We start from the raw sequence: 54,976 nt of genomic DNA, 5'->3' as shown, positions 1-54,976 counted from the left end.
GCGATTTGGGAGCGCGTTTTGCACGCCAGCGGCATGTTGCGTTTTGGCGGAGCTTGTTCCAAAAGATGGCCCTGTTCTAGCTTCTCCAGCGGCAATGCCGCGACTTGCAGGGTCTCCGCCAATGACCGGTTTTTCGACCGCGCGCCAGTTTATGGTCGATGGTCAGGTGCGTCCGAGCGACGTGACCGATGATCGTATTCTCGATGCCATGCTGACCGTGCCGCGCGAGGTCTTCGTGCCGGCCGGCAAGCAGGCGCTGGCCTATCTCGACCTCGACCTCGATGTAGCCGAGGGCGGTGCGACGAGGCGCTGCCTGATCACGCCGGCGCTGCTCGCCCGGATGCTCCAGGCCGCCGAGATCAAGGCCACCGACCGCGTCTTGGTGGTCGGCTGTGCGACCGGTTACGCCGCTGCCGTCGTGGCGCGCTTTGCCGCAGACGTCAGCGCGACCGAAAGCGATCCGGCGCTTGCCGCAAAGGCGGCCACAGCCTTCGCCCAGCTCGGGGTCCAGAATATCACCGTCAAAACGGCTGCGGCCGCCGACGGCGACGCCGCCGGCGCCCCGTTTGACGTCATTATCCTCAATGGTGCCACGGAAATCGTCCCCACCGGGCTGTTCGGCCAGCTCAAGGAGGGGGGCCGGCTGGTCGGGGTATTCGGTCTGTTGCCGCCGCCGCGCGCCACCCTGGTGACGCACTCCCACGGGGATTTCGGCCATCGCGAGCTGTTCGACGCCTCGGCCCCCGTTTTGCCCGGATTCGAGCGGCTTCCCGCCTTCGTCTTCTGACGCTATCGCGGCGCTCGGGCTGATAAAATCCCGTTCCGAATCAGAAGTGTGGCCCGTTTGCCCCATGTGAAGAGTTTCGACCGTGTTCCGTTGCGGGGTAGTTCCGTTGGCCCTAGCTGCGGACTAAGGTGAGGCGGGACTCACTTCGACTGAAGCGACCGCCGGACTGATTTGCGTGTGGAGACGGCGACTACAATGATTGGATTTCCGGGGATGCGTGGGGTGAAGGTTGTCACCGCGGCTGCGACTGCCGTCCTTCTGTTGGCGGAGATGGGCCCTGTGCCCGCACTCGCCGATACAATCGAGGCCGCTTTGGTGCGGTCCTACCAGAACAATCCCCAGCTGAACGCGCAACGCGCGCAGGTGCGGTCAACTGACGAGAACGTTCCGCAGGCACTGTCGGGCTACCGCCCGAAAGTCGCTCTGACGGCAAGCGCGGGGTACCAGTACACCGATAACCTGACGACACAGGGCGGCGACGCGAACAATCTTGTCCGCACCCAAATCCATGGCGCCAACGCGCCGCGCAGCGCAGGCCTCACGGTCAACCAGTCGCTGTTCAACGCGCAGACCGCGCCCAGGGTGCGCGCGGCGGAAAGCCAGGTCTCGGCGGCCCGCGAGGGCCTGCGTGTGCTCGAGCAAACCGTGATCCTGAGCGCGGCCACGATCTACATGGACTTTCTCCGCGACTCCGCCATCGTCGAAGTTCAACGCAGCAACACGCGCGTGCTGGAACAGACGCTGAAGCAGACTCAGGACCGTTTCAATGTCGGCGAAGTGACGCGGACCGACGTCGCGCAATCCGAAGCGCAGCTTGCGGCTGGCAAGACCCAGCAGCTCACCGCCGAATCGAACCTGACGACGACGCGATCGAATTTCCGCCGCATCATCGGCAACGAGCCGCAGAATCTCGCGCCGGGCTCGCCGGTTGACCGCTTCCTGCCAACGACGCTTGCGTCCGCCGTCGAACTCAGCCTGACCCAGAATCCGAACGTCACCTCGGCGATGTACGGCGTCGACGTCAACTTCCTGCAGGTCAAGGTCAGCGAAGGTGCGCTGTTCCCGTCGGTCAATCTTCAAACGTCCGTGCAGCAGCAATACGAGCAGACCATGATCAGCCAGCGCGCATTCAGCGCGGGAACGGCGGTCCAGCTGTCGGTGCCGCTCTACCAGGGCGGTGCGGAATACTCGCTGATCCGCCAGTCCAAGGAATCGCTGGCGCAGCAGCGCCTTGTGCTCGAACAGACCCGCGATCAGGCGCGCGCCAACGTCGTCACCGCATGGGGCCAGCTGGTCGCCGGCAAGTCGCAGGTGGCATCGGCACAGGCGCAGGTGACCGCGTCGGAGATCGCCCTGAACGGCGTGCGCGAAGAAGCCAAGGCCGGTCAGCGCACCACGCTCGACGTGCTCAACGCGCAGCAGGCGCTCGTCAACGCGCGCAACGCGCTGGTCACCGCGCAGCACGACCGCGTCGTCGCGTCCTATAACGTGCTGAGCGCAGTTGGCCGCCTGTCGCCGCAGGTGATGGGCCTTTCGACCAACGTCTACGATCCGAGCGTGCATTACCAGCAGGTTCGTGACAACTGGGCCGGCGTCCGCACGCCCGACGGCCGCTAAACACCTTCGCATCATCATCGCTTGTCGCGTCATGTTTGTGGTTCTGAGTTAATCAGGACCACAAACAGGCGCGTTTGCTTGCATTCGATAATTGGCCTGACATACCGTTTTGTCGGGCAGCAAGGCGATTCGCGGCGCGCCGGCGTAGCGTGATGACAGGTGCGACGCCACCTGTGATCACGCTGCATTGGGCGACACGAAGCTTGCACAAAGCCTCGGGCGGGCTTGATCTGGGGACAAGTCGGGCGGGAGCAATGAAAATCTCCGCCCGCATCATCGGAACCGGCGAATCCTCTCGGGCTTGATGTAAAATCGTTTCGATGTGGAGTCGGAGATGACGCAACCTGCGAAGGTCCAAGAGCCCTCGATGGAGGAGATCCTGGCGTCGATCCGTCGCATCATTGCCGACGACGAGGCGAAGCCGGCCGCGGCCGAGAAGCCTGCGGCCGCTGCCGCAGCGCCGTCGCCGAAGGTCGAGCCAGCACCAGCAGCCAAGCCCGCGATGAAGAGCCCGCCGCCCGCAGCGCCACCGGCCGCGAAGGCCGCCGCGCCCGCGCCGAAATCACCGCAGCCTGCGCCAGCACCGGCGGCCAGCAACAGTCAGGACGACATCGACTCGCTGCTCGCCAGCCTCGACGAGGCGACGCCCGCAGCCGAGATCAGGCCGTCGCCGCAGCCCGCAGCCCAGCCCGAAGCCGACGTGTTCGAACTCACCGACGAGATGGCGCTGCCGGATCCGGCGACCGCGCCGTCGTTCCGCAAGGTCGAGCCGCAGGACGACCTCGAGTTCACGGAAGCGCGGAGCCGGGCGCCGGAACCGGCCCAGGAGCCGCCGGCGATCGAGAGCGCGCCCATGCAGCAGATCATCTCGGGAACCACGATGCGGGCCGTCGAGTCGGCCTTCAACTCGCTGGCCAACACCGTGCTGAGCAACAATGCGCGGACGCTTGAGGATCTGGTCAAGGAGATGCTGCGGCCGATGCTGAAGTCCTGGCTGGACGACAATCTGCCCGGGCTGGTCGAACGGATCGTCAAGGCCGAGATCGAGCGGGTATCCCGCGGGCGTTAGCTCCGCCGCGGGCGCTAGCTCCGCCGCGGGCGCGAGGCTGGCTCCCGCCGTCGGGTCTGGCAGCCCTCATTCAGCTCCCCAAATGTCCCACAGTTTCGGTCTGATGAAATCAGAACCGAAACCGCAGCTTCTTGTTTTGACGCGTTTTCTTCACGCGAGCCTGTGTCCACGTCGCTCGAAAACGCCCTAAACGCCGATTTGACGTGCGGGTCCGGTTGACTTGGTGCGCTCCGGCGGCTTTCTAACGCTTTCCATGGTCCACAGCGCATTGTCATGATCGAGAAAAACTACCAGCCCGCCGATATCGAGCACCGTATGGCCCGGATCTGGGAGGAGAGCGGTGCGTTCAAGGCCGGCCGGCCTGAACGCAAGGACGCCGCGCCTTTCACCATCGTGATCCCGCCGCCGAACGTGACCGGCTCGCTGCATATGGGACACGCGCTCAACAACACGTTGCAGGACATCCTGTGCCGTTTCGAGCGGATGCGCGGCCGCGACGTGCTGTGGCAGCCCGGCACCGATCACGCCGGCATCGCCACCCAGATGGTGGTCGAGCGTCAGCTGATGGAACGGCAGGAGCCGGGCCGGCGCGACATGGGCCGCGCCAAATTCCTCGAGCGAGTCTGGCAGTGGAAGGCCGAGAGCGGCGGCACCATCGTCAACCAGCTCAAGCGTCTCGGCGCCTCCTGCGACTGGTCGCGCGAGCGCTTCACCATGGACGAGGGCCTGTCGCGCGCCGTCGTCAAGGTGTTCGTCGAGCTGCATCGCGATGGCCTGATCTACAAGGACAAGCGCCTGGTCAATTGGGACCCGAAGCTGCTCACCGCGATCTCCGATCTCGAAGTGCAGCAGGTCGAGGTCAGGGGCCATCTCTGGTACCTGCGCTATCCGATCGAGGGCCGCAGCTTCAGCCCCGAGGATCCGAAATCGTTCATCGTGGTCGCGACGACGCGCCCCGAGACGATGCTCGGCGACACCGCGGTCGCGGTGCATCCGGACGACGAGCGTTACACCGATCTGGTCGGCCACCACGTCATCCTGCCGCTGGTCGGCCGCAGGATTCCGATCGTCGCCGACGACTATTCCGATCCGGAGAAGGGCTCGGGCGCGGTCAAGGTGACGCCGGCGCACGACTTCAACGACTTCGAGATCGGCAAGCGCCATGGCCTGCCGCAGATCAGCGTGCTCGACCAGGAAGGCTGCCTCAGTCTGGTGGGCAACGAGGACTATCTGCGCGGCCTGCCTGTTGGCGCCGACGAGTTCGCCGCCGAGTTTGACAAGATCGAGCGCTTCGCCGCGCGCAAGAAGATCGTGGCGCGGCTGGAGGAGTTCGGCTTCCTCGAGCGGATCGAGCCCAACACCCACATGGTGCCGCATGGCGACCGCTCCGGCGTCGTGATCGAGCCGTATCTGACCGACCAGTGGTATGTCGACGCCAAGACGCTGGCGCAGCCGGCGATTGCGGCGGTGCGCTCGGGCGAAACCACGTTCGTGCCGAAGAACTGGGAAAAGACCTATTTCGAGTGGATGGAGAACATCCAGCCCTGGTGCATCTCGCGCCAGCTCTGGTGGGGCCATCAGATCCCGGCGTGGTACGGACCCGACGGCAAGGTGTTCGTCGCCGAGACCGAGGAAGAGGCGGTCGGCCACGCGCTCGGCTATTACGTCGAGCAGGAAGTCATCACGCCGGAGCAGGGCCACGACATGGCGGTCGACCCCGCCAAGCGCGAGGGCTTCATCACGCGTGACGAGGACGTGCTCGACACCTGGTTCTCGTCGGCGCTGTGGCCGTTCTCGACGCTGGGCTGGCCGGACGACACCCCGGAGGTCGCGCGCTACTACCCGACCAACACGCTGGTTACCGGCTTCGACATCATCTTCTTCTGGGTCGCCCGGATGATGATGATGGGCCTCCACTTCATGAAGGAGGCGCCGTTCTCGACCGTCTACATCCACCGCCTCGTCCGCGACGAGAAGGGCGCCAAGATGTCGAAGTCGAAGGGCAACGTCATCGACCCGCTCGGCGTGATCGACGAATACGGCGCCGACGCGCTGCGCTTCGCGCTGACCCGCGAGGCGGCGCAAGGCCATGACATCCGCCTGTCGCCGCATCTGGTCGAGACCAACCGCAATTTCGCGACCAAGTTCTGGAACGCCTGCCGCTTCGCCGAGATGAACGAGTGCGTCAAGCCGGACGGTTTCGATCCGAAGGGCGCAAAGGAGACGTTGAACCGCTGGATCGCGTACGAAACCTCGCGCGTCACCCGCGAGGTCACCGAGACGATCGAGGATCATCGCTTCAACGATGCCGCGGCCGCGATCTACCGCTTCGTCTGGAACGTGTTCTGCGACTGGTATCTTGAGCTCGCGAAGCCCGTGCTGATGGGCGAGGAGGGCGCGGCCAAGTCCGAGACCCGTGCCATGATCGCCTGGACCCGCGACGAGATCCTCAAGCTGCTGCATCCGTTCATGCCCTTCATCACCGAGGAGCTGTGGGCGGTGACCGCAAAGCGCGAGGGCCTGTTGGTGCTGGCGTCCTGGCCGCGCAAGTCGGGCGTGACCGGCGAGCAGCTGGCCGCGATCGCGACCGCCGGTCCGGTGGTCGATCCGATCATTCCGCCGGTCATTGCCGCGCTCGACGCCGACGAGTTCAGCGATCCCGCGGCCGAGGCCGAGATCGGCTGGGTGGTCGACCTCGTCACCGCGATGCGATCGGTGAAGGCGGAAATGAACATCCCGCCGTCGACGTTGACGCCGCTGGTGATCGCGGGCGCCTCCGCCGGGACGCGGGACCGCGCGCAGCGCTGGAACGACACCATCAAGCGGCTCGCGCGATTGTCGGATATCTCGTTCGCCGACCACCCGCCGGAAGGCGCGGTGCAGCTCCTTATCCGCGGCGAGGCGGTCGCGCTGCCGCTGAAGGGCGTGATCGATCTCGCGGCTGAACGCACGCGGCTGGAGAAGGAGCTCGGCAAGGCCGACGCCGACATCAAGCGGGTCGATGCCAAGCTCGCCAACGAGAAATTCGTCGCCAACGCACCGGAAGAGCTCGTCGAGGAAGAGAAGGAAAAGCGCGCGGCAGCAATGGAGCGCCGCGCCAAGATCCTCGAGGCGATCGAGCGGTTGAAGAAGGCGTCATAGCTGATAACGCCGTGGCGCTCAAAACCGCTTGCTGAGGAATTTCGATCCCTTCAGCCCGTAGCGCCAGGGCAGGTCGACGGCCTTGGTGATGCCGATCCGCACCCCGGTGATGATGTCGGGTGCTTCGGTTCGCGCATGGAGCGCGATCGGGGCGCGGTCGAGCGGCAATTCGCTGTGCGCGATGGTGATGCCGAGCGCCTCGCAGAGCTTGCCGGGCCCCGAGCACAGCGCGCGCGCGTCCTCCAGCCCGCGCCGCCGGCGCATCGCCGCGAGCCCATGGGTCGGCTCGAGCGCGCGGATCAGCACGGCGCTGGCGGAGCCCGCCTCCTCGCAGACGAAATTGACGCACCAATGGATGCCGTAGGAGCGGTAGACGTAGGAGAAGCCCGGCGGGCCGAACATCACTTGGTTGCGCGGGGTCGGCCCGCGGTAGGAATGCGCCGCCGGATCGGTGTGATGATAGGCCTCGACCTCGGTGATGATGCCGCCGGCGCCGCCGACCAGGAAGGTCGCGCCGATCAGGTCGGGGGCGACCTCGTGGACGCTGCGATCGAAGAAGGAGCGCTTCAGCGGCTTGCCGAGGCGCGGCGCGGTCGCGCTGGTGGATCGGGGTTTTTGAGGCATTTTGAGGTAGGAATCGGCATGGAACGGACCGCAAGACTGCCAATATATTGGCTGACCTGCTAGGGTCGCAGGGCGGGTTGCGAGCCGCGTCAACACCGATTAGCTAAACCCTTGGTTCGGAGCATGATCTCCAGCGCAAACCCGTTCCGGGTTTGTCGCGGGAAAACCGGTCTCCACTTTTCCGGATCATGCTCCCGCGACTTGCAGGCACAAATGGTCACCATCGTCGACACCATCTCCACCGCTCAGCTCCGCCCGCGGCACCCCGAAAAGGTGAACCGGCCGGATGCCGTGTCGCCGCCGAAGCCGGACTGGATCCGCGTCCGCGCGCCGAACACGCGCGGCTATGCGGATACGCGCCGGATCGTGAAGGAGAACGGCCTCGTCACGGTGTGCGAGGAGGCGGGCTGCCCCAATATCGGTGAGTGCTGGGACAAGAAGCACGCCACCTTCATGATCATGGGCGACACCTGCACGCGCGCCTGCGCGTTCTGCAACGTCAAGACCGGCATGCCCGGCGCGCTCGAAGCGAGCGAGCCGGAATACGTCGCGGAGGCAACCGCCAAGCTCGGGCTCAGTCATGTCGTGGTCACCTCGGTCGACCGCGACGATCTCGCCGACGGCGGCGCCGAGCATTTTGCAGAGACGATCCGCGCCATCCGCGCGCGCTGCCCGACCACCACGATCGAGATCCTGACACCGGACTTCCTGCGCAAGGACGGCGCGCTGGAGCGCGTGGTCGCGGCCAAGCCCGACGTCTTCAACCACAATCTGGAAACCGTGCCGTCGCGCTATCTGACGGTCCGTCCCGGCGCTCGCTATTTCCATTCGATCCGGCTGCTGCAACGGGTCAAGGAAATGGACCCGACCATCTTTACCAAGTCCGGCATCATGGTCGGCCTCGGCGAGGAGCGGCACGAAGTGCTGCAGGTGATGGACGACCTGCGCTCGGCCGAAGTCGATTTCCTGACCATCGGCCAATACCTGCAGCCGACCCGCAAGCATCACGCCGTGATGCGCTACGTGACGCCGGACGAGTTCGCAGGCTACGAGCGCGTCGCCTATACCAAGGGCTTTTTGATGGTGTCGGCTAGCCCGTTGACGCGCTCGTCGCATCACGCCGGCGAGGATTTCGCCAAACTGCAGGCGGCGCGCACGGCCCGCGGCCGCTAGATTTTTGTAAAACGGCGGTAACCGGCGTCGTCACGCGCCGTTGCTTGATCGGGCCTTGACCGAACCTTGATCGAATCTTGGACTGGACCAATGCAGCGCGTTCTGGTGATGGGATCGTCGGGATCCGGCAAGTCGACCTTTGCGCGGCGGCTGTCCGCGATGACAGGGATTCCGACCGTGTCGATCGATGCGCTGTTCTGGAAGCCGGGCTGGGTCGAGTCGGGCAGGGACGAATTCGAGCGCCGCATGACCGCAGCAGCCCGCGAGCCGCGCTGGATCATGGATGGGAACTACATGAGGCATGGTGCAGGGCAATTGCGCCGGGAGCTCTCCGACACGATCATCTGGTTCGACCTGCCGCGGTCGACCTGCATGCTCGGTATCTTCAGGCGGATAGCCGAGAGCTATGGCCAGGTCCGCCCGGAGATGGCGGAAGGCTGCCCCGAGAAGATCGATCTCGAATTCTTCCGCTACGTCTGGACCTATCGCCAGCAGCAGCGGCCGAAGCTGATCGAGTATTTTGCCGGCTTGCGGTCCGATCAATCGCTGGTCTGCTTCACCGATCGGGCGCAGGCGGATGAATATCTGACGCGCCTCGCACTCGGGCAAAACCGTGCGAGTATCCACTGATGCCACGATTCTCAAGCAAGCGGCGGGTCCGCCACACCGCACCTCAAATGTTCGATCTGGTCGCCGACGTCGAGCGCTATCCCGAATTCGTGCCGCTATGCCAGTCGCTCAAGATCCGCCAGCGCACGCCCAAGGATGACGGCACCGAGGTCGTGGTGGCGGACATGACGGTGTCCTTCAAGCTGGTGCGGGAAACCTTCACCAGCAGGGTGACGCTCGACCGGCCCAATCTGAAGATCCTGGTCGAATACCTGCGCGGCCCGTTCAGCAATCTGGAGAATCGCTGGAGTTTTGAGCCGAAGTCAGAAGCCGAATGCGACGTCGGCTTCTTCCTGAACTACGAATTCAAGAGCCGGATGCTGGCGATGCTGATGGGCTCGATGTTCGACGCCGCGTTTTCACGCTTTGCCGCGGCGTTCGAGAAGCGCGCGGATCAGGTCTACGGCAAGCCTCAGCTGTCGACGTAGCGAAGCCGTCTCGTCTACATCTCTGGAACGCAAATGCCCGGCACGAGGCCGGGCACGACGGATGATGCAGGAGACCGTTCGCCGACTTACGGGCAGGATCGCCGCACGCCGCCGGAGGCGATGTAGGTGCCCGAAGCGGGGTCGTAGGTACGGAAACGCTGGGAGCAATAGGCGTCGTTGTTGGCCTTGGCCTGGCTCGCCGCAATCGCGCCGCCGATGATCGCGCCGGCCGCCAGCCCGCCGATGATCGCCGCGCCGTTACTACCACGATCGCGATAGTAACCACCGCGGTAGCCGTATCCGCCGCGATAGCCGTAACGCGGACCACCGTGCCAATGACGATACTGCACATGATCGACGGAGGTAGGCTGGTCCTGCAATCGCACGGGAGCAAGTGGCGTGGCGGACGAAGGCGCAACAGTCGACAGCGTCATGGCGCCAGCGCTGATGGCGGCCACGAGCAAAGTTCCCAACTTCATCATTTTCTCCTTGTTGTGGGATTTTGCTGTTGGACGAACAATCGAAACAGCAGAGTTGGAACAACATAAAGCGGCGAAGCCGCGTCAGAGTTCCATTTTAGGTAGGCGTCACTGGGCCGCAGTTGACACAAGTCAGTGTAGGGCGGGCCGTGACGCGACCCGACTTCGAGTCGGGCCTATCCGCGCGGCGGCCGGCGGCGTTTCGCGGCGTGGCTCCGAGGCGAGCGGGCCACCCTTGGCCGCAACCGGCTGGCGGCCTCGCGACGCGGCTTGGCGGCCTGCGGCGGGCGCGCAAGCTCCATCAGCATGCGCAAGGCTTCGACCACGGAGCGCTGCCGCACCGTACTGCGGCCGATTGCGCCAAATCGCTGCTCGCGATGAATGATGCGGCCGTCGCGCGCCGCGACGGCGAAATGCACCAGGCCGACCGGCTTGCCCGGCGTCGCACCGCCGGGGCCCGCGATGCCGGTGATCGAGACCGCAAGGTCGACGCCGGCCTTTTCCAGCGCGCCGATCGCCATCGCGGTCGCGGTCTCCTTGCTCACCGCGCCGAACGTTTCCAGCGTGGCCGCCTTGACGCCGAGCATCATCCGCTTGGCCTCGTTCGAGTAGGTGACGAAGCCGCGGTCGATCACGTCGGACGAGCCGGGGATGTCGGTGAGCGCACCCGCGACCAGGCCGCCGGTGCAGGATTCGGCGGTCGCGATGGTCAGCTTGCGCATCCGGCACAGGTCGAGCAGCGAGCGGGAGAGGGCACGAGCGTCGCTGCCGCCCATGTCAGGCACTCCGGCCTTTGTCGTCCCAACCTGTATCATCCCACGGCAGGCGGACCGTGGCGCTCGCGGTCGCCGCGATGCCTTCCTCGCGGCCGGTGAAGCCGAGCCGCTCGCTGGTGGTGGCCTTGACCGCCACGCGCGAGATGTGGACGCCGGAGATCTCCGCGATCTTCGCCCGCATGGTATCGCGCAACGGTCCGATCTTCGGCCGCTCGCAGATCAGCGTCACTTCGAGATTGGCGATCCGTCCGCCACGCGCGGTGACGCGCTCGACCGCGTATTTCAGAAACTGGTCGGACGAGGCGCCTTTCCACTTGGCGTCGCTCGGCGGGAAATGCGAGCCGATATCGCCGTCGGCCAGCGCGCCGAGGATCGCGTCGACCAGCGCATGCAGCCCGACGTCGCCGTCGGAATGGGCCAGAAATCCTTTCGTGTGCGGCACGCGCACGCCGCAGATCATGACATGGTCACCGTCGCCAAAGGCGTGCACGTCGTAGCCGGTGCCGGTTCTGATGTCGCCGAGTTGGCTTGCGAGCCGCGCTTCCTCGCGCACGAAGTCCTCGGGTGTGGTGAGTTTCATGTTGGCAGCATCACCTTCAAACGTCGCAACCGTCAATCCCGCCCACTCGGCAAGCGCCGCATCGTCGGTGAAATCGGAGCGGCCCTCGCGCGCTGCGCGACGATGCGCCTCCAATATTACGTCGAAACGAAAAGCCTGTGGTGTCTGCGCGATTCGCAGGCGCGCGCGCTCCGGCGTCGCCTCGACGTCGCCGGCATCGCCGGTGAGCTTGATCGTGTCGGTGACGGGAATCACGGGGATCGCAGCTCCGGTCCGGCCGGCCGCGGCGATCGCGCGCGAGATCACGGCTGCGGTGACGAAGGGGCGCGCGGCGTCGTGGATCAGCACGATGTCCGGCTTCTCGCTTGCAAGCGCCTCGAGCCCGGCATGGACCGAGGCCTGCCGGGTCGCGCCGCCCGGCGTCGGCGGCCGATGGCGGAGGCCTGCAACCGCTTCATCGAAAAGCGCGGTGTCGTCAGGATTGACCACAGGCTGCACCGCAAACACGTCCGGGTGTCCGGAGAACGCCTCCATGGCGCGGTAGATCACCGTCTGTCCGCCGATCGTCCGGTATTGCTTCGGCCCGCCTGCGCCGGCGCGCAGTCCACGGCCGGCTGCGACAAGAATGGCTGCGGTACGCTCAGGCTTCGGCATTTTGAACCAGTGACAGACGAATCGGGGATGAGGGGGACGGCTGATATCGCCGCGCACAGCCCTTAGCATGACCGCTGCGCAAAAACAGAGCGTTTGCCGATGACTGTGGGAAAAGCAGATTTTGTTGCAGTGCACTTGCACTGATGGTAGGAATGTCTAAACCGTAGGCATGAGCCTTGACTGCACAAGAATTGTGCGCAGAATAGACGACGTCAGCTGCAATGGCGTGGCTGACAGAACGACGAGACGGCTGTGACCGGCGTGCAAAGTACTCCTCGTAACCCATTGAAGATCGGCGATATTGCTGTCGCCAACCGGGTTCTCCTCGCGCCCATGTCCGGCATTACCGATGCGCCCTTCCGGCGACTCGCCGCCACTTTGGGCGCCGGCTTGGTGGTTTCCGAGATGACCGCCAGCAACGATCTGGTGAACGGCAAGCCGATGTCGAAGCTGCGTTGCGAGGCAGCCGGGGTTGGGCCGCATGTGGTCCAGCTGGCGGGCTGCGAGACCCACTGGATGGCGGAGGGCGCGCGGATCGCCGAAGGCGCCGGCGCCGACGTCATTGACATCAACATGGGCTGTCCGGCCCGCCACGTGACCGGCGGCCAGTCCGGCTCGGCCCTGATGCGCGACCTCGACCACGCGATCACGCTGATCGAGGCGACGCTGTCTGCGGTCAAGGTGCCGGTCACGCTGAAGATGCGGCTCGGCTGGGATGACCGCTCGCTGAATGCGCCGGAACTGGCGCGCCGCGCCGAGGCCGTCGGCGTGCAGATGATCACCGTACATGGCCGGACCCGCTGCCAGTTCTACAAGGGCGAGGCGAACTGGAACGCCGTGCGCGCCGTCAAGGACGCCGTCACCGTCCCGGTCGTGGTCAACGGCGACATCACCTCGTTCGACAAGGCTGTCGGCGCGCTCGAGATGTCGGGTGCCGACGCCGTCATGATCGGCCGCGGCGCGCAGGGGCAGCCCTGGCTGCCGGGACAGATCGGCCGCCGCCTGGAGACCGGGGTTGCCGAGGCGGCGCCGTCGCTCGCCGAGCAGCTGAAGCACATTCGCGCGCTCTATGACGAGGTTTGCAGCCACTATGGCCTGCGCATCGGGCTCAAGCATGCGCGCAAGCATCTCGGCTGGGCGCTGGAGGCTGCTGCGGCCTATAGCTGCGCACCGGCCGCGACATTGAAGACCTGGCGGCAGGCGATCCTGACCGCGGAAGAGCCGTCCAGCGTGCATCGCTCGCTCGCCGACGCCTACGACGATTTTGCCTGGAGTGCTGCCGCATGACGTCAGCCATGGAATTCCGCCGGCCGGTGCCGACTGACGGGGAGGCCATCCTCAATGCGCTGCCCAATCCGGTGCTGCTGGTCGCACCCGACGGGCGGATCGTCGACGCCAATATCGCAGCCGAATCCTTCTTCGAGATATCGACCCAGTTCCTGCGCCGGCAGTCGCTGAAGGAGCTGGTGCCGTTCGGCAGCCCGCTGCTGGCGCTGATCGAGCAGGTGCGGACGAGCGGCTCGCCGGTCAACGAATACAAGGTCGATCTCGGCACGCCGCGGATCGGCGGCGATCGCCAGGTCGATCTGCACGTCGCGCCGCTGACCGAGCGGCCCGGGCATATCGTGGTGATGCTGCAGGAGCGCACCATCGCCGACAAGATGGATCGGCAGCTCACCCATCGCAGCGCGGCGCGCTCGGTGATCGCGCTGGCAGCGATGCTCGCCCACGAGATCAAGAATCCGCTGTCGGGCATCCGCGGCGCGGCGCAGCTTTTGGAGCAGCAGGCCTCCTCCGAGGACCGGCTCTTGACGCGGCTGATCTGCGACGAGGCGGACCGCATCGTGACGCTGGTCGACCGCATGGAAGTGTTCGGTGACGACCGCCCGGTGGCGCGCGGCCCGGTCAACATCCATTCCGTGCTCGATCATGTGAAGCGCCTGGCGCAGTCCGGCTTTGCCCGCAATGTGCGCTTCATCGAGGATTACGATCCGTCGCTGCCGCCGGTGCTGGCCAACCAGGACCAGCTGATCCAGGTGTTCCTCAACCTCGTCAAGAACGCGGCCGAGGCGGTCGCCGATCTCGGCACCGATGCGGAGATCCAGCTCACCACGGCGTTCCGGCCGGGGGTGCGGCTGTCGGTGCCCGGCAAGAAATCGCGGGTTTCGCTGCCGCTGGAATTCTGCGTCAAGGACAATGGCTCGGGCGTGCCGGAAGACCTGCTGCCGAACCTGTTCGATCCCTTCGTCACCACCAAGCAGACCGGCAGCGGGCTCGGCCTCGCGCTGGTCGCCAAGATCGTCGGCGATCACGGCGGCATCATCGAATGCGAGTCGCAGCCGCGCAAAACCACCTTCCGCGTGCTGATGCCGATGTACAGCGCCGCCAAGCAACTCGACCAAAGCAACCGCGATGACGTTCCGGGTACGTCCTCGCCTGCCTCTCAGGATGCACGATGAGGAACACCAATGCCTGCAGGTAGCATACTTGTCGCCGACGACGACACCGCCATCCGGACCGTCCTGAACCAGGCGCTTTCGCGCGCCGGCTATGAGGTGCGCCTGACCGGCAACGCCGCCACGCTGTGGCGTTGGGTCAGCCAGGGCGAGGGCGATCTCGTCATCACCGACGTGGTGATGCCGGACGAGAACGCGTTCGATCTCTTGCCGCGGATCAAGAAGATGCGGCCGAATTTGCCGGTCATCGTGATGAGCGCGCAGAACACCTTCATGACTGCGATCCGCGCCTCCGAGCGCGGCGCCTACGAATATCTGCCGAAGCCGTTCGACCTGAAGGAGCTGATCACCATCGTCGGCCGCGCGCTGGCCGAGCCGAAGGAGCGGGTTTCCAGTCCCGCCGACGACGGCGAGTTCGACTCAATCCCGCTGGTCGGCCGCTCGCCGGCGATGCAGGAAATCTACCGCGTGCTGGCGCGGCTGATGCAGACCGACCTCACCGTGATGATCTCGGGCGAATCAGGCACCGGCAAGGAGCTGGTCGCGCGTGCGCTGCACGACTATGGGCGGCGCCGCAACGGCCCGTTCGTCGCGGTCAACATGGCGGCGATCCCGCGCGATCTGATCGAATCGGAGCTGTTCGGCCATGAGCGCGGCGCATTCACCGGCGCCAACACCCGCGCCTCCGGCCGCTTCGAGCAGGCCGAGGGCGGCACGCTGTTCCTCGACGAGATCGGCGACATGCCGATGGAGGCGCAGACCCGTCTGCTCCGCGTGCTGCAGCAGGGCGAATACACCACGGTCGGCGGCCGCACCCCGATCAAGACCGACGTCCGCATCGTCGCGGCCTCCAACAAGGACCTGCGGATCCTGATCCAGCAGGGATTGTTCCGCGAGGACCTGTTCTTCCGCCTCAACGTGGTGCCGCTGCGGCTGCCGCCGCTGCGCGAGCGCATCGAGGATCTGCCCGACCTGATCAGGCACTTCTTCTCGCTCGCCGAGAAGGACGGCCTGCCGCCGAAGAAGCTCGACGCCCAGGCGCTGGAGCGGCTCAAGCAGCACCGCTGGCCGGGCAACGTCCGCGAGCTGGAAAACCTCGCCCGGCGGCTCGCCGCGCTCTATCCGCAGGACGTCATCACCGCTTCCGTCATCGACGGCGAGCTGGCGCCGCCGGCGGTCACCTCGGGCAGCACGGCGACCGTCGGCGTCGACAATCTCGGCGGCGCGGTCGAGGCCTATCTGTCCTCGCACTTCTCCGGCTTCCCGAACGGCGTGCCGCCGCCGGGCCTCTACCACCGCATCCTCAAGGAGATAGAGATCCCGCTTCTGACCGCCGCGCTGGCGGCGACCCGCGGCAACCAGATCCGGGCCGCCGACCTGCTCGGATTGAACCGCAATACGCTGCGCAAGAAGATCCGCGACCTCGACATCCAGGTTTACCGGAGCGGCGGGTAGAGGTTGACGGGGCCGGCACGGGCCCCATCAGCGTTATTGAGTAGTCACAAATGGTTTTGGGGACACGGCGCCGCACCAGGGGTTTGCGCCGCGGAAATGTCGCAATTCGGCAACATTGTGATATGATTGCATCAGTTCGCAATTCCCGCGGGCGATCGCTCTCAGCTCAATTGCCGGTATGACCAGCGCAGAGACCACCGCTTCAACATTACACGCCTCACCGGCCGAGCCCAATGCAGAGGCGCGGGGCTTCCCGCTGCGGCGCTGGCTGGCGCCGTTTGCCGTGGCCATCGCGCTGCTGTCCGCCTTCCTGACTTTCGTGGTGCTGACCGGGTTGACCCCGATCGAGCCCACGTCCGAGGTGGTCCGCTCCTTCCTGATGATCAACGCCGGCACCATCCTGCTGCTGGTCGGCATCATCGTCCGGGAAGTCTGGCAGATGGTGCAGGCGAGGCGGCGCGGCCGGGCCGCGGCGCGGCTGCATGTCCAGATCGTCGGCCTGTTCTCGGTGATCGCGGTGCTGCCCGCCGTGCTGGTGTCGATCGTGGCCAACGTCACCATCGAGCGCGGCCTCGACCGGCTGTTCTCCGGCCCCACCAAGCAGGTGATCCAGAATTCGCTGACCATTGCCAGCGCCTACATGCAGGAGCACGCCCAGCTCATCAACGGCGACACGCTGGCGATGGCCAACGATCTCGCCCATGCGCGGCCGCTCTACGACCAGGACCGCATGACGTTCCTGCAGCTGATGACGGCCGGCGCCGAGTCGCGCAATTTGCCGGTCGCGGTGCTGATGGACAAGGACGGCAAGATCGTCGCCAGCGCCGAAACCGGCGTTCGCCTGAACTACGAGGCGCCCCCGCCCGATATCCTGAAGGACATCAACGAGACCGAGCCGAAGATCTCGGTCTTTCCGGAAAACTACGTCGCCTCCGTGGTCCGCCTGCGGGCCTATGACGACATGTTCCTGTACGTGGCGCGGCTGCTCGATCCGGCGGTGGTTGCCCAGCTCAAGCAGACCCAGACCAGCGCGGCCGAGTATGCCCAGCTCGAGACTCGCAGGCTCGGCATCCAGGTCGCGTTCGCGCTGATGTTCGCGGTGATCGCACTGACCATCCTGATGGCCTCGGTGCTGATCGGGCTGAACTTCGCCAACGGGCTGGTGTCGCCGATCCGCCAGCTGATGGGCGCGGCGAGCGAGGTCTCGACCGGCAATCTCAATGTCCAGGTGCCCGTCAACAAGTCGGAAAGCGACCTCGCGCTGCTCGGCGAAATCTTCAACAAGATGACGCAGGAGCTGCGCACCCAGCGCAACGAGCTGGTCGATGCCAGCGAAACCATCGACAGCCGCCGCCGCTTCATCGAGGCGGTGCTGTCGTCGGCCTCTGCCGGCATCATCGGGGTCGACGCCTCAGGCACCATCGGCGTCCTCAATCGCTCGGCGGAGAAGCTGATCGGCCACGCCGAGTCGGAGACGCTCGGCCATCCGCTCTCGGACGTGCTGCCCGAGCTCGACGAGATGATGAAGACCGCGCGCGAGGGAACCCAGCGCCTGGTGCAGGGGCAGGTCACGATCCTGCGTGACGGCCATGAGCGCAATCTGTCGGTCCGCGTCTCGGCCGAACAGACCAGCCAGTCGCGCGACAGCTACATCATCACGCTCGACGACATCACCGAACTGGTGTCGGCGCAGCGCACCTCGGCCTGGGGCGACGTCGCCCGCCGCATCGCCCACGAGATCAAGAATCCGCTGACCCCGATCCAGCTCTCCGCCGAGCGCATCCGCCGCAAGTTCGGCAAGACCATCACCGAGGAGAAGGACAAGTCGATCTTCGAGCAGTGCACCGATACCATCGTGCGCCAGGTCGACGACATCAGGCGGATGGTCGACGAGTTCTCGCGCTTTGCGCGGATGCCGAAGCCGGTGATGGAAGGCGAGGACGTCGCCGACGTGGTCCGCCAGGCGGTGTTCCTGATGAAGGTCGCCCATCCCGATCTCGACATCGAGGCCGACATCAAGCAGTCGCCGCTGCCCGCGCAGTTCGACCGCCGGCTGATCTCGCAGGCGCTGACCAACATCATCAAGAACGCCACCGAGGCGATCGAGCAGGTCCCGCGCGAGGAGCTCGGCAAGGGCCGCATCGACGTCGTGGCGCAGCGCGAGAACGACGACATCCTGATCGACGTGGTTGACAACGGCATCGGCCTGCCCAAGGTCGCCCGCGCGCGCCTGCTTGAGCCCTATGTCACGACGCGGGCGAAGGGCACCGGCCTCGGCCTGGCGATCGTCGGCCGCGTTCTGGAGGACCATGGCGGCCGCATCGAGCTCAAGGATGCCTCCGATTTCCGCGACGGCCAGCGCGGCGCCTGGATGCGGCTGCGCTTTGCCGTCACGGGCCAGGCGGCCAAGCCGGAGAGCAAGTCCGAGGGCAAGGACCAAAAACCGGACGTCAACCCGGACAAGACCGAACCGGACAGTGAAAAAAATCCGCCGGAGGAGCCGACCAACAGCCCGGCACAGGCGACCAACAATGAACCAAAAATCCAAGAACCGACCCAAGAACCAATCCAAGAACCCGCTGATCAAGGGCCAAATAATCAAGAGCCAAATGCGCAAAAGCCAAAATTCAAAGCCGCGACGAGCGACTGACAAGGCAGGTGTAACCCATGGCAAGTGACATTCTGATTGTCGACGACGAAGCTGACATTCGCGACCTCGTTGCGGGTATTCTGGACGATGAGGGGTTTTCCACGCGCACCGCGCGCGACAGCGACTCGGCGCTCGCCGAGATCGCCAACCGCCGGCCCAACCTGGTCTTCCTCGACATCTGGCTGCAGGGCTCCAAGCTCGACGGCCTGCAGCTGCTCGAGCAGATCAAGAAGGACAATGCCGATCTGCCGGTTGTGATGATCTCGGGCCATGGCAACATCGAGACCGCGGTCGCAGCGATCAAACGCGGCGCCTATGACTTCATCGAGAAGCCGTTCAAGTCGGATCGGCTGATCCTGGTCGCGACCCGGGCGCTGGAAACCTCGCGGCTCCGCCGTGAGGTGAAGGAGCTCAAGCAACTGGCACCTGCGGCGAGCGTCCTGACCGGCCGCTCGGCTTGCATGAACCAGCTGCGCCAGACCATCGACCGCGCCGCCAAGGCCAACAGCCGCATCCTGATCGTCGGTCCCTCCGGCGCCGGCAAGGAGCTTGCCGCGCGCACGCTGCACCATGCCTCCGGGCGCGCCGAAGGGCCGTTCGTGGTGATCAATGCGGCCGCGATCACGCCTGAGCGCATGGAGATCGAGCTGTTCGGCATCGAGGGATCGAACGGCGAGCAGCAGCGCAAGGCCGGCGCGCTCGAGGAGGCGCATGGCGGCACGCTGTTCATCGACGAGATCGCGGACATGCCCCGCGAGACCCAGAACAAGATTCTGCGCGTGCTGGTCGATCAGACCTTCCAGCGCCAGGGCGGCACCGGCAAGGTTCATGTCGACGTCCGCATCATCTCCTCGACCGCGCGCAATCTCGAGGAGGAGATCGCCGCAGGCCGCTTCCGCGAGGACCTCTATCATCGCCTCTCGGTGGTGCCGATCCGCGTACCGCCGCTGTCGGAGCGGCGCGAGGACATCCCCGAGCTGATCGACTATTTCATGGACCAGATCTCGGCCGCCACCGGCCTGCCGAAGCGGCAAATCGGGCAGGACGCGATGGCGGTGCTGCAGTCGCATGTCTGGCCGGGCAACGTCCGCCAGCTCCGCAACAATGTCGAGCGCGTGATGATCCTGGCCGGCGGCGGGCCGGAGGCGATCATCACCGCCGACATGCTGCCGCAGGACGTCGGCTCGATGGTGCCGGCGATGCCGACATCCAACAATGGCGAGCACATCATGGGCCTGCCGTTGCGGGAGGCGCGCGAGGTGTTCGAGCGCGACTATCTGATCGCCCAGATCAGCCGCTTCTCCGGCAATATCTCGCGCACCGCGGAGTTCGTCGGCATGGAGCGCTCGGCGCTGCATCGCAAGCTGAAGGCGCTCGGGGTCGGCTGACCCTGGCGCGGCGGGCCGGCAGTCCGCCGGCGGCTCGGAGCGAAGCCCCGGCGGTCACCCGCCGGGGAGCCGACAGGCGGCTCTCGGGGGCGGTTTGGATCGATCGGCGGGGCGAGGGTGGGGCCGGTACAACCGGGGATTTATCCACTCTCCACGAGAATATTCGTCTCTTTCCCTGCACTTTCTTAGAATTGCCACCGTGTTCCTACCGACTGCACCGCGAACTGGCTTGCCTAAAAACCGCGCGTAGCCTCTAATCCTACCGCTATGCCTGCCGGAGGGGGATCTCGTGGCAGGTGGGCAGCCGGAGGAGGCTCCGTCAGAGAGCAGCAACCGGTTCAATAAAAAGAAGCACAAGCTTGCGGGACAAAAACAATGGCGGCAGACCGCGCACAGAATCTACAAGACACCTTCCTTAATCACGTTCGTAAAACCAAGACGCCACTGACGATATTTCTGGTCAACGGAGTAAAGCTGCAGGGCATTGTCACATGGTTCGACAATTTCTGCTTGCTGTTGCGGCGCGACGGCCACTCGCAGCTTGTCTACAAGCACGCGATCTCGACCATCATGCCCGGAGCTCCGATTCAGTTGTTCGAAGGTGGTGAGGACGCACCGGCTTGAGAGTGAACTGATTGGAACCCTTCAATCGTGAAGGGGGCGCCGACCGGACCAAGTCCAGGGCCGGGTCGGCGGGGAGCGGCAGCACCGGGCGGGTGATCGTCATCGGCCCGTACCTGCGCACGCGCCGTGGCGACGGCGATGCGCAAACGGATTCCTCTGTCCGCGACTATGAAGCGCGGATCGAGGAAGCCGCCGGCCTCGCCGGTGCGATCGACCTCACTGTGGTGGACTCCGTCATCGCGCCGATCAGCCAGATCCGGCCCGCGACCTATCTCGGCAAGGGCAAGGTCGAGGAGATCAACGGGCTCGTCGCCAGCAACGAGGTTGAGCTCGTGGTGATGGATTGCGCGCTGTCGCCGATCCAGCAGCGCAATCTCGAGAAGGCCTGGAGCACCAAGGTGCTCGACCGCACCGGCCTGATTCTGGAAATCTTCGGCCGCCGCGCCAAGACCAACGAAGGCGCGCTGCAGGTCGAGCTCGCCCATCTCAACTACCAGCGCAGCCGCCTGGTGCGGTCCTGGACCCATCTCGAGCGCCAGCGCGGCGGCTTCGGCTTCATGGGCGGCCCCGGCGAAACCCAGATCGAGGCCGACCGCCGCCTGATCAGCGAGCGCATCACCAAGCTCGAAGGCGAGTTGAAAAAGGTGCAGGCGACGCGACGGCTGCATCGCGCCGGCCGCCAGCGCGTGCCGTATCGCGTGGTGGCGCTGGTCGGCTACACCAATGCCGGCAAATCGACGCTGTTCAACCGCCTGACTCGCGCCGACGTGCAGGCAGCGGACATGCTGTTCGCGACGCTCGACCCGACCTTGCGCGCGCTCAACCTGCCGCATGGCGGCAAGGCGATGCTGTCGGACACGGTCGGCTTCATCTCCAATCTGCCGACCCAGCTCGTGGCCGCGTTCCGCGCCACGCTGGAAGAGGTGCTGGAAGCCGACATCATCCTGCATGTCCGCGACATCTCCCATGAGGACGCGGAGGCGCAGGAGCGTGACGTCGAGGCGGTGTTGCGCCAGCTCGGCATTGACCCCGACGCCGACGGCGGTCAGCGTATCATTGAGGTCTGGAACAAGATCGACCGCTTCGATCCCGAGGAGCGGGACAATTTGCGCAATATCGCCGCGCGCCGTCCGCCGGAGCGGCCATGCTTCCTGGTTTCGGCCGCAACAGGCGAGGGGATAGATGCGCTGCTCGCCGCGATCGAGGATCGCCTCGCGGCCAAGCGCTCGACGCTCAATCTCTCGATCGACGCCTCCGATGGCGCCGGCATCAGCTGGCTGCACCGCAATGCCGAGGTCCTGAACAAGGAGCTGCATGGCGAGCGCTTCGACATGACGGTGCGCGTCGACGAGACCAAGCGCGACATCGTGATGAGCCGCTTCGCGGCCGTTCCCCACGAGGCGTAAGCCCTCGAAGACGGTCCCTGCAATCTTCCGAAATATGACGATGCCGTGACGTTGCGGGCGCCGATGCGCCTGCGACGCAGCGTCGCACTTTCTGTTTGAAATCCGCGCCGCCTTGGTTCATTGCGCTGCAAGACGCAAAGCCGAGGCCGATCGATGCAGGACACCAGCGAAACCCTCACCCACGACACGGTCGCCGGCCAGAACGGTGATCTTGCCCATGTCCGCGCGCCCGAGATCGTCGATGCGCTCAACGCCCGCGAGCCCGCGGATGCCGCCAAGCTGCTGCGATCGCTGCCCGCCGAGAAGGCGATCGAGGTGCTCGACCTGCCTGGGCTCGACAACACCTGCGAGATCCTCGCCGAGCTGCCGAAAGACACCGCGGTCTCGCTGTTGTCGGGCGTCTCCGACGACCGTGCCGCCGATATCTTCAAGGAGCTGGTCGAGCCGCTGCGCACCACGCTGCTGAACGGGCTCAATCCGGAGACCCGCAACGTCATCTCGGGGCTATTGGCCTATCCCGAGCGCAGCGCCGGCAGCATCATGACGACCGAATTCGTCAGCGTGCCCTCGAGCTGGACCATCGCGGAGGTCCTGCATCACATCCGGATGGTCGAGCGCACCCGCGAGACCGTCTACTCGATCTTCGTGATCGACCCGGTCAAGAAGACCCTGATCCAGGCCGTGCCGCTGCGCCGCCTGATCTCGGGCGATCCGCACGCCAATGTGCTGACCGCGGCGCCGGCACGGAAGCCGCTGATGATCTCGCCGGAGGCCGACCGCATGGAGGCGGCGCGGCTGATCTCGCGCTACGATCTGCTCGCCGTCGCGGTCGTCGACGGCCCCGGCCATATCCTCGGCATCGTCACGGTCGACGACGTCATCGACGCCATCGTCGAGGAATCCACCGAGGACGCCCAGAAGTTCGGCGGCATGGAAGCGATCGACGAGCCGTATTTGCGGATCGGTTTCGGCGAGATGATCAAGAAGCGCGCTGGCTGGCTGTGCGCGCTGTTCCTGTCGGAAATGCTGACCGCGACCGCGATGCAGTCGTACCAGAGCGAGCTCGAGAAGGCGATCGTCCTGACGCTCTTCATCCCGTTGATCATGAGCTCGGGCGGCAATTCCGGCTCACAGGCAACCTCGCTGTTGATCCGCTCGCTGGCCTTGCACGAGGTGCGGCTGCGCGACTGGTGGCGTGTCGCCGTGCGCGAACTGCCGACCGGCATCGTGCTCGGTGCCATTCTCGGCGTGATCGGCATCATCAGGATCACGCTCTGGCAGACGCTCGGCCTGTTCGACTACGGCCCGCATTGGGTGCTGGTCGCCGCGACCGTCGGTGCCGCACTGGTCGGCATCGTCACGTTCGGATCGCTGTGCGGCTCGATGCTGCCATTCATCCTCAAACGCATCGGCTTCGACCCGGCCAGCGCATCGGCGCCGTTCGTCGCGACACTGGTCGACGTCACCGGTCTCGTGATCTATTTCGGTGTTGCTGCGGTGATCCTGCGCGGGACGTTGTTGTAGGCTGAGCCGGCGCCCTCAACCTCGGTGTCGTCCCTGCGAAAGCAGGGACCCATAACCACCGGCCATCGTTATTGAGTTCGGTCGCAGTTGTTCAGCGCAACCAAGCTTGGCGGTGAATTGCGCGGTACTGGTATCGCTAACCTACCGTTAGATCACGCGGTATGGGTCCCTGCTTTCGCAGGGACGACAGCGGTCTTTGCTTCATTCCACAACGCGTCCATCTCTTCCAGCGACGCGCCGTCGAGCGAACGCCCCTTCGCCGCCAGCGCCTTCTCAATATAGGCAAGGCGCCGCTCGAACTTGGCGTTGGTCGCACGCAGCGCGGTTTCCGGATCGGCATCGACGTGGCGGGCGAGGTTGACCAGCGCGAACATCAGGTCGCCGGTTTCCTCCGCGATCTCCGCCTTGTGGTTGCGGTCGAGCGCGGCTTCGATCTCGTCGGCCTCCTCGCGGATCTTGGCGAGCACCGCGCGCGGGTCGTTCCAGTCGAAGCCGACGGTGGATGCCTTGCGCTGCAACTCCATCGCGCGCGTCAGGGCAGGCAGGCCCGCCTTCACGCTCGCCAGCAGCGATTTGTGCGCGGTGTCTTCGGGCGGCCGCCGCGCGGCGCGCTCGGCCTTCTCCTCGGCCTTGATCCGTTCCCAGGCGCTCTTGACGCCGGCCGGCTGGATGTTGCCGTCCTTGTCGGCGAAGACGTGCGGGTGACGGCGGATCATCTTCCTGGTGATCGCCTCGACCACATCGCCAAACGCGAACGCGTTCTGCTCCTCGGCCATCCTGGCGTGATAGACCACCTGCAACAGCATGTCGCCGAGCTCCTCGCGTAAATCGTCGAGATCGCCGCGCGTGATCGCATCCGCAACCTCATAAGCCTCCTCGATGGTGTAGGGCGCGATGGTCTCGAAATTCTGCACGAGGTCCCATGGGCAGCCGGTCACCGGCGTGCGCAGCGCAGCCATGATCTCGATCAGGCGGGAAATGTCGCGGGAAGGGGTCATGGAGCACCGCTGGATGAGAGGTATAGCCGTTATGCCAAATCGGCCCTGTCGATCCCAGCAAAACACGCCGGAAACACGGCACTGTCCACGGATTGGCCACGGCGCCGTCAGGTGCTAAATCGCGTTCCATGACCGATCAGAACGCTTCCGACACTGCGCTGGTGCTGTTTTCCGGCGGCCAGGATTCCACCACGTGCCTTGCCTGGGCCTTGTCGCGCTTTGCCCGCGTCGAGATGCTCGGCTTCACCTACGGCCAGCGCCACGCGATCGAGCTCGATTGCCGGGACCAGCTGCTGGCCGGGATCAAGCGGGTCCGACCGGAATGGTCTGCGAAACTCGGCGACAGCCACACGCTAGCGATCCCGACACTGTCGGAGATTTCCGACACCGCGCTGACCCGCGACGTCGCGATCGAAATGGGCGCGGACGGCTTGCCGAACACCTTCGTGCCCGGCCGCAACCTCGTGTTCCTCACCTTCGCTGGGGCGCTGGCCTATCGGCGCGGCATCCGTCACATCATCGGCGGCATGTGCGAGACCGACTATTCCGGCTACCCGGATTGCCGCGACGAGACCATCAAGGCATTGCAGTCCGCGCTCAATCTCGGCATGGCCAGGGATTTCGAGCTGCACACGCCGCTGATGTGGCTCGACAAGGCCGCGACCTGGCGGCTCGCGCACGAACTCGGCGGAGCAGGGCTGGTCGACCTGATCCGCGAGCACTCGCACACCTGCTATCTCGGCGAACGCGGCGCGCAGCACGATTGGGGCTATGGCTGCGGCGAATGCCCGGCCTGCAGCCTGCGGGCCAAGGGCTGGCGGGAATATGTTGCTCAGGGTGGCCCGTAACAGTGGGCTGATAGCCGTCCGCAGGGGCGCACTGCCAAAATATCGAAAACAACCCCATGCAAAGGAGTCGGCGGCTGCCGTTCGACACCGCAACTTGACACGTCGGGCAACTCAGCGGTACTCTTCTATTATCCAGAAATAGTGCAGATGCGGCTCGAATCGCAAACCCATCCTCATCGTCGTCCCGGCGAAGGCCGGGACCCATAACCACAAATGGTCTTTGTTGAGCGATGGTGGAACGACGAGTCGCGTTCACACAATATTCGCTGCGGAGTATGGGTCCCTGCTTTCGCAGGGACGACAGCTGTGAATGCGGCGCGATCTGGTGCTACGGCGGGAAACGCGCCGCTACGCGAAATCCCCCGGCGTCAGCACGATCGGCTGGCCGTGCGGGGTGCGGTCGGCGGCGTGGTCCCAGGCGTCGCGGTAGCGGTGCAGTGTCTCATGCGTCGTGACGCCCTTGGCGGCCACGAGGTGTTCGAGGGTTGCCAACCAATGCTGGTAATAGGTCTCGCCGGTGTCGGGATCGCCGGCCGCCTGCGCGCGCTTGATCTGGTCGGCGAGCGCGGCGGCCCATTCGGTCCAGGTGAACACGCCGCGGTCATGCAGGCTCAGCGCCATGGCGAACGCCTGCGCTTCCCAGGGGGCGCGGAATACCGGGCCGTCCTGGTCGCGGGGAATGCTCGAGACGGCGCTGGTGGCGCGCGCGGCGGCGCCGGCATCCATCAGACGGCCTCCAGATACGGCTCGAACGCGTCGATCGAGACCCTGATGGTCGGATCGGAGTCCGGTCCCCACAGCTCGCGTCCGTCGAACACGACGGTGTACAGCCATTGCGGATGTTCGCCGGCGTCGTTGGCCACCGTATCGGGAAATACGTGACAGCCATGATCGCGCTCGACCACCCCGACGTGACCGCGCACGTAGCGCGGCAGCCGCGTGTGCGTGGCGGGATGGATGTTCTTCGCCCGCACCCGATCGCCGGCCTTGAATTTAGCAGGTCCTGGCGCGGCGCGGCCGAACTTGCCGCGCACCATGATGCGCTCGATGTCGGCCACCGAGAACTTGCCGTGCTTGAGCGCTTTCGCCGGCGCGACGGCATGCCCAGCGGCGACGTCGTCCCTGGAGATATAACCCTTGTCGAGCAGCAGGGCTTCCAGCCCGAGCAGCCATTTCCTGTAGTAGGAGCTCGACAGATAGACCTGCGGGGGCAGGGTCTCGCGATAGAAGCGCGAGGCGTCGATGTTGAAGGCGCCGGCCGCGCCCATCGCGCGGACCATGGCGAGCACCCGGGATTCCCATTCCTCATGGAACATCGGCTCGTTCGGCTCGGGGTCGACCTTGCCGAACCCGTCCATGCCGCCCATGTCATGGACGCCGTTCATGACGGCGCTCCCGGTTTTTTGGGAAAGCCGGTGCCGATCATGGAATCGCGCGTCACCAACTCGGCGAGCTGGTCTTCGCTCCAGCCCTCGGTGCCTTCGGGCCGCATCGGCAGCACCAGAAAACGCGTCTCCGCGGTCGAATCCCAGACCCGGATCTCCGTCTCCTTCGGCAGGCTGACGCCGAAATCGGCGAGCACGCCGCGCGGATCCTTGACCGCGCGCGAGCGATACGGCGAGGCCTTGTACCAGACCGGCGGCAGCCCCAGCATTTCCCAGGGATAACAGGAGCACAATGTGCAGACGACCATGTTGTGGCGGCCAGGCGTGTTCTCGATCGCGACCAGATGGTCGCCGACCCGGCTGACATGGCCGAGGGTGCCGACCGCCTTGCTGGCGTCCTCGAGCAGCGCCTTCTTGAAGGCGGGATCGGTCCAGGCCTTGGCGACGACGCGGGCGCCGTTATGCGGGCCGATCTTGGTCTCATAGGCCTGTACGATGGCGTCGAGCGCGGCAGCCTCGACATAGCCCTTCTCGGTCAGGATCGATTCCAGCGCGCGGACGCGCAGTTCGGTCTCCGACAGTTCGGAATGGTCGTGATCGTGGTGGTGATGATCATGTTCGCTCATGCCCACAGAATAGGCGAAACCGTCGTGCTATGTCGAGGCAGGCAGTACACAAGAATGCGAGCGGGGAGGTATGCGTGGTTGATGATGTGACGATCGAGAAGGGGCTCGGACCGGAGGGACGGATCGCGGTGGTGCGGTTCGACCGCGGCGACGGTATCAACGCGCTGTCGCCGGATGCGCTGCGGCAGCTGACCGACGCGGCGCGCAGTTTCGAGGACGACGGCGAGACCTCGGTGGTGGTGCTGACCGGCGGCGCCAAATCGTTCAGCGCCGGCTTCGACCTCAAGGATGCCGAAGGGCGTTCTCGCCAGACCATGGACATGGGCGCGCTGCGCCGGCACCTGAAGCTCGGGCCGCGGCTGACGCGCGCCTGGCAGGACATGGAGCAGGTCACGATCGGCGCGATCGAGGGGTTTTGCGTCGGCGGCGGCGTGGCACTCGCGGTCGCGCTGGATTTCCGCGTCATGGCGCGCGACGCGCACATGCGGGTGCCGGAAATCGCACTCGGCATGAACATGAGCTGGCAGAGCGTGCCGCGCATGCTGCATCTGATGGGACCGGCGCGCACCAAGCAGGCTGTGATCCTGGCCGACGACCGGATCTCGGCCGAGGAGGCCTACGAATGGGGCCTGGTGGAGCAGGTGACCGATCCTGGAAGGTCATATGAAGCCGCGATGGCGCTCGCGGCCAAGGTCGCCGCCCAGCCGCCGATCTCGGTCGCGATGACCAAGCTGACGGTCAACCGGCTGGCACATGCGCTCGACGATCTCGCCAGCCACATGGACCTCGACCAGTTCGCGCTGGCCAGCCTGACCGAGGATCACAAGGAAGGCGTCGCGGCCTTCCTCGGACGGCGGAAGCCGCGCTTCAAGGGGCGCTGATACGTGTCGTTCAGGAGTCCTTCCAGGCTTCGGAATGGCGAAGGCCCTGACGCCGGGCCGATGCGTCAGGGCCTTTGCGGTGCGGAGACGACCCCAGCACCTTTCAGGGCCTGGGAGCCGACGTTGGGGTCATCCGCCTGCACCGTTGTCGAGACCGAGCAGGCAGGCGGTACCATGCGCCCATCGCCAGCGTCCGCATTTGCATATGTAAATCGTCATCCCAATCCTCTCCGACCGCCAAGCTTAACTTCGCCGCCGCGCTCCGGTGCGCGCGGCTTTCCTTGCTGCAGCCGAATGGCCTGCGTATCGGACCGCTTCAGCCCTTTGGACTGCGCAGCACGATCATCGGCCAGCGCGGGCGCTCCGATTGTTTGCTGCCACACGCCTCTGTTTGGATTTTGCGAATTCCTGCGAGCTCACCGATCTCTCATATGTAAATGCCGGAACCGGGCAGAGAGATGACAAGCGGCAGCGACTGATGTTTCGACCGCGATTCGATATCCGCCTTAGTCAGCCGAAGGGTGCAGTTGATGAATCTCATCGACCGCTACTTTTTCGCCGCAACGATTACAGTGACAATTGTACTCTGGCTGTACCTCGGGTTGCTGGTGGCCGGTAGCTGACGGCGCGCGCCTCGAAAACCAGGGTTACCCGCGCCTTGGCGTCGAATTTCCCTGCTCATTAAATAGGCCACGGCCACTGTCCTAACGGCGCACACAACGACGCGCCCGGGAAACCCGACCAGCGGGAAAACGTTAACGCCTCGATCATCCGCGCAACTGGCAGAGGTGCTGCTATGCGTACGATCTTGATCGTGGAAGACGAGTATTTCATTGCCGATGACTGTGCCGCGCTGGCACGGCAGGCCGGCTATCACGTCGCTGGCCCGTTCGCTTCGATCGACGAAGCCCGCCCGCACGCGTCCGGAGCCTCTGGCGCGCTGATCGACATCAACGTCAATGGAACCGCGTCCTACAAGTTGATCGATACCCTGCTTGCGATGGGAACACCGGTCACCCTGTACACCGGCTACGACGCCAGCATGCTGCCCGAGAAGTATGCGCATCTTCCCGTGGTGACCAAGCCGCGCGGATGTGCGGAAGCTCTCGGGATACTGTGCAAGCAGATGAGCGTCGCCGGATAGCCGGCGAGCTGAACGCAGATCGATGCGCCGCGGGCTGGCCGGGCCCGATCCGGCAGGACGCCGTAGGACCGTTCGATCATCGCAGACTTTGATTGCCCGGACACCGGCGACGGCGGGTGAGGGCGGAGCTGCGACCGGCCTGAGAACGCGTAGCTTGCTGCATCTGGGCGCACAACTCCAACCCCCACGTCGTCCCTGCGAAAGCAGGGACCCATACGCCGCAGCAGGTGTTGGCAACGGGACTCGTCGTCCCAGCATCGTTCAACAATCAGCATTTGTGGTTATGGGTCCCTGCTTTCGCAGGGACGACACTGAGGGTGTGGTGCCGCCTGCGAGTCAAACGTCGGCATTCTCGCGACATGCTTGTGTCTCGGGCGCCTCAGGTTCCCGGCACCAGCACTTTTGTTGGCAACTTTCCTCGCCGAGGTTTATTGTCTCCTCATCACCGGCCGAGGCTCTGCCCGTAGGCGTCGGTGGCTGAGAGACCGATGGTGCTCCCGCCTGCATAACCGGGGAGCACGACCATGCCCAACGAGCGGTACATCTATCGCCTTTCCAATTCTCACGATCTCGACGATGCCGAGCGGACGATCCGGGTCGTCGGCCAGGCACGCAAACTCCTTGCCGAAAACCCCGCCAGCACTTTTCTGGGCCGCAAAACGCAGGAACCCTTTCCGCAAGAGGAAAGTCAGTACGGGAACCTGAAATCCTCACCTGCGTAAGCTTTCGCGCCTCGCGCAGGCGGAATCGTGCCGGATGGTGATTACGGATACCAACTCGCCGGGTATCAGACCATGAAGCGGCGCATCAATGCCGGCAACGAACGCGCTCGAACAATTTTCGAAGTCTCATGGGCTGATGCGTCTGGCGCACCGCCTGCTCGGCAAACCTGCTTCCGACTTATCCCATGACAGGGCGGACGCTGCGATCCAGTGACATCTTTCGCCGATGATCGATCCCCTGTTCGCCCGCGCTCAGCTTGCCATCGAAGAAAGTCACACTTTGCGCGCACAAAAGAAATCGCTCGCCGATCAGCGAGACGATCAGCTCGCCGAGCTGCGGCAATCGGTGCGTAGTTCCGCGAGCGCGCGCATGGAGATCAAGGCTCACCGCGACAACAGCAAGTAAGGCTTTCGCTGAGGGGGCGGCAATATCCCGATCGGTCGGCAGGCCGACTAGCGGGCTTTGATGAAGCGTTCGAGATACATGGAAAATTCGTAGCTCAGCGCCAATTGTCGCCAGGATCGCGCCAGCAACTCGTAATCCTTGCGCGTCGTTTCGACGCTGGATGCCGAGGCCCGACGGTCGGCTTCATCGGCCAGTTGCCGGCATTCCGCGATCCTATCTGTTGAATCCTGCAGCATCGCTGTCCTTCCTGAGGACGATGCGCCGGGAGGATGCGTCACGTCGCGGGTTCGCCGGAGATCGCGGGCCGAGACAATCAGGCAATGTGAACGTCACCCGGCCTCAAGGTCCTGAGCTGCGCGACGACGAGGCGCGCTTCGTCTGCCAATTGGGCGTTACGGATGCGCGTTTCCGTGACGGTTGAGAGGTCGGCGATCAGCGCGCGTTCTGCGGCCGTCTGCTCCAGCAGCTCGATACGTCGTTCGATCTCGGTCATTACGCACCCCCGTCCGATATCGTGACTGGAGTATCGTGGGGCTCTCTGCAAACCTCCGCACTAACATTTGCAAATGCTCGAGCGGATTGTTCATGTCCAGCAGCGCCATGAGACAGGCGGTCAGACCTGCGGATCAATCTGCTTCATGGGATCACCGCGCAGGATCATGCCGGCGAGCCCGTGCGCCATGGCGCGCTGATCGAACGGCTTCTCCCACAACGGGACGTCCGCGAACTCGGTGCCGAGCACGACCTTGTCGTATCCCGAGGTGAACACGATCGGCACGCCGCGCGCCTGCAGCTCGCGCGCGACCGGATAGATCATCTGCTTGCGGATGTTGACATCGAGCACCGCACCATCGATCACGCCGCCGTCGTGAAGGATACGAAGCGCATCGTCGATATCACCGGCCGGCCCGGCGATATCAGCACCAAGCGCGCGCAGCGCGCTGCGCATGTCGTCGGCAAGGAAATATTCGTCTTCGACGATCAGGACGCGCCGACCGGTCAGCAATGCGCCCTCGGGCAAACGTGCAAAAAAATCAGACATATCAACTCCGGCCGCGCCCGGCATGTCGTCATCGCAGAATTGGAACATAGGACGAATGCTCGCCTTGTTGCAAACAATGTTGGAAAGGGCAGGTTCCATGTCCAATCGGGACATCATCGTCATCGGCGGTTCAGCCGGGGTAGCGGCGCGAACTCGCTGGAAAGGTCTATCGTCGGGTCGGGCGCCGCCAAGCAACATGATCCGTCGCGCTCTGGAGGACAAGCGGCGGCCACATCGCGCTTCCCTGCAGGTCGGAGATTTCCTACTTATCCCATCGGGATAGGATCAAACTCTGGTATCAACGGGCACGGGCGAGAATGCCCTTCGGAGAATTGAGAGCCGCTGCGACCATGGATGACGTCGGCCAGCCCCAGGGCGGAGATGGAGAGCGCAAGAGCAAGGCGCCGCTGATCGTAGGCGTGGGCGCATCCGCCGGCGCTCTCGATAGTATCGAGCGTTTCTTTTCCCGGCTGCGGCTCAATCCGGATCAAGCCGTCGTGCTCGTGCTGCAGGACCACGATGCCATCGAGGATACCCGGCTGCACGCCGCGTTGCAGCGATCGGAAGGCGCGAGGGTGTCCGAGATCAGCGACGGACAGCTCGTCGAGGGCGGCGTGATCCATCTGTGTCCGTCCGACATGATCACTACCATTCATGGCGACCGTTTCGCCGTCCGGCGCGCCGAGCAGGCGCGCGGTGACCGGGCGACCATCGACAGCTTCCTGGTCTCGCTGGCGGAGGAGCGCGCCGAGCGGTCGATCGGCGTCGTGTTGGCCGGCACGGGCGGCGACGGTATGCTCGGGGTCGGGACCTTGAAGGATCATGGGGGCCTCGCGATCGCCGAACGCATTGGCGACGGTCAGTCCAACCCCCACGACGAAGGCAGCTCGGCCGCGGCGATCGCCGATTTTGTCCTGCCGCCGGAGGACATTCCGGAGCATATCGACGTCTATTCCCGCCACCTCCGCCGGCTCGAGACCGGGACGCGGCTGCCGCCGGAATTCCCCATCACGACGGCGGCCGGACGGGGCGCGATCGACATCCCGCCGGTACGTTCCGTTGGCCCGGACGTCGGCCTCGAGCGCCGCGCCCAGCGCATCGCAGAGCGCTATGCGCCGGCCTTTGTCATCACCGACGGCAGTTTTCACATCCTGCATTCCTCCGACCGCACCGGCCGCTACATCGAGCCGACCGCCGGGGCGGCGACGCTCGATTTGCTGCAACTTGTGCATCGCGACCTCAGGCTTGAATTGCGCACCGTGCTCACCCGTGCCGCTGAAACCAATGAAGCGGCGCATGCCGAGCAGGTGCAACTCGGCGTCAACGGGCATCGCGTGCTGGTCGACATCACCGTCGAGCCGATCCAGGACGGCCCTGCCGGCCATCGCAATTTCGTCGTGCTGTTCAAGGATGGCCCGATCCGTCCCGTGGAGCAGGCCGAGAGCAATCCCAGCATTCTGGCCAGGACCGATCATGTCGAGCGGCTGGAAAGCGAGCTGCGCGCCACCCGCGAGCGGCTGCAGGCCACCATCGAGGAACTCGAAAACACCAATGAGAAGCTGAAGTCCTCCAACGAGGAATACCAGTCGCTCAACGAGGAGCTGGAGACCTCGCGCGAGGAGTTGCAGTCGGTCAATGGGGAGCTGACCACCGTCAATGGCGAGCTGGCGCACCGCGTGCAGGGTCTCACCCAGGCCACCAGCGACCTGAAGAATTTCCTCGAGAGCACCCGCATCGCAACCGTATTCCTCGACAACGATCTGAAGGTGATGAACTTCACGCCGGCGATCACGCAGTTACTGCATCTGGTCGAGACCGATGTCGGCCGCCCGATCGCGCATATCAAGGCGCGCATCCCGATCGAGGAGCTCTACGACGATGTCCGCCGCGTGCAGCGGACGCTGGCCAGCGCCGAGCGCGAGCTGACCGCGCCCGACAGCGGCACGCGCTACATCGTGCGCATCCTGCCTTACCGCAGCATCGACGATTTCGTCGCCGGTGTCGTGATCAGCTTCATCGATGTCACTGCTATCACGCGGGCCGAGGAGCGGCAGCGCCTGCTGCATGCCGAATTGCAGCACCGCGTCCGCAACACGCTCGGCGTGGTCCGCTCGATCGCGCGCCGCTCGGCCGAGACCAGCGCGAGCGTCGAGGACTACGCATCGCATCTCGACGGCCGGCTCAACGCCTTCGCGCGGACCCAGTCGCTGGTGACCCGAGATCCGGCAGGCGGCGTTGATCTCGAATACCTCGTGGTCGAGGAATTGCTGGCTTACAACGCGCGGGAAGGCGAGCAACTGAAGGTCTCCGGTCCAGGAATCCGCCTGCAACCCAAGGCCGCGGAGACATTCGCGCTGGCGATCCACGAGCTCGCAACCAACGCCTTGAAATATGGCGCGCTGAGCCAACGCGCCGGGCGCATCGACGTCTCATGGCGGGTCGATGACGCGGCCGAGCCACGGCAACTGGTGTTCGACTGGCGCGAACGCAGCGGGCCGGCGGTGACGCCGCCGCGCCGCAGGGGATTTGGATCCGATCTCCTGGAGCGGACGCTGGCGTTCGAGTTCAAGGGCGAGAGCACGCTCGAGTTCAATCCGTCGGGATTTCACTGCACGATCGCTATACCGATGAGCGCGCAGGCCATCCATACGCCGAGTATGGGGAGCTAGATGCATCCCCCGATGCTCGAGGGGAATCTGGCGCAGCCGGTGATCCGGCGGCTCAACGCCTTGCGGCAATTGTCCGAACGGGGGATCGCGTTGCTGCAGCAGGCGATCCAGGAGGGGCTGCACCGCGCCAGCCCGGGTGAGGACCTCGCGACCGAAGGCGATCCGGTCGACAGCGTCAGAATCATCCTGTCGGGCTGGCTCTGCCGCTACAAGACGCTGGCCGACGGCCGCCGCCAAATCGTCAATTTTGTCCTGCCGGGCGACAGCTGCGATGCCTGCGTTTATCTGCTTTCCGTAATGGATCATTCGATCGGCGCACTGACCCCGGTCACCTACGCCGACATCAAGCGTCCGGCGTTCGAGCAGCTGCTGGCGAGCGACCGTTCGCTGGAAGAAGCGCTGTGGTGCGAAACCATCGTGAACAGCGCGATCCAGCGGGAATGGACGGCCAATATCGGACGGCGCGTGGCGCTGGAGCGGGTCGCGCATCTGTTGTGCGAACTTTATGAGCGCCTGCTGCCGGTCGGAATGATCGACGGCGATTCCTGCCTGTTTCCGATCACGCAGACGGATCTCGCCGATGCCACCGGGCTGTCCGTAGTCCATGTCAACAGGACGCTGCAGGAGCTGCGCGGCGCCGGCCTGATCGTGCTGCGCGACCGCATACTGACGATCAACGACCTGAAGCAGCTCAAGGACACGGCGCTGTTTTCGGCCGACTATCTGCACACCAAGCGGCACGGCTGAGACGCGGCAAGGCGGCTTTGTCGGGCTGACGCGGGCGCTGCGCTTGCCGCGATTGTGCGTCGCACATTTGCAGACGTTAGTGCCGGAACCCGTTGCGAAGCGCAGGTTCTCACGAGCTGACGCGCCGACCGGCCGTCAGCGCAACCAGGAGAACCCCGCTACGACCCCAGCTCTCCACCCCTGAGCTGGGGTCACTTGTGTCGAACAGGTGAGAGTGGAGCCACAGCGATCGAGCAGAGCGCGTCGAGGGCTCCTCGATCTCGTGCGCCGGTCACGTGCAGCCGCCATGATGGTGAAGGAACGTTCAGGAAAGTTCCGATCCTGTTCCTGCAACATGCGCGGACGCCAGTCGTTGTCACGGTGTACTGGAAAGGAGGATGCCATGACGAAGCTTACTTACGCTCTTGCCGCAGTGGCGGCACTCTCGATAGCGGCACCGACCGTTGCGAGCGCGCAGGGTGTGGGCATTTATGTCGGCAGCGACCACGGCTACTACGGCAATCGATATTATGGTGGCCCGCGCGTCGACGTATACCGGCATGACCGGGGCTGGCACCACGGCTGGTACAACCATCATCGCGACTACTACCGCGACCGCGGCTTCGTGATCCGTGGTCATGACTGGGACGATTAACGGTGCTGGTCGCACGTCGCGATAACCAGCTCGCGACGACCGATGAGGGCCTCGCTTCGGCGGGGCCCTTTTCATTGGCGTTACCGCATCGCGCCGGTTCGTCAGCGTAGGAACCTTGGCTGCTCCACCAAATTGTCAGGACGGGACGAGGCGGACGGAGGAGGTTTGCATGAACCAGTTGATTTATCTGGTCGGACTGATCGTGGTCATTTTGGCGATATTGTCGTTCTTCGGGCTGCGGTAGGCACATCATGGATAACGAGCGAGGGCTTGCCGTGTCCGCCGTCAACAGGACCGGGCTTCGGCTGCAATGGAGCCCGGTCATCGCCGGCGCGCTGGCTGCCGCGGCACTGTCGGTGATCCTGATCGGCTTCGGCGCGGCGGTCGGGTTGGGCGTGAGTTCAAGCTCGCCGACATGGCGCGACGCATCGGCCGCGCTCGCGTTGCTGTCGGGGCTGTATTTGATCCTGCAGGCGGTGGTGAGCTTCGGCGTCGGCGGCTACATCGCCGGCCGGGCGCAGCGCGTGATTGGCGTGACGCCATCGGACGAGATCGACAGCCGCGACGGGCTTCACGGACTGACCGCCTGGGCGCTCGCCGTCATCCTCGGTGCCACAATCGTCACGCTGGTTGGCCTGTCAACCGCGCGCCCGGTGGTCCAGAACCGGCCATCTGCGACGGCCGCGGAGCCGTTGCTGAGCGCCGAGCTCGACCGTCTGTACCGGTCGCTGCGGCGTCCGGCCAATATCGATATCGGCTATGAGCGGGCGGAGGCGGGCCGCATCCTGCTGACGAGCTCCGGCCGCAGCGGCGTCAACAGTGACGATCGCAGCTATCTGATCCAGCAGGTCGCGGCCGCGACCGGTCTGGCCGCGGCGGAGGCGGAGAAGCGCGTCGACAGCGTGATGGGCGATGCCAGGACCGCGATCCAGCGGTCGCGGCGCAGCGCGGTGATTCTGGCGTTCTCGGTTGCGGCGGCGCTGCTGTTCGGTGCGGTCGCCGCGTGGGCCGCGGCCGGCGCGGGCGGCCGTCACCGCGACGGCGCCGCGTTGCCGGAGTGGATGGGCGGCAGGCCGACGACGGCCGTGCCGATTGTCTGATGCAGTTGTGAATGTCCTTCAAGGGAGACGATGATGGCAACGATCTTGGTGATGGACCACTCCGGCGACACGAGGCAGCAATTCGATCCCGACAACAGCGAGCAACTGGCCTGGGCGAATGCCCGCTTCGCCCAGCTCACATCGGACGGCTACACTGCCGCAATTCGGCAGGCGACCGGAGAGGCGAAGTTGGTCCGTGCGCTTGATCCGACCGCCGAGGAAACCCTGTTCTATCCGAGGCTGGTCGGCGGCTGACGCCATGCTCGCCCGTCTGCGCGAGATGCCCCTGCGATCCGCGCTCCGAGGAGCCGCCAGCACGCTGCGTGCGACGCTGGCCGCGATCTGGGATCGCTGGAAAGCGTATGAGCGAATTGAGGCGCGCGGACTTGCGCTGCTGTCCGCGTGGCTGTCACCCGAACAGCGGGCGCAATTCGAAAAATATAATCGCTTCGACGTCATCGGCTCGGAGTCCGGCAAGCGATATCGGATTTGCTACGGCACCTCGACCAACGTCTACGAGATGGACGGCGGCGACCGCATCGTGCTGGGCTGGTGCTTCCGGCCCGTCGGCTCACTGGTGGCGGGCGACGTCATGCTTGCCCAGAAAATCGCGCTCGAAACCGACGAACGCGCGACGCTCATGGTTGCCAAGCCATTCCCGAGCTCCATGCCACCACGCGCAAATCTCCCTCCGGTCAGTTAGCGCTCGGTCCGCGCTGCCTCGCGTGGCGCGAGCAGTCGCGCGTTGCCGGGGAGGAACGTCGATCTTCCTGCCGGGTTGTCGGGTGCCAACTTGCCACGGACCTTGCCATGCGCGTCAACACCCGGCCGTCCTCGCTGAGCCAGATCTTCCGCTCCTACCTTGCGGACTTGCGGCAATGGCTGGGGCGCCTCGCGACCGGCTACGCGCTGGCATGCGGCGTCATGCTGGTCGGCGCGGTCTCGCTCCTGGTTGCGATCGGGATCGGGGTCGCCGCGGCTTTCCACGCCCTTGAAGTGCATTACGGCAGCTGGATCGCATATGCCGCGACCGGGGGCGTCTTTCTTCTCCTCGGGATCGTGGGGTTGGTCGTGGGCCGCCTCCTGCTCGCGCGTCCTGCGCCGGCGGTGCCGAGCCCGGGCCGACAGGCCGATATGCTCAAGCGCGCGATCGCAGTGCCCGTCGCGGCGCGGCTGATCGCCTCCAATCGGACGGGAGCAGGGGGGAGCGTGGATCCCACCACCCGGGCACTGGCCGCCGGGGCTGCAATCATGCTTGTCGGCTGGTTTGCCGCATCGCGCGCCCGGCGTCAGCGCGACGCGATCCAGGACTAGCGATGGCGCCGCGCAATTGGACCAACGATCTGATGCTCGCCGGTGCAACGGCTCTGGCGACCCTGGCGATCTCTCGCCAGCTGTCCCGATCGGAGCGGCCGTCCGCCCGGGAGCAGGGCGTCGAACCCGTGCTGGCCGAAACCCGGGATCGTGGACGGCTTGCCGACACGCCGCTTGAGATTCCGGCTGCCGGCTGGAAGGACATTCTGCTGCGCACCTATCAGCAGATCGACGAGGACCGCCTGCTGGCCACCGCGGCCGGCGTCGTGTTCTACGGCTTGCTGGCGATCTTTCCGGCCATCACCGCGCTGGTCTCGAGCTACGGCCTGTTCGCCGATCCGTCCACGATCTCATCCAACCTGCAGAGCCTGGCGCTGATGCTGCCGGAAGGCTCGTTTGCGATCGTCCAGGACCAGATCGCCCGCGTGCTCGCGAAGGGGACCTCGACACTCGGCCTGACCTTTGCCGCTGGCCTGCTGATCGCGATCTGGAGCGCCAATGCCGGTATGAAAGCGATCTTCGATGCGCTCAACGTCGTCTATGATGAGAAGGAAAAGCGCGGCTTCGTCAAACTCAACCTGATGTCCCTCGCGTTCACGATCGCCGGGCTGATTTCCATCATGCTGATGGTCGGAGCGGTGGTCGTCGTCCCGCTTCTGCTGCAGCAGGTTGGACTGGGCACGACGGCCGAGCTCGTCATTCGGCTCGGACGGTGGCCGATCCTGGTGCTCCTGCTCCTCACCGCGCTTGCGGTGCTTTACCGCTATGGCCCGAGCCGAACCAGGCCGCGCTGGCAGTGGCTCAGCGTCGGCGCCGTCGCGGCAGCGGTGCTGTGGCTGGCCGGTTCGGTGCTGCTCTCCTGGTATCTGGCGAACTTCGGCGATTACAACGCGACCTACGGCTCGCTGGGGGCGGCCATCGGCCTGATGACGTGGATGTGGATGTCCGCCATCATCGTGCTGTGCGGGGCAGAGCTGAATTCAGAGATCGAGCATCAGACGATGCTCGATTCGACCGAGGGCCGCCGCAAGCCGCTCGGAGCGCGTGGCGCAACCATGGCCGACACGGTCGGCAAGGCGTCGTAGCCGGCGCCGACCCCGCAGCAACGCGTCCAGCAATGAGCATAGGAACCAATGGCATGACCCGGGCTTATGCCAAAATGGTTCAGATCAACGTGCTGGAAAAACCGATCGAGCGGATCAAGGAGACCTGCGAGCTGATGGGCATCGCGGACAGGTTCGACCGCGCGCTTCCCGAGCTCGAGAACTTCCTCGAAGCCGAGATCGCACAGGGCGAGGTCCGCGAGTCGAAACTGACCTTTGACGGGCTCTGCTACCTGCGCCAACTGCTGGCGCAGGCGTGAGGTATGGACATGGCATTCTCGGAGGAAATGAACCGATGCGTTGAGACCTGTCTGTCCTGCTATAGGACCTGTCTCGCCACGGCCATGAACCATTGTCTCGTCACCGGCGGCAAGCACGTCGAGCCGGCACATTTCCGATTGATGATGGCCTGTGCGGAAATGTGCCGGACGGCGGCCCATTTCATGCTGATCAACACCCCGCATCACAAGCACACCTGCCGGGAATGCGCCGAGATCTGCGGCGAATGCGCCGAGGATTGCGATCGCGTCGGCGGCATGGACGAATGCGTGGCGATGTGCCGCGCGTGCGCGGAATCCTGCCGCAAGATGGCGGCCTGACGGCGCGGGCTCGCCGTTCGGTCAATCGGAGCTGACGTAGTGGGCGCGCCAGAGCAGCGCCGTGACGATCAGGGCGATGACCCCGGCGGCAATCACGATCCACGGTACATAGTCGGCCATTGGCGCACCTGACGGTCCGCTTCGCGAGCCAGCGCGCGAAGCGGAGCCGTGTAAGTCTAGAGTTGCGCGTGCTGGGTGGTCGGGCGTGAGATCTGGCTGAGCGCCATGCCCGTACCATCGCTGGCCTGGATCAGGGCGATATCGCCGAGGGCGATGATTCCGACCAGGCGCTTGTCCCGGCTCAGCACCGGCAGGCGCCGAACCTGGATCGCACCCATGTTCTGCGCGATGTCCTCGAGCTCCTGATCCTCGAAACAATACTTCACCTCGGCCGTCATGACGTCGCCGACCCGCGAGTCGGGGCCGCGACCCATTCCGATGCCGCGAAGCGCGATGTCGCGGTCCGTGATCATGCCGACCAGGCGCTCGCCATCGGCAACCGGCAGCAGGCCGACACCGAGCGCTGCCATCGCTTCTGCGGCATCGCGCAACGTATCGTCGGGGGTGCATAGCTGGACGTCCGGTGTCATCGCGTCGCAAACCTTCATGCTAGCCTCTCCATGTGGCTGGTTGCGTCAACGGCCTAACGATGCCGCCCGGAACGGCGTTCCTAACTTTGTCGCCGCTGCCAGGACGCAGGTGACCAACGGGAATGAAGCGTAGGCGCTGGGCCGGCCGTGGTGCTACTCGCCGTTCTCGGTGGCCGCCTCGTAGGACCTGACGATGGATCGAGCGGTGGATCAGCCCTCGCTTTAAGGCTTGGTGATCCCGTTGCGCTCGGCAAGGTCGGCTTCCCAGCCGAACACCGAGCGGCCGTCGAGCGCAGGAGAACGGGCCCGCGCGTTCGCGACAAACGCCTCGAAGGAGGGGCCGGTGGCGGTTCGTTCCAGCCTGCGGGCCTGATCGTCGAGCCGCTTCAAGGCCTGCATCTCCTCGTCGCGGCCGAGCTTTGCCTGCTGCACGGCCGACTTCAGCACGCGGATGGTCTCGTCATAGACCTTGATCGGCACCGGGAAGGGGTGACGGTCCTTGCCGCCATGGGCGAGCGAGAAGCGTGCCGGATCGCGGAAGCGGTAGGGCGTCCCATGAACGACTTCGGCGACCATCGCGAGCGACTGCACCGTGCGGGCGCCGACGCCGGGCGTCAGCAGCAGTTCGGGAAAATCCAGCGGCCCGCGATCGGCAGCCGCGGCCAAGGTGCCGTGCAGGCGGCGCACGAACACGTCGCTCGAGCGCACGTCGTGATGCGCGGGCATGATCAGGTGCAGGAGGTCCGGCTGCGCGGTCGCGCTCTGCGTCAGCTCGGCATATTCGCGCGTGATGCCGTCCGGGCCGAGCGCGGCGAGCAGATCGAGCTGCGCCTGGCGTGAGCCTTCGGCGCGGTGGTCGGTGAGATTGACGATCTCGCCCTGCGTCGGCCCGTCGATCGCGCTGTGCGGCTCGTCGACGAAGCTGCGCAGGCCCTCGGAGTGCCAGTGATAGCGGCGGGCCTGCCGCTTGTCGCCGTTCATGCCTTGCTGGACGACGGTCCATTTGCCGTCGTCGGTGACGAAGAAACCGTGCAGGTAGAGCTCGAATCCGTCCTGCACCGCGGCGCTGTCGACCTTGGCCACCAGCCGGCTCGCGCGGGTCAGGGCGGCACCGTCGAATCCGACGCGGTCGCCGAGGGCGGACAGTTCATCGGGCGTGCGGCGCGAATGCTTGCCGCGCCCGCCGCAGACGTGGATTCCGAGCTCGCCTTGCAGCGGCGCCAGACCTCGCTTCAGCGCACCGATGACGCTGGTGGTGATGCCGGACGAGTGCCAGTCCATGCCCATCACGGCGCCGAACGACTGGAACCAGAATGGATGCGACAGTCGCTGCAAAAAGGCATCGCGGCCGTGATGGTGGACGATGGCCTGGGTGATGATGCCGCCCAGCGTCGCCATGCGCGCCGCCAGCCATGGCGGCACGCGGCCGCCATGGAGCGGAAGATCGGCGCTGCCGGTGCGTCGGGCCATCGGGCTCCCAGATGCTGAATCGGCGTCCAATCTACCAGCAAATGCGAACGTGTGTACAAAGCGGACGTCGCTTCATCGCGCGTCTCGTCAGGCGGCTTCGGCGTTGATGCCGCTGACGGCGAGCTTGGTGAGCGCTTCATCCGTCTTCTTTTCCTCGGCCAGGGTCTGGTCGATGAGCTTGACCGCATCCTTCATGCTGAGGCGGTTGGCCCACGCCTTCAAGGTGCCGTAGCGGGCGATCTCGTAATGCTCGACCGCCTGGGCTGCCGAGAGCAGGCCCGCGTCGAGCGCCGGCGTGTCGGCATACTCCTCCATGATCTCCTTGCCCTCGTCGATGATCCCCTCGATGGCGTCGCACTTCTTGCCGCGCGCCGGCTTGCCCATCAGGTCGAAGATCTGCTCGAGCCGCTCGATTTGTCCTTCGGTCTCGTCATGATGCTTCTCGAAGGCCGCGCGCAGGTCGTCGGACTCGGCGGCCTTGGCCATCCGCGGCAACGCCTTCAGGATCTGCTTTTCCGCGTAGTAAATGTCCTTGAGAGTATCGAGGAAGAGGGCGCTGAGATCCTTGTCCGGCATTGGTCGCTCCGTGTGTTGGGTGAATAGTCCGGAGTGCCAACACGAGTGCGAAAAGCAAGTTCCTATCCTTGATGCGCGGCAAAGCGCATTCCCGGTTGTCGCCATTCAAGCGCGTCACGATGGACCTTGGTCGGATTGCGAAGTCTGGATTGCGAAGTCTTGCCGCAACGCGGCTTCGGAACGAAGCCTCGGCCGGCCCGTTGGTCGGTCTCATCGTTCAAGGGAGAACCGCGATGGATTGGAATCGTGTCGAAGGCAACTGGAAGCAGGTCAAGGGTAAGGTCAAGGAGCAGTGGGGCAAGCTCACCGATGACGATCTCGATGTGATCGACGGCAAGCAGGAGCAGCTCGAGGGCCGTCTGCAGCAGCGCTACGGCTATGCCAAGGATCAAGCCGCCAAGGAAGTGAACGACTGGTATGGCCGCCAGAAATGGTGAACAGGACCACGTTCCGGGCCCCGCTTCGGCGGGGCCTTTTGCGGCTTGGGCGGCTGACCCTGCGTGTGACGGCATGCGGTCGGCGCGCGCAGGAGTGAGCGATGGGACAGCTTCTCAGCCCGCCGGGTCCGCGCGCGGCCCACCTTTGCATCGACATGCAGCGACTGTTCGAGCCGGGGGCGCCCTGGGCGACGCCCTGGATGGACCGTGTGCTGCCATGCATCGTCGAGCTGGCGCAGCATGCGCCTGAACGTACCGTATTCACCCGCTTTATCCCGCCGCGCTCGAAGCACGACGCGCGAGGGATTTGGCGGGCCTATTACGAGAAATGGGAATGCGTGACCCGTGAGCGGCTCGATCCGGAGTTGATCGAGCTCGTGCCGGCGCTCGCCGCCTGTGTGCCGCCGGCCGCCATCGCCGACCGGCCGACCTACAACGCGTTCGGCAACGGGCGCCTGCAAGCTCATCTAGATGCGCATGCGATCGATACGACCATCGTGTCGGGCGGCGAGACCGACGTGTGCGTGCTCGCCACCGTGCTGGCCGCGATCGATATCGGCTATCGGGTGATCGTGGCCGAGGATGCGCTGTGCAGCTCTTCCGATCACAGCCATGACGCGCTGCTGCAGCTCTATGCCGAACGCTTCAGTATCCAAATCGAGGTGGCAGCCACGGCCGATATCCTCCGGATGTGGACCCTCGACGACTGAAGCGATAACGCGCCGATGCGAGGTACTGGTCGGAGCAGGGGTGGCAATACCGGCTTCCTGGTACTGAGCTGACGCTGGCGATGCGTAGCTGCGAGGCAGCCGGTCAGGGGTACCGCGGTCGGCAATTGCGCGCTTGGACGCAGCACGATCGCGGCTTGGTCCAGCTACGACCGGCTGATGCCTCGGCGGGCGGCCGACGCAATCATGGTGATGCCGAGCAAACCAAGCGCGCGCGCCAATCTAGCGAGCCCGGAGCGTGCCTGGCTGATACGGCTCATCGCTCGACGGCTGGAAGGTAGGACTTGGGCCGTCAATCTGCGAGACGGTGAGCGGAGCAATGGGATAGCTGCCGGCGATCGTGGCTAGGCCCATATCCGTAATTCGCATAAGGTATATTATGGAATATTTATATGTACAATTAGATCAGATATTTAGTGGGAAATCTTCGCAATGGTCCGCAAGTTGGCGTCTGTGCTGATGCGCCCAAGCCGGTCGTCCGGCCCGTGCCGATGCCGCAGCGATCCACGCGCGCGCATCTCGTCTGAAAGCCGATATTGCCGCCGCGTACGGACGCTGCAATAAGCCCCAGCTGTGCAGAGATCGCTGGTGACCCCGCGGCATCAGGTCCGTATAGGATGGCATCTCAGAACAACAACAAGCCTCTTGAGGGAGCAACCAATGAGCTTTTCACGACGCACGCTGCTGAAGGTTTCCGCCGCTTCCGCCGTCCTCGGCGGGATTGGCGCGCCGTATGTCGCGCGCGCCCAGTCGGCCGAGTTCTCTTACAAGTTCGCCAACAACCTGCCGGAGTCGCATCCGTTCGTGGCGCGCGCCCGGGAGATGGCCGCGGCGATCAAGACCGAGACCAACGGCCGGTTTGACCTGCAGGTGTTCCCGAACAGCCAGCTCGGTTCCGATACCGACATGCTGAGCCAGGTGCGCTCCGGCGGCGTCGAGTTCTTCACGCTGTCCGGTCTGATCCTGGCAACCCTGGTGCCGGCCGCCTCGATCAACGGCATCGGCTTCGCATTCCCGGACTATCCCACGGTCTGGAAGGCCATGGACGGCGAGCTCGGCGCCTATGTGCGCGGCGAGATCAACAAGGCCGGCCTCGAGGTCATGGAGAAGATCTGGGACAACGGCTTCCGCCAGACCACGTCGTCGACCAAGCCGATCACCGGTCCCGACGACCTCAAGGGCTTCAAGATCCGCGTGCCGGTGTCGCCGCTGTGGACCTCGATGTTCAAGGCGTTCGATGCATCGCCCGCCTCGATCAATTTCAGCGAGGTCTATTCGGCGCTGCAGACCAAGATCGTCGAGGGCCAGGAGAACCCGCTGGCGCTGATCTCGGCGGCGAAGCTCTACGAGGTGCAGAAATACTGCTCGATGACCAACCACATGTGGGACGGCTTCTGGTTCCTGATGAACCGCAGAGCCTGGGCGGCGCTGCCGGACGATATCAAGACCATCGTCGCCAAGAACGTCAACGCGGCGGCCGTCAAGGAGCGTGAGGATACCGAGAAGCTGAACGCCACCGTGAAGCAGGAGCTCACGGGCAAGGGCCTCGTCTTCAACCAGCCCGAGGTCGGGCCGTTCCGCGACAAGCTGCGCGCCGCCGGCTTCTACGCCGAGTGGAAGGGCAAGTACGGCGAGAAGGCCTGGGATCTGCTCGAGAAGTCCGTCGGCAAACTGTCCTGATCGATCAAGCAGGAGGCTTGCCATGGCTCATGTCGAGATGACGCCGGCCGTGGCCGGCGAGGCGGCGTCGCAGCCCCCTCGCCGCCGCTCCGTTCTCGGTTCCATCGATGCGGCGCTCGGGATGCTGGTCGAAATCCCGGCGGCGATCCTTGTCGTCGCCGAGGTCGTGATCCTGTTCGCCGGCGTGGTGTCGCGCTACGTGCTGCATGCGCCGCTGATCTGGTCCGACGAACTGGCGTCGATCCTGTTCCTGTGGCTTGCGATGCTGGGCTCGGCCGTGGCATTCCGTCGCGGCGAGCACATGCGGATGACGGCGCTGGTCGCAAGCGCGGGACCGCGGCTCTGGGGCTATCTCGACGTCGTCGCGACCTGCGCCGCGCTGGCGTTCCTGATCCTGATCGTGCGGCCGGCCTATGAATACGCCTACGAGGAAAGCTTCATCACGACGCCGGCGCTGCAGATCTCCAACACCTGGCGCGCGGCGGCGCTGCCGGTCGGCACCTGCCTGATGGCGCTGTTCGCGCTGCTGCGGCTGGCCCGGGTCGGCGAGTTCAGGACCTTCCTGCTGGCCGCGCTGACCGTGGCTGCGCTGATCGGCGCGTTCTGGCTGGCGCAGCCGATGCTGCGGCCGCTCGGCAACCTCAACCTGATCATCTTCTTCGTCGGCGTGGTTGGCTTCTGCGTGTTCGCCGGCGTGCCGATCGGCTTTGCCTTCGGCATGGCGATCTTCGGCTATCTGGCGCTGACCACCCGAACGCCGCTGATGGTGCTGGTCGGTCGGATGGACGAGGGCATGAGCCATCTGATCCTGCTGTCGGTGCCGCTGTTCGTCTTCCTCGGCCTCCTGATCGAGATGACCGGCATGGCGCGGGCCATGGTGGCGTTCCTGGCGAGCCTGCTCGGCCATGTCCGCGGCGGCCTGCATTACGTGCTGGTCGGCGCCATGTATCTGGTTTCCGGCATCTCCGGATCGAAGGCCGCCGACATGGCCGCGGTCGCGCCCGTGCTATTCCCGGAAATGAAGCAGCGCGGCGCCAAGCCGGGCGATCTGGTCGCCCTGCTCGCCGCCACCGGCGCGCAGACCGAGACCATTCCGCCGAGCCTCGTGCTGATCACGATCGGCTCGGTGACCGGCGTCTCGATCTCGGCGCTGTTCACCGGCGGCCTGCTGCCGGGCGTGGTGCTGGCGATCACGCTGTCGGGGCTGGTGTGGTGGCGCTACCGCGGCGAAGACCGCAGCCACGTCCAGCGCGCCACCGGCAGCGAGATCGGCAAGGCGTTCGTGTTCGCCCTGCCCGCATTGGCCCTGCCCTTCGTGATCCGCTACGCCGTGGTCGAAGGCATCGCCACCGCAACCGAAGTCTCGACGATCGGCATCGTCTACGCCTTCGTCATCGGCCTGTTGATCTACCGCAAGTTCAACTGGCGGCGGCTGTTGCCGATGCTGATCGACACCGCGTGCCTGTCGGGGGCGATCCTGTTCATCATCGGCACCGCGACCGGCATGGCCTGGGGCCTGACCCAGTCCGGCTTCTCGCGGGCGCTGGCGGCGGCAATGACCGGGCTGCCCGGCGGTTCGGCGACCTTCATCGCGGTCTCGATCCTGGCCTTCGTGATCCTCGGCAGCGTGCTCGAAGGCATCCCGGCCATCGTGCTGTTCGGGCCGCTGCTGTTTCCGATTGCGCACCAGGTCGGCGTCCACGAGGTGCACTACGCCATGATCATCATCCTGGCGATGGGCATCGGCCTGTTCGCGCCGCCGTTCGGGGTCGGCTATTATGCCGCCTGCGCCATCGGGCGCGTCGATCCGGCCGAGGGTATCCGGCCGATCTGGGGTTACATGCTGGCGCTGTTGATCGGCCTGATCATCGTCGCCATCTTCCCCTGGATATCGATCGGTTTCCTGTAAAGCACCTTGCGGATGGGATAGAGCCATGAGTGCAGCTCAAAACCAGTACTCGATCGGGTTGGACAAGACGCCGGCCCAACTACGTGCCGCTCTCGCCGCTGAGCTTCCTGGCGCGCTCGGCCGCCGTCTATCCCGACCACATCAGCGCGGTCTATGAGGACCGCAGCTTCACCTGGAAACAGACCTACGAACGCTGCAGGCGCTTTGCGTCCTATCTCGCGGGCCGTGGCATCGGCCATGGCGACACGGTCGCGGCGATGCTGCCGAACATCCCGGCGATGAACGAACTGCACTTCGCGGTGCCGATGACCGGCGCGGTGCTCAACGCACTCAACATCCGCCTCGACGCGGCGTCGATCGCGTTCCAGCTCGAGCATGGCGGCGCCAGGATCATCCTGGTCGATCCCGAATTCTCCGGCGTGATCGCGGAAGCCTTGACCCTGATGACGGGCGCAAAGCCGTTCGTGATCGACGTCGATGACGCGGCCTTCAGCGGCGGCAAGCGGGTCGGCGAGATCGAGTACGAGGCGGCGGTCACAGCCGGCGATCCTGCTTTCGTGGAACGGCCGCCGGCCGACGAATGGGATGCGATCGCGCTGAGCTATACGTCGGGCACGACGGGCAATCCCAAGGGCGTCGTGACCCATCACCGCGGCGCCTATCTCAACGCCGTCAGCAACATCCTCGCCGGCAATCTCGGCCAGCATCCGGTCTATCTCTGGACGCTGCCGATGTTTCATTGCAACGGCTGGTGCTTCCCCTGGACGATCGCGGCGACCGCCGGCGTCAATGTCTGCTTGCGCAAGGTCGATCCGGCCAAGATCTTCGAGCTGATCCCCAGGCACGGCGTCACCCACATGTGCGGTGCGCCGATCGTCTACAACACGCTGATCAACGCGCCCGATGCGCCGAAGAGCGGCAAGGCAAAGCCCGTCGTCGGCCTGATCGCCGGCGCGGCGCCGCCGGTTGCGGTGCTTGAGGGTGGCGAGCGCATCGGCATCAAGCTGACCCACGTCTACGGGCTGACCGAGGTCTATGGCCCCGCCTCGGTCTGCGCCGAGCAGCCGGGCTGGGACGAGCTGTCGGCTGACGCGCGCGCGCAGCTGAAGCGGCGTCAGGGCGTGTCCTATCCGCTGCAGGAAGGCGTCACGGTGCTCGATCCCGAGACCATGCGCGAGGTGCCGCGCGACGGCGAGACCATCGGCGAGGTCATGTTCCGCGGCAACATCGTGATGAAGGGCTATCTGAAGAACGCGACGGCGACGCAGGAAGCCTTTGCCGGCGGCTGGTTTCACACCGGCGATCTCGGCGTGCTCGACGAGCACGGTTACGTCATCATCAAGGACCGTTCCAAGGACATCATCATCTCCGGCGGCGAGAACGTCTCCTCCGTCGAGGTCGAGGACATCCTCTACAAGCACCCGGCCGTGCTGTTTGCGGCCGTCGTGGCAAAGCCCGACCCGAAATGGGGTGAAGTGCCCTGCGCCTTCATCGAGCTGAAGGACGGCGCCAAGGCGACCGAGGCCGAGATCATCGCCTATTGCCGCGAGCACATGTCGGGGTTCAAGACGCCGAAAGCCGTGGTGTTCGGCGTGATCCCGAAGACCTCGACCGGCAAGATCCAGAAATTCCTGCTGCGCAACCAGGTCGGATCGGCCAAGGCGATCTCGGCCTGAGCCGTCAGCCAGCCCGATCGAGCGTCAACCGCATGCCGTCATAGGCCGGGATGACGCCGGCCGGCAGGCTCTGCCGCAGCACCTCGTAGTCGAGGTCGGAATGCATGTTGGTGATGACCGCGCGCTTCGGCTTGAAGCGCTCGATCCACGACAGCGCGTCCGCAACACTGAAATGGCTGGGATGCTGCGCATAACGCAAGCCGTCGACGATCCAGAGATCGAGACCTTCGAGCGCCGGCCAGCTCTCCTGGGGGATGTCGTGCAGATCGGGCGTGTAGGCGGCGCCGCCAACGCGGTAGCCGAGCGCCGGGATCTTGCCATGCTGCACCAGGAAGGCCCCGAGCTTCAGCGGGCCGCCCTTCCCCTGGACCGTGTGGCTCTCGCCGGCCTCGATCGAATGTCGCGTCAGGATCGGCGGATAGTCGCTGCCTTCCGGCGCGATGAAGCAATAGGAGAACCGCGCCATCATGTCCTTGGCGGTCGACTGGTTGAAGTAGACCGGGATGCGGCGGCGCTGATGCAGCACGACCGAACGCAAATCGTCGATGCCGTGGGTCTGGTCGGCATGCTCATGCGTCAGGAACACCGCGTCGATGTGCTCGACATTGCTGTCGATCAGCTGCTCACGCAGATCGGGCGAGGTGTCGATCACGACCCGCGTGGTGCCGTGCTCCATGGTGCGCTCGGCCATGATCGAGCAGCGGCGGCGGCGATTCTTGGGATTGCCGGGGTCGCAGGCGCCCCAGCCGAGTGCCGGGCGCGGCACGCCGGCGGACGAGCCGCAGCCCAGAATAGTCAGTGTCAGCGTCATGCGGCAACCTTCGGCGCCGGCACCTTGGAGAACAGCCGGAAGAAGTTTTCGGTGGTCTGCCGCGAGATCTCCTCCAGGGAGACGCCGCGCGTTTCCGCGAGCACCTTGGCGACCTCGACGACATAGGACGGCTCGTTGCGCTTGCCGCGGAATTTGCCGGGCGCAAGATACGGCGCGTCGGTCTCGACCATGATGCGGTCGGCCGGCAGCTCGGCGGCCAGCGCGCGCAGCGCGTCCGACTTCTTGAAGGTCAGGATGCCCGTGAACGAGATCGACAGCCCAAGCGCGATCGCCTTCATCGCGAGCTCGCGGCCGCCGGTGTAGCAGTGCAGGACGGCCTTGAACGCGCCCTTCGCGACTTCATCCTCCAGGATGCGACCGCAATCCTCGTCGGCCTCCCTGGTATGGATGACCAGCGGCAGCCCCGTTTCGCGGGCGGCGGCGATGTGCGCGCGAAAGCCGCGCTCCTGGGCCTCGCGCGAACCGTGCTCGTAGAAATAGTCGAGCCCCGCCTCGCCGAGCGCCACGACCTTCGGATGCTTCGTCAGCTCGATCAGTTCGCTGGCCGGGATGCCGTCCTCTTCATCGGCATGATGCGGATGGGTGCCGACCGAGCAGTAGACGTCGGGAAAGCGCTCGGTGATCGCGAGCAGGCCGCCGAGCCGCCTCACCCGGGTCGAGATCGTGACCATGCGGCCGATGCCGGCCGCTTCGGCACGCCCGACGATCCCGTCGAGATCGTCGGCGAAATCAGGGAAATCCAGATGGCAGTGACTGTCGACCAGCATGAATTTCGAACCGCTCACTCGGTCTTCGGTTCCACATAGCGCGGGAACACGCCAACAGGCGCCGGCAGGACGGTGCCCGGCTTGATGCGCTCGGCGACCGCGGCAAAGCCGCGGGCGTCAGCAGCTATACCGAGGCTGTCGAGCATCTTGCCGCAGGACTCCGGCATCACGGCCTGCGCCATGATCGCGATCTGGCGCACGACCTCGGCGGTGACATACAGCACCGTCTTCTGGCGCGCGGGATCAGTCTTCGCCAGCGCCCACGGCGCCTCGCCGGCAAAATAGCGGTTGGCCTCGGCGACCACGGCCCAGACCGTGTTGAGCCATTGATGGATCTGCTGCGTCGCCATCGCGGTCCGCGACGTCTCCAGCATGGCGTCGGCCTGCGCCAGAATCGCCTTGTCGTTGTCGCTGAATTCGCCGGGCTCCGGCAGCACGCCGCCGAGTTGCTTGGCGATCATCGACAATGAACGCTGCGCCAGATTGCCGAAATCATTGGCGAGGTCGGCGTTGATGCGCGCGACGATGGCCTCGTGATTGTAGTTGCCGTCCTGGCCGAACGGCACTTCGCGCAGGAAGAAGTAACGCATCTGGTCGACGCCGTACTGCTCGGCGAGATTGAAGGGGTCGACCACATTGCCGACCGACTTCGACATCTTCTCGCCCCTGTTGAACAGGAAGCCGTGCGCATAGACCCGCTTCTGCACGGGAATGCCTGCCGACATCAGGAAGGCCGGCCAGTACACGGCGTGGAAGCGGATGATGTCCTTGCCGATGATGTGGACGTCGGCCGGCCAGTAGCGCCAATGCTTGTCGCTCTCATCGGGATAGCCGACGCCGGTGATGTAGTTGGTCAGCGCGTCGACCCAGACATACATCACGTGCTCGGGATCCTCCGGGACCTTGACGCCCCAGTCGAACGTCGTGCGCGAGATCGAGAGGTCCTTGAGCCCGCCGCGCACGAAACTCATCACCTCGTTGCGACGCGAATCCGGGCCGATGAAATCGGGCTGGCTCTCATAGAGGTGCAAGAGCTTGTCCTGGTAGGCCGAGAGCTTGAAGAAATAGCTCTTCTCCTCAACCCACTCGACCGGCGTGCCCTGCGGGCCGCGGCGGACATTGTCCTCGCCGACTGTGGTCTCATCCTCGGCGTAATAGGCCTCGTCACGTACCGAGTACCAGCCGGCATAGGCGTCGATGTAGATGTCGCCATTGTCCTGCATGCGCCGCCAGATCTCCTGCACGGACTTGTGGTGCGCAGGCTCCGAGGTGCGGATGAAGCGGTCGAACGAGACGTTGAGCCGCTCGTCCATCTCCTTGAAGCGGGCAGCGTTGCGGGTCGCAAGATCGTGCGGCGTCATCCCCTCACCGGCCGCGGTCTGGATCATCTTCTGTCCGTGCTCGTCGGTGCCGGTCAGGAAGAACACGTCCTTGCCGTCGAGCCGCTGGAAGCGCGCCAGCGCATCGGTCGCGATCGCCTCATAGGCGTGGCCGATATGAGGCTGGCCATTCGGATAAGCGATCGCGGTCGTGATGTAATAGATGTTGCCGCGGTCCGCGGCGGGGACCGGGATGGATGCGGCCGCAGGAGCCGCCGCTGCGGGTTTGGGCTGCTTCGGCGCGCGAGGCTTTGCCGGTCTCGGCGCCTTCTCGGCAACGGGAGCCATCGGCAGAGCGGGCTTCGTTGCCGCCGGTGCGACGGCTGCCTTCTTCGGACGAGCCTTGGTGGCCTTCGCAGCAGTCTTCTTGGCCGTGCTCTTGGCCGTCTTCTTCGCGGCTTTCTTGACGGCCTTTTTCACGACCTTCTTCGCCGCCGATTTCCTGGCGCCCTTGGCTCCCGTTTTGGCCTTGGCGGCCTTCTTCGCTTTCTTGGCGACGCGCCCAGCCTTCTTGGCGGCGCGCGATTTCGCCGTGGCTTTGCCGGTCGCGCGAGCGGGCGATGCCTTCTTCGTCTTCTTGGCTTTTTTCGACGATTTCTTCTTAGCGGTCGCCACCACGGAATCCTTTGCAGATCGAAACGAGATTGTCGGGAGTTTAGTCAGACAGATATGTTTTCAGGCAGATGCGTTTTCAGCCAGATTGTTTGCAGACTTGGCGTCTATCGGGTCGCGTCCGCGAGCATCGAAAACACCGAGAAAACCAGCGGCTTGCGCTCCAGATTGTAGGCTTCGGTATCGCGCGCGGCGCGGACGATCTTTTCCCATACCTCCGCCAGCCGTGCAAGGCGCGGCAGATTGGCATTGGCGTCGCCCGTGCGCATGCGCTCGCTCATCCAGCGATCGATGCCGTCGATGAAAGCGGCGAGCGCGACGCGGTCGCTGGTGCCGAGCGCTTCGCCCAGCGCATGCAGCTCGCGCGGATCGACGCTCGGAAGCGTCGCGAGCAGCGCGGCCGTGCGTTGCTGCAGTTTCAGCGCATCGCCGCCGAGCAGCGACAGCGCCCGCCCGACGCTGCCTTCGGATGCTGCGGCGGCTTCCAGTAGCGCCGGATCGTCGGCTTCGATATCGGTTGCGGCCGCGGCCGCGCGCACCACGTCGCTCGTCTCCAGCGGCCGCAGCAGCAACTTGCGGCAACGGGACAGGATGGTCGGCAGCACCCGTGACGGTGCGTGGCTGACCAGGAGGAACAGCGATTGCTGCGGCGGCTCCTCGAGGATCTTCAGCAGCGCGTTCGCGGCGTTGGGATTGAGCTCGTCGACGGTATCGACGATGCAGACGCGCCAGCCGTCGACCGCTGCGGTCGAGCCGAAGAACGAGATGGTCTCGCGCGTCTCGTCGACGGTGATGACGGTCCGCATCACGCCGCGATCGTTGAGGCCGCGCTCAAGCACAAGGAGCCCGCCATGGGCGCCCGCCGTGATCTGGCGTGCCACCGGATCTGATGGATCGACCCGCAGCGTCGGCGCCGCCTGAACCTGGGACGATTTCGGATTGCGAAACGCCAGCACGAACCGCGCCATGCGGTAGGCCAGCGTCGCCTTGCCGATGCCCTGCGCACCGCCGATCAGCCACGCGTGCGGAATTCGTCCGCTGCGATAGGCATCGAGCAAGGCGGTCTCCGCCTCACGATGCCCGAACAAATCCGGCGTTTCGCGCGGATGGCGGGCGGCGCTCTCCTGTTCGACCTTGCGCGCGCTCATGCAGGATTGTCCGCCGTGAGCGCTGCGCGCAGATGCTCGCGCAGCGCGGCCCATATCCTGGCCGTGACCGTATCCGGATCGGCCGTGGCGTCGATCAGCACGCAGCGCTCCGGATCTTCGGCCGCGATCCGGCGGTATGCGTCACGCAAATCCTGATGGAACTTGATGCCTTCGGCTTCGAAGCGATCGGCGGTGGCGTCACCGCGTCGCGCAGCGGCGCGTTGCAATCCGACCTCGACGGGCACATCGAGGATGAAGGTCAGATCGGGCTTGAGATCACCGATGGTCACGCGCTGCATGGCGTTGACGAGTTCGGGCGACACCTGCCCGAGCTGGCCCTGATAGGCCCGCGTGGAATCGAAGAAGCGGTCGCACAGCACCCAGATGCCCTGATTGAGCGCCGGCAGGATCACGGTGCGGACATGATCGTCGCGCGCAGCGGCAAACAGCAGCGTCTCGGCCTCCGGCCCCAGCAGCTTGCCCATCCCTGACAGCACGAGGTGACGGATGATTTCCGCCCCCGGCGAGCCGCCCGGCTCGCGGGTCACGATCGCGCGCAGCTTGGCGGCATCGAGCCGTTCGGCAAGCTTGCGGATCTGGGTCGATTTCCCCGACCCCTCGCCGCCCTCAAAGGTGATGAAGCGACCGCGCAAGCTCGGCCGTTGGACTGCTGCTTCCGCCATGTCAGAGCTTCTCGACCCCTGCGCGGAACATGCCGATGACCAGCTCCTGGGCGCCGTCGAGCGCACGGCGCATCGTCGATCCGGTGCCGACGGCGTCCGCCGCGAAAACCGGAGTTTCCATTGCGACATTGGCGCCGCGCCACACCCGCACTACCCCGATCTTCTGGCCGGCGGTGATCGGCGCCTTGACCGGGCCGCTATAGATGACGCGCGCGAGCAGCTTGTCGTTGCCGTTCTTCGACACCATCACCTTGATCGGATCGGGGCTGACGAGCTTGACCGAGCGGCTCTCGCCGCCGAACACCCGTGCATAGCCGACCGGCTGATTGGCCGCGATCAGGGTCCGGGTCTCGAAGCTGCGGAACCCCCATTCCAGCATCTTCTTGGCTTCGGTCGCGCGGTCCTCGGAATCCTCGAGGCCGTTGACCACGACGATCAGCCGCGTGTCGTTCTGCACGGCCGAGCCGACCATACCGTAGCCGCCTTCCTTGGTGTAGCCGGTCTTCAAGCCGTCGGCACCGGGCAAGGCGTTCAGCAGCGGATTGCGGTTTTGCTGGCGGATCTTGTTCCAGGTGAATTCCTTCTCGCCGAACAGCTTGTACCGGTCCGGGTAGGTCAGGATGATGTGGCGCGCCAGCGTTGCGAGTTCCCGCACCGTCATCTTGTTGGCCGGGTCGGGCAGCCCGTTGGAATTGCCGAAGGTCGACTTGGTCATGCCGAGCTCGCGGGCGCGCTTGGTCATGAAGTCGGTCGCAAAGGTATGCTCATTGCCGGCAATGCCTTCGGCGAGCG

General features: G+C 65.2%; 54 protein-coding genes and 2 pseudogenes (1 of these 56 cut by a window edge). 35 read left to right on the top strand and 21 right to left on the bottom strand.

Translation table 11 applies throughout. The annotated features are described in order from the left end of the window. Positions 1-121: 121 nt before the first annotated feature. From ACVWYP_RS26590 to ACVWYP_RS26575, 4 genes are all read left to right on the top strand, one after another. On the top strand, positions 122-787 hold the full coding sequence (locus tag ACVWYP_RS26590) for a protein-L-isoaspartate O-methyltransferase family protein (protein WP_304495441.1): 666 nt from the start codon (positions 122-124) through the stop codon (positions 785-787). 213 nt (positions 788-1,000) lie between these two features. Beyond that, entirely contained in the window at positions 1,001-2,404 is a 1,404-nt protein-coding gene (locus tag ACVWYP_RS26585; protein WP_304495440.1) for a TolC family outer membrane protein, read from the top strand. A 334-nt stretch (positions 2,405-2,738) separates the two neighbouring features. Then, positions 2,739-3,473, top strand: coding sequence for a PopZ family protein (locus tag ACVWYP_RS26580; protein WP_304495439.1), 735 nt, complete (start codon positions 2,739-2,741; stop codon positions 3,471-3,473). A gap of 273 nt (positions 3,474-3,746) precedes the next feature. Next, the gene (locus tag ACVWYP_RS26575) at positions 3,747-6,614 is read left to right on the top strand and encodes a valine--tRNA ligase (protein WP_304495438.1); all 2,868 of its coding nucleotides are present in this window, start codon (positions 3,747-3,749) and stop codon (positions 6,612-6,614) included. Between the two features lie 18 nt (positions 6,615-6,632). Here the strand turns inward: ACVWYP_RS26575 and ACVWYP_RS26570 are convergent, their stop codons facing one another. Continuing rightward, positions 6,633-7,238, bottom strand: coding sequence for a DNA-3-methyladenine glycosylase (locus ACVWYP_RS26570; protein ID WP_304495437.1), 606 nt, complete (start codon positions 7,236-7,238; stop codon positions 6,633-6,635). Between the two features lie 213 nt (positions 7,239-7,451). Between ACVWYP_RS26570 and lipA the strand changes: the two genes are divergently transcribed. From lipA to ACVWYP_RS26555, 3 genes are all read left to right on the top strand, one after another. Next, positions 7,452-8,411, top strand: a complete 960-nt coding sequence (gene lipA, locus ACVWYP_RS26565; protein ID WP_028339776.1) for a lipoyl synthase — start codon at positions 7,452-7,454, stop codon at positions 8,409-8,411. Between the two features lie 90 nt (positions 8,412-8,501). Next, a complete protein-coding gene (locus ACVWYP_RS26560; RefSeq protein ID WP_304495436.1) occupies positions 8,502-9,041 on the top strand; it encodes a P-loop NTPase family protein in 540 nt (179 codons plus the stop codon). Further along, positions 9,041-9,508: a type II toxin-antitoxin system RatA family toxin gene (locus ACVWYP_RS26555; RefSeq protein WP_028339778.1), complete on the top strand. Its 468-nt coding sequence runs from the start codon at positions 9,041-9,043 to the stop codon at positions 9,506-9,508. The genes ACVWYP_RS26560 and ACVWYP_RS26555 overlap by 1 nt, the downstream gene beginning before the upstream one ends. 86 nt (positions 9,509-9,594) lie before the next feature. Here the strand turns inward: ACVWYP_RS26555 and ACVWYP_RS26550 are convergent, their stop codons facing one another. From ACVWYP_RS26550 to ACVWYP_RS26540, 3 genes are all read right to left on the bottom strand, one after another. Beyond that, positions 9,595-9,990: a BA14K family protein gene (locus ACVWYP_RS26550; protein WP_304495435.1), complete on the bottom strand. Its 396-nt coding sequence runs from the start codon at positions 9,988-9,990 to the stop codon at positions 9,595-9,597. A 173-nt stretch (positions 9,991-10,163) separates the two neighbouring features. After that, on the bottom strand, positions 10,164-10,763 hold the full coding sequence (locus ACVWYP_RS26545; RefSeq protein WP_304495434.1) for a CinA family protein: 600 nt from the start codon (positions 10,761-10,763) through the stop codon (positions 10,164-10,166). A 1-nt stretch (position 10,764) separates the two neighbouring features. After that, positions 10,765-11,976 (bottom strand): bifunctional 2-C-methyl-D-erythritol 4-phosphate cytidylyltransferase/2-C-methyl-D-erythritol 2,4-cyclodiphosphate synthase, encoded by a 1,212-nt coding sequence (locus ACVWYP_RS26540; RefSeq protein ID WP_304495433.1) that lies wholly within the window; start codon positions 11,974-11,976, stop codon positions 10,765-10,767. Between the two features lie 285 nt (positions 11,977-12,261). On the opposite strand from ACVWYP_RS26540, the gene dusB reads away from it, so the two are divergent. The 8 genes from dusB to mgtE all read left to right on the top strand — a co-directional run bounded on the left by dusB (position 12,262) and on the right by mgtE (position 23,479). Then, complete coding sequence (gene dusB / locus ACVWYP_RS26535) at positions 12,262-13,263, top strand: tRNA dihydrouridine synthase DusB (protein ID WP_304500310.1); 1,002 nt, start codon at positions 12,262-12,264, stop codon at positions 13,261-13,263. After that, positions 13,260-14,435, top strand: a complete 1,176-nt coding sequence (locus ACVWYP_RS26530) for a two-component system sensor histidine kinase NtrB (protein WP_026192783.1) — start codon at positions 13,260-13,262, stop codon at positions 14,433-14,435. The genes dusB and ACVWYP_RS26530 overlap by 4 nt, the downstream gene beginning before the upstream one ends. A gap of 9 nt (positions 14,436-14,444) precedes the next feature. Next, positions 14,445-15,887, top strand: coding sequence for a nitrogen regulation protein NR(I) (gene ntrC / locus ACVWYP_RS26525; RefSeq protein WP_021079341.1), 1,443 nt, complete (start codon positions 14,445-14,447; stop codon positions 15,885-15,887). Positions 15,888-16,065: 178 nt separating this feature from the next. Continuing rightward, on the top strand, positions 16,066-18,537 hold the full coding sequence (locus tag ACVWYP_RS26520) for a sensor histidine kinase NtrY-like (protein WP_304495432.1): 2,472 nt from the start codon (positions 16,066-16,068) through the stop codon (positions 18,535-18,537). Positions 18,538-18,554: 17 nt separating this feature from the next. Beyond that, positions 18,555-19,925, top strand: coding sequence for a nitrogen assimilation response regulator NtrX (gene ntrX, locus ACVWYP_RS26515; RefSeq protein ID WP_212057750.1), 1,371 nt, complete (start codon positions 18,555-18,557; stop codon positions 19,923-19,925). Between the two features lie 375 nt (positions 19,926-20,300). Next, entirely contained in the window at positions 20,301-20,549 is a 249-nt protein-coding gene (hfq, locus tag ACVWYP_RS26510) for an RNA chaperone Hfq (protein WP_006020546.1), read from the top strand. 11 nt (positions 20,550-20,560) lie between these two features. Next, on the top strand, positions 20,561-21,955 hold the full coding sequence (gene hflX, locus ACVWYP_RS26505) for a GTPase HflX (RefSeq protein ID WP_304495431.1): 1,395 nt from the start codon (positions 20,561-20,563) through the stop codon (positions 21,953-21,955). A 153-nt stretch (positions 21,956-22,108) separates the two neighbouring features. Continuing rightward, positions 22,109-23,479 (top strand): magnesium transporter, encoded by a 1,371-nt coding sequence (mgtE, locus tag ACVWYP_RS26500; protein ID WP_304495430.1) that lies wholly within the window; start codon positions 22,109-22,111, stop codon positions 23,477-23,479. A gap of 152 nt (positions 23,480-23,631) precedes the next feature. Here mgtE and mazG read toward each other — a convergent pair whose 3' ends face one another. Then, positions 23,632-24,477, bottom strand: coding sequence for a nucleoside triphosphate pyrophosphohydrolase (gene mazG / locus ACVWYP_RS26495; protein ID WP_304495429.1), 846 nt, complete (start codon positions 24,475-24,477; stop codon positions 23,632-23,634). Between the two features lie 128 nt (positions 24,478-24,605). Between mazG and queC the strand changes: the two genes are divergently transcribed. Next, positions 24,606-25,325: a 7-cyano-7-deazaguanine synthase QueC gene (gene queC, locus ACVWYP_RS26490; protein WP_304495428.1), complete on the top strand. Its 720-nt coding sequence runs from the start codon at positions 24,606-24,608 to the stop codon at positions 25,323-25,325. 348 nt (positions 25,326-25,673) lie between these two features. Here queC and ACVWYP_RS26485 read toward each other — a convergent pair whose 3' ends face one another. From ACVWYP_RS26485 to nthA, 3 genes are read right to left on the bottom strand one after another with little or no spacing between them, the layout of a single operon-like run. Beyond that, positions 25,674-26,051: a nitrile hydratase accessory protein gene (locus ACVWYP_RS26485; RefSeq protein WP_028344026.1), complete on the bottom strand. Its 378-nt coding sequence runs from the start codon at positions 26,049-26,051 to the stop codon at positions 25,674-25,676. Further along, a complete protein-coding gene (nthB, locus tag ACVWYP_RS26480) occupies positions 26,051-26,710 on the bottom strand; it encodes a nitrile hydratase subunit beta (RefSeq protein ID WP_304495427.1) in 660 nt (219 codons plus the stop codon). The genes ACVWYP_RS26485 and nthB overlap by 1 nt, the downstream gene beginning before the upstream one ends. Beyond that, entirely contained in the window at positions 26,707-27,336 is a 630-nt protein-coding gene (nthA, locus tag ACVWYP_RS26475; protein WP_028344028.1) for a nitrile hydratase subunit alpha, read from the bottom strand. The genes nthB and nthA overlap by 4 nt, the downstream gene beginning before the upstream one ends. 74 nt (positions 27,337-27,410) lie before the next feature. Between nthA and ACVWYP_RS26470 the strand changes: the two genes are divergently transcribed. Beyond that, positions 27,411-28,217: an enoyl-CoA hydratase/isomerase family protein gene (locus ACVWYP_RS26470; RefSeq protein WP_304495426.1), complete on the top strand. Its 807-nt coding sequence runs from the start codon at positions 27,411-27,413 to the stop codon at positions 28,215-28,217. A gap of 319 nt (positions 28,218-28,536) precedes the next feature. Here ACVWYP_RS26470 and ACVWYP_RS26465 read toward each other — a convergent pair. After that, positions 28,537-28,629: pseudogene (locus ACVWYP_RS26465) on the bottom strand (phosphoketolase family protein); the annotation flags it as partial. A 402-nt stretch (positions 28,630-29,031) separates the two neighbouring features. Here ACVWYP_RS26465 and ACVWYP_RS26460 point away from each other — a divergent pair. The 3 genes from ACVWYP_RS26460 to ACVWYP_RS26450 all read left to right on the top strand — a co-directional run bounded on the left by ACVWYP_RS26460 (position 29,032) and on the right by ACVWYP_RS26450 (position 30,489). Further along, complete coding sequence (locus ACVWYP_RS26460; protein ID WP_304495425.1) at positions 29,032-29,361, top strand: response regulator; 330 nt, start codon at positions 29,032-29,034, stop codon at positions 29,359-29,361. A 524-nt stretch (positions 29,362-29,885) separates the two neighbouring features. After that, positions 29,886-30,083, top strand: a complete 198-nt coding sequence (locus tag ACVWYP_RS26455) for a hypothetical protein (protein WP_304495424.1) — start codon at positions 29,886-29,888, stop codon at positions 30,081-30,083. A gap of 226 nt (positions 30,084-30,309) precedes the next feature. After that, positions 30,310-30,489: a hypothetical protein gene (locus ACVWYP_RS26450; RefSeq protein WP_304495423.1), complete on the top strand. Its 180-nt coding sequence runs from the start codon at positions 30,310-30,312 to the stop codon at positions 30,487-30,489. Between the two features lie 47 nt (positions 30,490-30,536). On the opposite strand, the gene ACVWYP_RS26445 is transcribed toward ACVWYP_RS26450, so the two are convergent. The 3 genes from ACVWYP_RS26445 to ACVWYP_RS26435 form a co-directional block, all read right to left on the bottom strand. Then, on the bottom strand, positions 30,537-30,725 hold the full coding sequence (locus tag ACVWYP_RS26445) for a hypothetical protein (RefSeq protein WP_304495422.1): 189 nt from the start codon (positions 30,723-30,725) through the stop codon (positions 30,537-30,539). A 77-nt stretch (positions 30,726-30,802) separates the two neighbouring features. Beyond that, positions 30,803-30,982, bottom strand: a complete 180-nt coding sequence (locus tag ACVWYP_RS26440) for a hypothetical protein (protein ID WP_304495421.1) — start codon at positions 30,980-30,982, stop codon at positions 30,803-30,805. Positions 30,983-31,102: 120 nt separating this feature from the next. After that, complete coding sequence (locus tag ACVWYP_RS26435; RefSeq protein ID WP_304500308.1) at positions 31,103-31,531, bottom strand: response regulator; 429 nt, start codon at positions 31,529-31,531, stop codon at positions 31,103-31,105. A 350-nt stretch (positions 31,532-31,881) separates the two neighbouring features. Here ACVWYP_RS26435 and ACVWYP_RS26430 point away from each other — a divergent pair, with 350 nt between their 5' ends. The 10 genes from ACVWYP_RS26430 (at position 31,882) to ACVWYP_RS26385 (ending at position 39,697) form a co-directional block, all read left to right on the top strand. After that, positions 31,882-34,200: a chemotaxis protein CheB gene (locus ACVWYP_RS26430; protein WP_304495420.1), complete on the top strand. Its 2,319-nt coding sequence runs from the start codon at positions 31,882-31,884 to the stop codon at positions 34,198-34,200. After that, positions 34,201-34,947, top strand: coding sequence for a Crp/Fnr family transcriptional regulator (locus ACVWYP_RS26425; protein ID WP_304495419.1), 747 nt, complete (start codon positions 34,201-34,203; stop codon positions 34,945-34,947). A gap of 382 nt (positions 34,948-35,329) precedes the next feature. Then, complete coding sequence (locus tag ACVWYP_RS26420; protein WP_155258749.1) at positions 35,330-35,581, top strand: hypothetical protein; 252 nt, start codon at positions 35,330-35,332, stop codon at positions 35,579-35,581. Between the two features lie 251 nt (positions 35,582-35,832). Next, positions 35,833-36,681 (top strand): hypothetical protein, encoded by an 849-nt coding sequence (locus ACVWYP_RS26415; RefSeq protein WP_304495418.1) that lies wholly within the window; start codon positions 35,833-35,835, stop codon positions 36,679-36,681. Positions 36,682-36,714: 33 nt separating this feature from the next. After that, entirely contained in the window at positions 36,715-36,936 is a 222-nt protein-coding gene (locus ACVWYP_RS26410) for a hypothetical protein (RefSeq protein ID WP_028344042.1), read from the top strand. 4 nt (positions 36,937-36,940) lie between these two features. Continuing rightward, the gene (locus tag ACVWYP_RS26405) at positions 36,941-37,384 is read left to right on the top strand and encodes a hypothetical protein (protein WP_369525521.1); all 444 of its coding nucleotides are present in this window, start codon (positions 36,941-36,943) and stop codon (positions 37,382-37,384) included. 107 nt (positions 37,385-37,491) lie between these two features. Further along, positions 37,492-37,995 carry a hypothetical protein gene (locus ACVWYP_RS26400; RefSeq protein ID WP_304495417.1) on the top strand — a complete coding sequence of 168 codons (504 nt, stop codon included), beginning with the start codon at positions 37,492-37,494 and terminating at the stop codon, positions 37,993-37,995. A 2-nt stretch (positions 37,996-37,997) separates the two neighbouring features. Continuing rightward, on the top strand, positions 37,998-39,080 hold the full coding sequence (locus tag ACVWYP_RS26395; protein ID WP_304495416.1) for a YihY/virulence factor BrkB family protein: 1,083 nt from the start codon (positions 37,998-38,000) through the stop codon (positions 39,078-39,080). 53 nt (positions 39,081-39,133) lie between these two features. Then, a complete protein-coding gene (locus tag ACVWYP_RS26390; protein ID WP_304495415.1) occupies positions 39,134-39,358 on the top strand; it encodes a hypothetical protein in 225 nt (74 codons plus the stop codon). A gap of 9 nt (positions 39,359-39,367) precedes the next feature. Further along, on the top strand, positions 39,368-39,697 hold the full coding sequence (locus ACVWYP_RS26385; RefSeq protein ID WP_028344046.1) for a four-helix bundle copper-binding protein: 330 nt from the start codon (positions 39,368-39,370) through the stop codon (positions 39,695-39,697). Between the two features lie 176 nt (positions 39,698-39,873). Here ACVWYP_RS26385 and ACVWYP_RS26380 read toward each other — a convergent pair whose 3' ends face one another. From ACVWYP_RS26380 to ACVWYP_RS26370, 3 genes are all read right to left on the bottom strand, one after another. After that, entirely contained in the window at positions 39,874-40,305 is a 432-nt protein-coding gene (locus ACVWYP_RS26380; protein ID WP_016845942.1) for a CBS domain-containing protein, read from the bottom strand. Between the two features lie 204 nt (positions 40,306-40,509). Next, positions 40,510-41,757 carry a DUF763 domain-containing protein gene (locus tag ACVWYP_RS26375; protein ID WP_304495414.1) on the bottom strand — a complete coding sequence of 416 codons (1,248 nt, stop codon included), beginning with the start codon at positions 41,755-41,757 and terminating at the stop codon, positions 40,510-40,512. Positions 41,758-41,844: 87 nt separating this feature from the next. After that, positions 41,845-42,333 (bottom strand): YciE/YciF ferroxidase family protein, encoded by a 489-nt coding sequence (locus tag ACVWYP_RS26370; RefSeq protein WP_028344048.1) that lies wholly within the window; start codon positions 42,331-42,333, stop codon positions 41,845-41,847. A gap of 233 nt (positions 42,334-42,566) precedes the next feature. Here ACVWYP_RS26370 and ACVWYP_RS26365 point away from each other — a divergent pair, with 233 nt between their 5' ends. From ACVWYP_RS26365 to ACVWYP_RS26345, 5 genes and pseudogenes are all read left to right on the top strand, one after another. Beyond that, complete coding sequence (locus ACVWYP_RS26365; RefSeq protein ID WP_028344049.1) at positions 42,567-42,770, top strand: CsbD family protein; 204 nt, start codon at positions 42,567-42,569, stop codon at positions 42,768-42,770. Positions 42,771-42,871: 101 nt separating this feature from the next. Then, positions 42,872-43,480 (top strand): cysteine hydrolase, encoded by a 609-nt coding sequence (locus ACVWYP_RS26360; protein WP_304495413.1) that lies wholly within the window; start codon positions 42,872-42,874, stop codon positions 43,478-43,480. Between the two features lie 678 nt (positions 43,481-44,158). Then, a complete protein-coding gene (locus tag ACVWYP_RS26355) occupies positions 44,159-45,178 on the top strand; it encodes a TRAP transporter substrate-binding protein (protein WP_018271684.1) in 1,020 nt (339 codons plus the stop codon). A gap of 22 nt (positions 45,179-45,200) precedes the next feature. Continuing rightward, entirely contained in the window at positions 45,201-47,087 is a 1,887-nt protein-coding gene (locus ACVWYP_RS26350; RefSeq protein ID WP_304495412.1) for a TRAP transporter large permease, read from the top strand. Positions 47,088-47,112: 25 nt separating this feature from the next. Continuing rightward, positions 47,113-48,763 (top strand): annotated as a pseudogene (locus ACVWYP_RS26345) (acyl-CoA synthetase). A 4-nt stretch (positions 48,764-48,767) separates the two neighbouring features. On the opposite strand, the gene ACVWYP_RS26340 reads toward ACVWYP_RS26345, so the two are convergent. From ACVWYP_RS26340 to ACVWYP_RS26315, 6 genes are all read right to left on the bottom strand, one after another. Next, on the bottom strand, positions 48,768-49,574 hold the full coding sequence (locus tag ACVWYP_RS26340; protein ID WP_304495410.1) for an MBL fold metallo-hydrolase: 807 nt from the start codon (positions 49,572-49,574) through the stop codon (positions 48,768-48,770). Next, positions 49,571-50,362, bottom strand: a complete 792-nt coding sequence (locus ACVWYP_RS26335) for a TatD family hydrolase (protein WP_304500306.1) — start codon at positions 50,360-50,362, stop codon at positions 49,571-49,573. Before ACVWYP_RS26335 ends, ACVWYP_RS26340 begins: the two co-directional genes overlap by 4 nt. 14 nt (positions 50,363-50,376) lie before the next feature. Next, a complete protein-coding gene (metG, locus tag ACVWYP_RS26330) occupies positions 50,377-52,356 on the bottom strand; it encodes a methionine--tRNA ligase (RefSeq protein ID WP_304495409.1) in 1,980 nt (659 codons plus the stop codon). 104 nt (positions 52,357-52,460) lie between these two features. Then, complete coding sequence (locus ACVWYP_RS26325; RefSeq protein WP_304495408.1) at positions 52,461-53,501, bottom strand: DNA polymerase III subunit delta'; 1,041 nt, start codon at positions 53,499-53,501, stop codon at positions 52,461-52,463. Beyond that, a complete protein-coding gene (tmk, locus tag ACVWYP_RS26320) occupies positions 53,498-54,184 on the bottom strand; it encodes a dTMP kinase (protein ID WP_028340651.1) in 687 nt (228 codons plus the stop codon). Before tmk ends, ACVWYP_RS26325 begins: the two co-directional genes overlap by 4 nt. Position 54,185: 1 nt before the next feature. Continuing rightward, positions 54,186-54,976 carry the 3' portion of a serine hydrolase gene (locus tag ACVWYP_RS26315; RefSeq protein WP_439711201.1) on the bottom strand. 364 nt of this gene lie beyond the right edge of the window, so only the last 791 of its 1,155 coding nucleotides appear in the window; the start codon falls outside the window, past its right edge — the gene reads right to left on this strand; it ends in the stop codon at positions 54,186-54,188.

The sequence above is a fragment of the Bradyrhizobium sp. USDA 3262 genome, assembly GCF_054060035.1.
Note: the sequence above shows the minus strand (reverse complement) of the source record. Positions and strands in the feature narration are given on the sequence as shown.

Bases quoted from the DNA above. Each gene is read 5' to 3' on its own strand.
- ACVWYP_RS26450 (WP_304495423.1), top strand. From the start codon at position 30,310: ATGATCGATCCCCTGTTCGCCCGCGCTCAGCTTGCCATCGAAGAAAGT.
- ACVWYP_RS26580 (WP_304495439.1), top strand. From the start codon at position 2,739: ATGACGCAACCTGCGAAGGTCCAAGAGCCCTCGATGGAGGAGATCCTG.
- ACVWYP_RS26415 (WP_304495418.1), top strand. From the start codon at position 35,833: ATGGATAACGAGCGAGGGCTTGCCGTGTCCGCCGTCAACAGGACCGGG.
- ACVWYP_RS26390 (WP_304495415.1), top strand. From the start codon at position 39,134: ATGACCCGGGCTTATGCCAAAATGGTTCAGATCAACGTGCTGGAAAAA.
- ACVWYP_RS26385 (WP_028344046.1), top strand. From the start codon at position 39,368: ATGGCATTCTCGGAGGAAATGAACCGATGCGTTGAGACCTGTCTGTCC.
- ACVWYP_RS26360 (WP_304495413.1), top strand. From the start codon at position 42,872: ATGGGACAGCTTCTCAGCCCGCCGGGTCCGCGCGCGGCCCACCTTTGC.
- ACVWYP_RS26485 (WP_028344026.1), bottom strand. From the start codon at position 26,051: ATGGATGCCGGCGCCGCCGCGCGCGCCACCAGCGCCGTCTCGAGCATT.
- ACVWYP_RS26340 (WP_304495410.1), bottom strand. From the start codon at position 49,574: ATGACGCTGACACTGACTATTCTGGGCTGCGGCTCGTCCGCCGGCGTG.
- ACVWYP_RS26440 (WP_304495421.1), bottom strand. From the start codon at position 30,982: ATGACCGAGATCGAACGACGTATCGAGCTGCTGGAGCAGACGGCCGCA.
- ACVWYP_RS26355 (WP_018271684.1), top strand. From the start codon at position 44,159: ATGAGCTTTTCACGACGCACGCTGCTGAAGGTTTCCGCCGCTTCCGCC.
- ACVWYP_RS26375 (WP_304495414.1), bottom strand. From the start codon at position 41,757: ATGGCCCGACGCACCGGCAGCGCCGATCTTCCGCTCCATGGCGGCCGC.
- ACVWYP_RS26435 (WP_304500308.1), bottom strand. From the start codon at position 31,531: ATGTCTGATTTTTTTGCACGTTTGCCCGAGGGCGCATTGCTGACCGGT.
- ACVWYP_RS26530 (WP_026192783.1), top strand. From the start codon at position 13,260: ATGACGTCAGCCATGGAATTCCGCCGGCCGGTGCCGACTGACGGGGAG.
- tmk (WP_028340651.1), bottom strand. From the start codon at position 54,184: ATGGCGGAAGCAGCAGTCCAACGGCCGAGCTTGCGCGGTCGCTTCATC.
- ACVWYP_RS26370 (WP_028344048.1), bottom strand. From the start codon at position 42,333: ATGCCGGACAAGGATCTCAGCGCCCTCTTCCTCGATACTCTCAAGGAC.
- ACVWYP_RS26520 (WP_304495432.1), top strand. From the start codon at position 16,066: ATGACCAGCGCAGAGACCACCGCTTCAACATTACACGCCTCACCGGCC.
- nthA (WP_028344028.1), bottom strand. From the start codon at position 27,336: ATGAGCGAACATGATCATCACCACCACGATCACGACCATTCCGAACTG.
- ACVWYP_RS26540 (WP_304495433.1), bottom strand. From the start codon at position 11,976: ATGCCGAAGCCTGAGCGTACCGCAGCCATTCTTGTCGCAGCCGGCCGT.
- ACVWYP_RS26380 (WP_016845942.1), bottom strand. From the start codon at position 40,305: ATGAAGGTTTGCGACGCGATGACACCGGACGTCCAGCTATGCACCCCC.
- ACVWYP_RS26425 (WP_304495419.1), top strand. From the start codon at position 34,201: ATGCATCCCCCGATGCTCGAGGGGAATCTGGCGCAGCCGGTGATCCGG.
- ACVWYP_RS26350 (WP_304495412.1), top strand. From the start codon at position 45,201: ATGGCTCATGTCGAGATGACGCCGGCCGTGGCCGGCGAGGCGGCGTCG.
- ACVWYP_RS26430 (WP_304495420.1), top strand. From the start codon at position 31,882: ATGGATGACGTCGGCCAGCCCCAGGGCGGAGATGGAGAGCGCAAGAGC.
- ACVWYP_RS26400 (WP_304495417.1), top strand. From the start codon at position 37,492: ATGCGCGTCAACACCCGGCCGTCCTCGCTGAGCCAGATCTTCCGCTCC.
- ACVWYP_RS26420 (WP_155258749.1), top strand. From the start codon at position 35,330: ATGACGAAGCTTACTTACGCTCTTGCCGCAGTGGCGGCACTCTCGATA.
- mazG (WP_304495429.1), bottom strand. From the start codon at position 24,477: ATGACCCCTTCCCGCGACATTTCCCGCCTGATCGAGATCATGGCTGCG.
- ACVWYP_RS26585 (WP_304495440.1), top strand. From the start codon at position 1,001: ATGCGTGGGGTGAAGGTTGTCACCGCGGCTGCGACTGCCGTCCTTCTG.
- ACVWYP_RS26545 (WP_304495434.1), bottom strand. From the start codon at position 10,763: ATGGGCGGCAGCGACGCTCGTGCCCTCTCCCGCTCGCTGCTCGACCTG.
- ACVWYP_RS26445 (WP_304495422.1), bottom strand. From the start codon at position 30,725: ATGCTGCAGGATTCAACAGATAGGATCGCGGAATGCCGGCAACTGGCC.
- ACVWYP_RS26405 (WP_369525521.1), top strand. From the start codon at position 36,941: ATGCTCGCCCGTCTGCGCGAGATGCCCCTGCGATCCGCGCTCCGAGGA.
- ACVWYP_RS26550 (WP_304495435.1), bottom strand. From the start codon at position 9,990: ATGATGAAGTTGGGAACTTTGCTCGTGGCCGCCATCAGCGCTGGCGCC.
- ACVWYP_RS26325 (WP_304495408.1), bottom strand. From the start codon at position 53,501: ATGAGCGCGCGCAAGGTCGAACAGGAGAGCGCCGCCCGCCATCCGCGC.
- ACVWYP_RS26395 (WP_304495416.1), top strand. From the start codon at position 37,998: ATGGCGCCGCGCAATTGGACCAACGATCTGATGCTCGCCGGTGCAACG.
- ntrX (WP_212057750.1), top strand. From the start codon at position 18,555: ATGGCAAGTGACATTCTGATTGTCGACGACGAAGCTGACATTCGCGAC.
- ACVWYP_RS26560 (WP_304495436.1), top strand. From the start codon at position 8,502: ATGCAGCGCGTTCTGGTGATGGGATCGTCGGGATCCGGCAAGTCGACC.
- ACVWYP_RS26455 (WP_304495424.1), top strand. From the start codon at position 29,886: ATGCCCAACGAGCGGTACATCTATCGCCTTTCCAATTCTCACGATCTC.
- ACVWYP_RS26410 (WP_028344042.1), top strand. From the start codon at position 36,715: ATGGCAACGATCTTGGTGATGGACCACTCCGGCGACACGAGGCAGCAA.
- ACVWYP_RS26590 (WP_304495441.1), top strand. From the start codon at position 122: ATGACCGGTTTTTCGACCGCGCGCCAGTTTATGGTCGATGGTCAGGTG.
- queC (WP_304495428.1), top strand. From the start codon at position 24,606: ATGACCGATCAGAACGCTTCCGACACTGCGCTGGTGCTGTTTTCCGGC.
- hfq (WP_006020546.1), top strand. From the start codon at position 20,301: ATGGCGGCAGACCGCGCACAGAATCTACAAGACACCTTCCTTAATCAC.
- ACVWYP_RS26575 (WP_304495438.1), top strand. From the start codon at position 3,747: ATGATCGAGAAAAACTACCAGCCCGCCGATATCGAGCACCGTATGGCC.
- ACVWYP_RS26335 (WP_304500306.1), bottom strand. From the start codon at position 50,362: ATGCTGGTCGACAGTCACTGCCATCTGGATTTCCCTGATTTCGCCGAC.
- mgtE (WP_304495430.1), top strand. From the start codon at position 22,109: ATGCAGGACACCAGCGAAACCCTCACCCACGACACGGTCGCCGGCCAG.
- lipA (WP_028339776.1), top strand. From the start codon at position 7,452: ATGGTCACCATCGTCGACACCATCTCCACCGCTCAGCTCCGCCCGCGG.
- ntrC (WP_021079341.1), top strand. From the start codon at position 14,445: ATGCCTGCAGGTAGCATACTTGTCGCCGACGACGACACCGCCATCCGG.
- ACVWYP_RS26555 (WP_028339778.1), top strand. From the start codon at position 9,041: ATGCCACGATTCTCAAGCAAGCGGCGGGTCCGCCACACCGCACCTCAA.
- nthB (WP_304495427.1), bottom strand. From the start codon at position 26,710: ATGAACGGCGTCCATGACATGGGCGGCATGGACGGGTTCGGCAAGGTC.
- ACVWYP_RS26365 (WP_028344049.1), top strand. From the start codon at position 42,567: ATGGATTGGAATCGTGTCGAAGGCAACTGGAAGCAGGTCAAGGGTAAG.
- ACVWYP_RS26570 (WP_304495437.1), bottom strand. From the start codon at position 7,238: ATGCCTCAAAAACCCCGATCCACCAGCGCGACCGCGCCGCGCCTCGGC.